The following is a 45636-nucleotide window of genomic DNA, read 5'->3' on the forward strand; positions in this document are numbered from 1 at the left end:
TTACAAATATGGGGACCTCTGATTATTTTTTTCCTACAGTAAATTGACACTATCCTGTAACCTTTAGTCCATTGATTGAAAAATCAAATAATGTTATATTAAACACAACGAAAAGAAATGAGGAATGAGTATGAAAAAAGTATTTGCTGTTCTACTGATTGTATTTGGATTACTTCTGATTTTCTCACCCAAAATTAAAGATACTGTAGTGGAAAATACTGTCGAGAACACGGTTGAAATCATTGCAGAATATACACCAGAAAAAATTAAAGAAAATGAGCAGAATGAAGAAGCGGAATTTGATTTCTCTATAGTAGAAGACATCAGTGTAACCGGAACACTCATGAGCTCCAATAAAGTCAATAAGGATCTTCTTGTCGGCCAGCTGGTCATTCCCAGAGTAGGCATGAATATCCCTATATTTAAGGGCATAAACAATTCGAACCTTCTGGCAGGATCTGCTACCATGAGAAAAGATCAGAGAATGGGTACCGGCAACTACCCTTTAGCCGGTCACTACATGAAAGAAAAGGATGTTCTCTTCGGTTCATTGATGGATGTTCAGGAAGGCGATCTCATCAGAGTGACCGATAAAGAAACGATTTTTGAATACGTCACCTATGAAGTCAAAGTCGTTCCAGACACAGCCGTATACATCATAGATGATGATGAAGCGGATAAAATCGGAAAGCCGATCATCTCTCTTATGACCTGCTACTATTCTTCGAAGACCGGCAAACGATATTTCGTCATGGGCGAGCTTAAAGACTCCTATCCTTATTCCGAAGAACTCCTTTATGCCAAATAAATACACATATAAATGATTTAGCTATCTAAGAATCTTAAAAGGGTCAGTAATCCTCTTCTTGAATGAGGCGATTACTGACCCTTTCTGAATTTATCGAGTAATATATAACTGTCTGCACAAAAAAGGAACCTGGAAATGCCTACTTCAATATCATCACGCAATAGATAGAGGTTTTTAGCATATTTTTATCCAGGTTCCAATGGCCTGATACTTGTATCACTAAACTCTACCAATCCTGATAAAATTAATTATGATGCAATCTATCATAATCATTAATGTATCATAACTTTATTGCCTTTACAATGATAAAACTCCTAATTATTTCCTGAGATTTTATTGATCTGATACTCTAAAGTCCGATATCTTTAGCTGTACCTTGCTTACACCATTATATGTGTTGATATCAGGGTAAAACAGAATATCACATTTCGTGTTTTTCAGCACTTTCGATAAATCATCATATTCCATTTTGTGGACTTCTCTGAAATAATCCCTGATGATTTTTACGCCATAGAAATAGATCCCCTCCACGGATGTCCCTTCTGAGGTGAATACGAGCTTCAGGTGATCTTTGTCTTTTCCAAGGAGATAGACCTGACTGATCAGAAGATTCTTCTCAGCAAATATGGGTTTTGGATTCGCTTTCCCGAAAGGTTCCAGCCTTGATAGGCTCTCTACAAATCCTGTCGTGATTTTCCCAGGACTGAGCCTTGCATCAATGGTCACCTTAGGAATAAGTTCATCCCCCTTAAGTGCGGAATTTCTGAGAAGATCTGTTCTGAAGCCTTCAAGATTATCTTCAGAAAGCGTGAGCCCAGCAGCCATGGGATGACCGCCAAACTTGATAAGGTAATCCTTGGACCTGTTCAGACCTTCGAATACATTATACTCTTCAATGGATCTAGCCGATCCCTTTAGACCATTCTCTGTTCTTGTGAGAACGATGGTCGGTCTGTAGTAGCGTTCCTTCACGCGTCCCGCAATGATTCCGGCAAGACTTTCGTGCACATCATCAAGCTTCAGCACTATGACCTGATCCTCGCTTATGCCCTTGGACCTGATCTCCTCTTCGGCCAGAAGAATGCCTTCTTCAGTCATGGCCTTTCTTCTCTGATTCAGCTGATAAAGTTCATTTGCGATTCGTCTCGCATCATCCCCCTCCGAAAAGAGAAGTTCAATAGTCATCTTCGCTGTGGCAAGTCTACCTGCTGCATTGAAGCAGGGTCCTAGAACAAATCCGATGATGTAGGTGGAAATGTTCCTGATGTCCACTTTGCTGACTTCTGCAAGCGCTATAAGGCCATCATTTCTCGTATCCTTAAGCATCTGAAGTCCGTGTCTGACTATGATCCGGTTTTCTCCCGTTAAGTAGACAATATCACCAACCGTTGCGATCGCAACGAAGGGAATATATTCTTCAAGCTCTTCCACCGGAATACCCAGCTCCGCATATAGGCTTGTAACGAGCTTGAACGCCACTCCAGCTCCACAAAGGTATTTATATGGATAACTGCAGTCTTCCTGCTTAGGATTGACTACAGCGTCAGCTGGAGGCACCACCTGTATCTTCTCACCATCTTCGATCACATAAGGCACATCATGATGGTCTGTAACGATGATGTCCAGTCCGATCTCCTTTGCATAAGTGACAGCATCTGAAGCCGATATCCCGTTGTCAAAAGTGATGATGAGTCCCACTCCGTCATCCTTTGCCTTCTTCACGATATCTCTGTTGATTCCATATCCGTCTTTCACTCTGTCCGGAATCTCGTAATCCACGTTCGCCCCGCACTTCTCCAGTGCGCTGAGGGCTACATAGATACTCATGGAACCGTCGATATCGAAGTCTCCCACAAGCCTGATGAGTTTCTCCTCATCGATGGCATGAAGAATCATCTCCACCGCAAGATCCATATCTTTAAGAAGACCTGGATCATGAAGCTTCCCAAGATCCGGTTCCAGATAGTCCATGATTTCCTCAAAAGACCCCGGGCATCGGTTGATGAGGCACCGGCAGATTTCCTCCGGCAGTTTCAGGGTCTGGCTTAAGCCTTTATAGTCATATTTAATATTTCTGATGAGCCATTTACTTTGCATGCTGTCATCTCCTGTCTTTAACGATAACGTATCCTTCTCTTGCGAACTGATCTCTTTCTTTCCATTATTATAACTTGAAATCTAAGTTTATCAAAAATAAAGAACCGGTGTTATTTATCACACCGATTCTAAAATAATTATTTAAATGTTGGATAGATATATACCAGATCAATATCTGTGCCATTAGCCTTATTATAAGCATCAACCTGTGTTTTGATGAATCCCGACTGACTCTTAGCCCACGCCACATCTGTAGCATACTGGTGTATCATATTGTCCGGGAAATTATATCTCATCTTGAATAAGGTATTCTGACTACCTGCTGTACGATTAAGATATCCATCACTTATCCACTTTGCACCACCAACTATTGCATCCTCAATTGTAAACCATTTAAGTTCGTATGCTTTTTGTGCCCCCCATAATTCTGGATTTGAATCATAAGCTCCGATACCAAAAACATTATATACAAGCTTTTCTCTATCTTCTAAAGGAATACTGTCAGGTACTATGGTAGATGCATCACCAAATTTGGTATAGGTATCTTTAACCAGCTGACCATTTGAAAGTACAGATTTTCCATGTCCTGTCTCCAGAAGTGCATGTGCAATCAGGTAGAATGGGTTTATACCATGTGTTTCAGCTGCTTTTAGGAAGTAAGCACCTGTTCCATTAAGTGAACCTTTCCCTGCAAGCATGTTATCCAGTTTTGCCGCATCGATATCCAGCTGATTTACAGTATACCTCAGATCCATAAACATATATTTGTAAAGACTATGATGAATGAAGTTGGCGGGATCCATATGATACTGGACCTGGTAAGGTGTTGCATCGATAAATGAACCGTTTGAATAGATTTTTGCACCCTTTCCATATTCAACAGCTGCATACTGATCTCTTGTTTTCGCCTGTGCTTCAGCAATGTATCGGGATGTATTCGATCCTTTAAGAAGTACAGTTTTTGAGTACTTTGTACCATCTTTTCCTGTAAGCTCAACTCTGACTGCATTCATCCCTGTTGAGGATAAATCTGCAGCATTTAGAGTGAAATTGTAGCCTGCATTAGCATATCCTGTGTAGGAAGCATAAGCGGATGCTTCGCCTGAAGCAGAACCATAGGCTACTGCACCTTTATTTATGTCATTAACGTAGTAACGCACTTCTGAAACACCGTCAACATTCACTGCATAACCACTTACGTTAACATTACCAGATGGAACTGCCTGTCCATCCGTTAATCCATTTAGAGTTATTGCTGCTGTTGGCTTAGTTAGTTTAAAACTGTTCGCATAATCTTTTACACTGCCATCGTTTGCTGTAGCTTTAATCACTACACTATGTTTACCTGCTGATAGTGTCGATTTATCAATATTCAGTCTGAAACCGATGTTACTCAGATTATATCCTTCTCCGTATATGACGTGCATATCGGGTCTTTCAATTCTCTCAACTGCAACTTCATTACCATCTATTGTAGCTGTAACACTTTTAATACCATCCATGGTGAGTGCCAGGCCGGAAACAATAATATTTTCGTTATTGTATAAGCTCTTTATGTTGTCTACAAGCAATACAGCAGGTTTAACAACTACTGGTACTTCTACCGGTTTTTCTGGAACCACGGGAGGGGCAGGTGTTACAGGTACTTCTGGTACTACCGGTGGCACTGGTGTAACAGGTGGTTCTGGTACTACAATAACTGGTGGGGTCACTACCGGAGGGGTCACAGGAACTAATGCTGTTAAGTATGTGCTTGAAACCCATCCTGTTTTTCCATTGTATGATACGTTCGACCAGCCATTAGATGAAGAAATGACAGTGACTTCTCTTCCTTTAGGAATGGTGAGAATAATGCCCTGTTTTGTACTGCTACCTTTTCTCATATTAAGGTTTGCGGTCGTTTTACTTGTGCCTAACACTGATGGTGTGGAGGGTACACTTGGGGCAGGCTGCTGCGGCGCAGGTGCTGTAACTATAGCTAAGTACTGGCTAGATACCCACCCTGTTTTCCCATTGTAACTTACATTTGACCATCCATTTGATGTAGATAGGATTGTTACTTCTCTTCCTTTAGGAATAGTGAGAATAATACCTTGTCTTGTACTGTTTCCTTTTCTCATATTAAGATTTGCTGTCGTTCTTCCTGTTCCTGTTCCTGATGGAACAGCAGGTATAGAAGGTGCAGGTACTGAGGGCGCTGGCTGAGATGTGGTACCAGCTGTCAGGTACTTACTCGAAACCCATCCTGTTTTTCCATTGTATGATACGTTCGACCAGCCATTGGATGCTGATAAAACTGTTACCTGGGCGCCTTTTGGAATAGTAAGAACTATACCATATTTTGTACCACTACCTCTTCTCATATTCAGATTCACTGTAGTCTTAGATACAACAGATGATCCTTGATTTACAGGTGCTGGTGTGGGATTAGATGTTCCACTGCCTTGGAAACTGACATAAGATGGATTTGCTGAAATATATAGTCCGTTACTAAGACGATACATTTCTCTACCAGCAACGCCTAATTTCTCCAGTACTGTGAATTGAGTACCTTTGCTAAACGCCTTTGTCCTGGCATTCCAGTCTGCCCTTGAATAAGTCCAGAGCGAAGAAGCATTAACTGTCACCACTCCCTGTGTCTGATTGATGACGTTGGCAGCTTCAACAACAACCGGTTCTTTGAAATTAGGAACCAGGATGGTTGAAAGGCCTACTGTCATAGCAATAGTCGTTTTCAGAATGATGTTCTTCGTATTCTTACTAAGCATAGTTTCTTACCTCACTTTTTGATTTGCCAGAAATATTCTTTTATCGATAGTTATTCTCAATTGTATACGCGGAACGAATATATGTTGCACACATTTACGATCAATTATAGAATATTAATACTGGTTGATACGTGTCTAACATAAATTATATCATCTTCCTTATCATTTGAAACATTTATCGTAATAATTTTGAAAAATTTATTCATTCTCTTTCTACATTTCTTTATTATTATATTAATTTCTAATTTTAGTTAACTAAAAATAAAAACTAGACGAAAAAATACCCGGACTTGCAATCCAGGTATCGTCTTCTATTTCTTTTACAAAAATCAGTGATTAAAAGTCTTGTCCATAAGAAAATTATACTGCATATCCTCGCGCAGCTTCTTTGCATCTTCTTCAAGCCCTAATGTCTCAAGGATCTTAAATCCCATTTCAAGAGATGTTCCAGCTCCTCTTGAGGTCAGGATATTTCCTGACTGCACAAACACTTCATCCACACAGGACTTTGGTGAGATCTTGTCTTTAAACGTCGGTGCGGAAGTCACTTCATGTTTCGTAAGGATGCCAGCCTGATCCAGCACCCATGGTGCTGCACAGATTGCGCCGATGAGCACGCCGTCCTCGTTGAATTTCTTCAGAAGGTTCATGACATCTTCGCTTTCAGCCAGATGATTCACGCCGGGAACGCCCCCAGGCAGATAGATGAGATCATACTCATCATTATTCAAGTCGATGAACTCAAGCCTTGCATCACTCTTTATGGTGATGTTGTGTGAACCGGTCACAAATTCCTTTTCTGTGGAACAGATCTGTACACTCACCTTGGCTCTTCTTAAAATATCAATCACAGCCACCGCTTCGATTTCCTCAAACCCCGGTGCCAGAATCACCATTACTCTTTTATGCATTTTTCAACCCCCTAATCTCATGGTATCAGTTTCATTCTCAACTTAATCTCATGTCTTTATTAGGTACATTATAGCATGTATTCCCTTGAGCCCCGCTTAATTAATAGAAAATTCAGTAATAGATAGCGCAAGATGAAGCCATGACTGCTCATGACTTCATCTCTATCGGTTTATTCTATCTCTTTGCTGTAGATGATTGTACCGCTGTCTCCCACAAGAGCTTCATTGGTTTTTTCAAGGGAACCGATGATGGCTTTTCTGCCTTTGCCGGACTCGGCAAAGCGGATACCTGTGACCACCTTCGGCAGCATACTGCCGGGAGCGAAGTGACCTTCTTCAATATAGGTATTGGCTTCCTCGGTACTCATTCTGGCAAGGTCCTTCTGATTCTTCTGACCGTAGTTGATGGCGATTCTGTCCACACCTGTAAGCATGAAAATATAGTCGCAGTCCACAAGCTCAGCCAGCTTTCCGCTGGAATAATCCTTGTCGATGACTCCTTCAGCACCAAGGTATTCCATTCCGTTCCTGATGACAGGAATGCCCCCGCCGCCGACGGTGATGACGATATGGCCGTTTTCAAGAAGCACCTTGACCGATGACTTCTCCACGATATCCTGAGGTTTAGGGGAAGGAACGACTCTTCTGTAGCCTCTTCCAGAATCTTCAATGACCTCATAATTCTTTGAGACTTTCAGCGCCTCCGCTTCTTCAAAGCTCAGAAAAGGTCCGATGGGTTTCTGAGGATGATTGAATGCCACATCATTTTCATCCACCACCACCTGGGTGACTAAAGCCACGACTTCCTTTACGATGTTTCTCTTTGCAAGTTCCGCTCTCAGCGCATTCTGCAGATGATATCCGATATACCCCTGGCTCATGGCCGTACATTCAGGAAGCGGCATATTCTCTTTCTCCATGGCGTCATGGATCATGCCCACCTGGGGTCCGTTACCATGGGTGATGATGATTTCATGACCTTTCTCGATGAGATCCGCAATCGGCAGCGCCACTTCCTTCAGGCGCTCCATCTGCTCGGTCACATTATTGCCCAGGGCATTTCCCCCAAGAGCGATCAGGAGTCTACTCATTGCCCTCACCTCTCTTTTTCGCGTATCCCTTAAGGGCAGCTTTGAAGCACTCAAGAGGAGGGCTGACAAGTCCCGCACCCACCTGACCGATTCCGGCCACTTTATGGGCCATACCGGTATTGATGATGGGGAGTGTTCCGGTCATCAGCACTTTCATGATGTCGATACCGATGGCAGATCCTCTGAAATCGAGTGTAGGTATGGAGAAGTTTGTATTCTCAGATGTCGTGATGCTGAACATTTTTTCGCTGTAGGCGATGGCATCGGCTACCGTCCCTCCGACAAACTGTACGATGGCAGGCGATCCGCCCATGGCGAAGCCTCCGATGCCCATGGTTTCCGTGATGGTGCTGTCTCCGATGTCAGGGTTCGCATCCTCTTCCGTGAATCCGGGGAATAGAAGTCCTTTGATCTTGTCTGCAGGTGCAGTGAACCACTCGTTCTTTCCAAGTCCGCTCACTCTGATTCCGAAGTCCACTCCGTTTCTCGCCATGGTGGTGACTACGGTAGAGTGTTCAATTCCGGAAGCCGCATCCGTTGCCGCCTTGCAGGCAGGCATGGACAGATTGAGGAAGTAGTGGTCGTTAGACCTCATGAAGTCCACAGCTCGCCCTACAGCTTCTCTGTCCTCATTGAGTTTAAAGAAGTAAGGCACGATTTCTCTGAAGAAGAGACTGGTTGAAGCCTTGTTTCTGTTGTGGCACTCGTCTCCCATATGTAGCGCCTGGGAAATGATGGATTTGATATCCACGCCGTCTCCCTTAAGCTCCAGAGCCTTCTTAAGAAGGGGTGCAAACTCTTCTCTGATCCAGGTCAGTCTGCTGATGACGCTTTCATCATATGCTCCGTATCTCAGAACCTTTCCAAGTCCCTCATTCACGGTGCAGTAGGCGAAGTTTCCATGAACCTTGTCCTCGATGATATGGACAGGCATATTTGGAGAGATGATCCCCGCCATGGGTCCAACGGCGTTATGCTCGTTGCAGGGAGAAAACTTAATTGCCCCTGATTCTATGAGCTTCACCGCATCCTCTTCCCCTTCTGCGCGTCCTTCAAAGATCAGCGCGCCGATGACGGCGCCTCTCATGGGACCGCACATCCTTTCCCAGGCTATGGGCGGACCGGCATGAAGTATCATGTTCTCATCCATTCCCGGAATGACGTCCTTTGCAGGAGCGATATCCACAAGAACAGCATGGGAACTCATCATGATCCTTACAGTCTCCTCGTTTGCCGTTCTGATTCTCTCATCATTCTCCAGCTCATCAAGAATCCTCAGAATTTCAGTGTCTCCACCTGCAGGCGGTTTCCACTCCACGTGGATGACAGATCTCTCCTGAAGGAGAAGATCGTCTATAAAAGTCCTGGTACCGACATTTATGGCCTTAACTTCGCTTTGAAGCAGTTTATTCATTTCATTCATCATATCCTCACCTTTATCCTATGATCATGCTTGCAGCAAGAGCAGCTTCTTTATTGCTGTCAAACACAAGGATGCCTTCTTCCTTAAGCAGTCTTCTCTGAAGCTTGTAGTCCTGCTTGTCAAGCTCCGTACCTAAGATGTAGCCGACAAATATGAGCTCTCTTCCTTCATCTGCCGCTGCCTTTCTTGCTCGTCCGATGGCCTTCAGCGAAACCTCAGGCGCTTCGTCGTGAGATCCGTATCCCAGCTCGTAGTCTAGTAGAATAACGCCGACGCTTTTATCCGCAGCCTCTCTTAGAATGTGCTCGTTCCTTAAGGAAGGCTCAATCATGGGATGTGGCTTTCCGTTTGTATATTCATCTTCTCCCAGATCAAGAAGAACATGTCCTGTATGGCTTTCCCCGGATACAAGCTTCTCGCCCGGCTTCTTGCCTACATTACTCTTCACGCTGCCCAGTTTTTCTCTTAAGATGGAAAGAGTCTCCGCGCAGAGGGTTCCTCCGCAGTAGAGTGCTCTGATGTTCTTCTGCTCTTCATTAAGCTTCGCCTTATAGGGCTTCGGATCAAATCCTTCAAGTTGCGTCTTACTTCTGGAAGAATCTCCGCTAAGGACGGACACCGCAGCTTCAGCTGCCTCATAGAGCCCGCTCACAAACCGGACACGATCAAGATGTCCTTCAGGCTCTTCTCCGTCAAGGAAGCAGATGACTACAGGCTTCTCCACTTTCTCCACTGCACTTAGAATCTTCTCTGCGATGGCCTTTGCCGGTGGCTTTGAGACAAGAACGATGACCTCTGTTCCTTCGTCCTCAGCCAGGGCTCTAATGCCTTCAAGCATCATGATGCCACCGATCTCTTCCCGAAGATCACGTCCGCCGGTTCCGATGCCATGGGACACTCCGCCGCCAAGATGGTGAATCTGAACCATGACTTCCTGAAGACCCGTGCCTGATGCGGCAACGATTCCGATGTTTCCACGCCTGACATCATTGGCAAAACATAGACCTGTTCCGTTTATGCTTGCCGTTCCGCAGTCCGGTCCCATGACCAGAAGCCCTTTTTCTTTACCCAGCTCTTTCAGTGATTTTTCCTCTTCTATGGAGATGTTGTCGCTGAAGATCATGACATGAAGTCCCTTATTCAGCGCTTCTCTTGCTTCCCTTGCCGCATAGGCACCAGGAACGGAAATGATCGCAACATTCGCGTCCTCCATGATCTCCGAAGCTTCTGTTATACTCTCGGGAAGCTTGGCTTCGCCTTTTTTCTGCTTCCTGTTTTTCGGGGATAGAAGCTCATCGATCAGGACAAGTGTTTCCTCCAGGCTTTTTTCATCCTTAGCAGATACTGCAAGGATGAGATCCCCGGCAGAGGCTTTGTCGCTCTCTTCACTGGAAAGACCCACGCTTCTTAGAAGCTCCTTGTTCATTTCCGTTGCCATGGAAATGACCGCCTCGTCCACGCCGTCCTGATCCAGAATCTTGCTGGTCAGTGACATCAGTGTCACTGAGTCGTAATATACATTTTTTCTGACTGATGTTTTCTTAAACATATTTTCCTCCGTAATTTCTTTCTTCTTCAGCCTTCTCCAGTGCATAAATCACACCAGTGGCCATATCTGTTCCTGAAGTTGACCCAATATTCAGTAATTTCAGCATAGAATCTCTGCATGATGCAGCAGATTCTCCTGTTATGATGGATTCGCAAAGATCCATGAGGGGACCTGGAAACTCTTCATCAAGGGAAAGTTTCAGCATCTGACGGCTGACATCTGTTGTGTCTCCCTCATTAAGCCTTATTGTATTTTTCAATTCTTCTGTTATTTTCTCTATGACTGTTTCCTTTTCTGTATGCTTAAAGTCTATGTATCCTTCTGCGCAGAGAAGTCCCACCGAGAAATCGTCTCCGGAAGGCGTAAGTCCCCTTCCGAATCCGATGAGCCGTCCAAAGTCCATTTCTGTTTCCAGTGAGCCGATGCGCTTTGCCAGTTCTTTCTCCATAAGGTCCATATCTTCATACTGTCCATAGTATCCAAGGCATCCGCCTCTTTTACCATATCTCTGAAGGATCCCCTTTGCGGTCTCAAGACTTTCAGATAGACTTTCTGTAATCTTATATTTTCTCTGTATTCTTTCTTTAATTTCAATCTCGTCTAGGCTAATCTCAAGGCTCCCTATGCTTAGGCATCCATTCTGGAAACATACCTTTTTCCCCTCCAGATGTTCTTCCATGAGAAAATCATGACGTTCTCTCACCTGGATCATAAAGGGCATATAGGCATCTCTTGGATGAGAAAGAGAGAAGATGTCCCCCTTTCCCGTCTCCACATTGATGACACGCTGAAACACACTGTGCACTTTGCCTAAGTCTTTATTGTCTTTCTCGAAATATCGCTCATGAAGATACCTGTCCATGCTTATTCCATGAAGTGTCATGACCTGGCACCCTCTTCAGGCAGCCAGAACTCAAGGGCTATCGCCATCAATGCAGATGGAACCACACCCGATGTCAGAATCAGCTGTATATCCTGATGGAATACCGATACCGCTTCCGGAACCAGGCTAAGACCGATGCCGATGCCTAATGACAAAGCCACGATAAGCGAATTTCTGCTGTTCATGGGGATCTTTGACAGAAGGGACAGCCCTGAAACTGCAACCATGGAGAACATCGCAATGGAGGCTCCGCCAAGTACAGGCGTCGGCATGATGGACAGAAGAGAGGCGAATTTGGGGAAAAAGGCTAAGATGAGCAGGATGATAGCGCCGATCTTCACCACGTGTCTACTGAATACGCCGGTGAGGTTGACCACTCCGATATTCTGAGTGTAGGAAGTGTTCGGAAATCCGTTCATGACTGCAGCAAGTGAGCTGGCTAAACCGTCTGCGATGACACCTCCGGCCTGCTCTTCTTCTGTAGGTTCTCTGTTTTCACTTCCCACCGTAAGCGCCGAGATGTCGCCGAGGGTTTCAATGGTTGTGGCGATATACATGAACAGCATACCGATGATGGCTGCCGGCTGAAAGTCCCACTTGTACTGCAAGGGCTTTGGAACCGCAAACCAGCTGCTTTCAAAAACTGTCCTGATTTCCACCATCCCCATGAAACCCGAGAGGATAAACCCTACGGTGATTCCGATGAGAATCGATGCCGATTTAAGGAATTTACTTTTCATTTTATTGGCAAGAATGATCGTCAAAAGGACAACCGATGAAACGATCAACGCTTTGGGATCACCCGGATTATCTGAGCCTCCCGCTGCCTGACGTATGCCGACAGGGATAAGCGTGATACCCAGAGTGATCACCACAACGCCAGATACGATAGGGGTGAATATCTTTCTTAGCCGTTTCAGATTCTTGCCGAGGAAAATTTCAAAAAGTCCTCCGATGAAGCTTGAAGCAAATACCGCTCCGATCCCGAAGCTGCCCGCAATGGACAGCACCGTGGAAAGAAATGCATTGCTTGTGCCCATCACGATGGGTAGGCCCGATCCGATTCTTCTGTTCTTCCGGATCTGGATCAGTGTGCCGATCCCTGCCATAAAAAGCGCACACTGGATCAGAAACGTCGTCTCCTTCGGTGACATACCAAGGAGAGACGAGACCATAAGGGGTACCGTGATGTTGGCCGCAAACATGGCGAGAATGTGCTGGAAGGCAAGGGGCAGCGCCTTCCTGAATTCAGGAACATCTTCAATTCCATATATGATATCCATCTGCTTTTGCTTTTCTGCCATTTCCGTTCCTCTTTTCACTTTCTGCTTTACTGTATGAGCTATTATTTATTTTCTTGCTGTGCTATACGACAATAACTGCCATCACCGTCAGAAGGACCATTGCGCCTATGACATACTTGAAGTTCATCCTGATGACGCCCATGATATCTGAGTCAAAACCTTTGGCCAGTGCCGCCACATTGATCTGCACCGGACTGATCTGAGTACCAAGACCCGTTGCGATGGCAACAAATCCCATGGCTTCAGAAGGCAGGCCAAGCGCCGATAGCGTCGGAAGGATCAGCGTCAGTACACCTGCGGTGAATGCGCCTGATGGAATCGCGATAAGGAATGCGATGATCATCGCAACCGGAAGGATGATGGACTCCGGCGCACTTTTTGCGATGCCAGCAATCTGTTCAAACGTGCCAAGGGCAGCAATCATATTGATGAAGGACAGGAAAATACCTACGGCAAACATTGTGGTCAGAATGAACCGTGAACCTTCTATGAGAGCTTCAGAGGTTTCATCTGTATTCAGCGGTGTAAGAAGCACGGTTAGAACAGCTGTTAGGATGACTGTCGTACCAGGGGTGAATACCGCAAACCCGATGAGTGCATTAAGCTTCGAACCCATGACCACCATGATAAGGAGTGCGATGGCAGGAATGGACTGTCTGAGAAGATTTCCTGTGGTCTTCTCCTCAAATACGCTTCTCTCTGCGTTTGTGCTCTTCACAAGTGACCCTCTCTTATACACGCCATATACGGCCAGTGCAAAGGCAAGGACGTAGAAGATGATGGTATAGGGCATCATGTTTGACGCATGCAGTGTCACATCCACGCCTGCGCTTTCCGCAGCGAGGATGGTTTCTGTGGAAGCCGGTGATGTGGTGAAGCCGACAGCCGAGATGATCGCCATGGCGGCAACCACTTCAGGTACAGCGCCTACGGCAGCTGCTACAAGCGGTGCGGTGACCATGGTGTTTCCTGCGCCCATACCGGCCATGTAGGTTGCAAATCCCTGAATGAGCACGATGAATCCGCCAAGGACAGCAATTTTTCCTTTAAGGCTTCTTCTTGAAAGCTCAACAAGCGCTTCGATGGATCCGGCTTTTGATACCATGGCTGCGGAAGCTGCATAGAGTATCGGAACGGTTATGCCGAGCATGTTTGAAATGCCGTCGACGAACATGCTTGAGACATCACCAAGATTCATGCCTCCGATGATGACTGCGGCTAATCCCCCCGCAAGTCCAGCAACAAGCATATGTTTCTTCATAAAGAGAAGGACCACAACAATGATAAGGGGTATGATATTGATCAGTAAACTCATATTCTGTCTCCTTAATCGTTATTTTAAGTTTTTTACTTTTCGATGATCACAGCCACAGGGCCGCCACCTGCAGGTCCCTGATGCTCAGCTCCTCCAGATACATAGACCATCGGATCTCCGATGAGTGAGGCGATGACGCCGTTTACGACAGCTCTTGCATGTCTTGTATGGTTGATGTCTGAATCTGTAAGCATGGTGTTTCTTCTTCCTCTGACATAACCGTCAGGCGAAGCTTCAGCCTTAGCAAGGATATTCACGATTCTCTTCTTGTCTTCTTCCGTAGGCAGCTGATCGATTTCAAGACCCGCATTTCTCATAGCCTCTATGACGCTCTTCATATCGATGGCATCCTGCATGACGCTGTGTCCGATTCTATATCTGCTTACAGACTTCTTCGAGTTCCCCATGAGGATAATCTCGCAGTTCAGAAGCTCAACACCTGCGGATGTGGAAGCCACGCCTGAGAACAGGCTCCAGTCATGAAGAATGGATTCCTCTGTTACGCTCTCTTCAGTCACTTCACCCAGTGCGATGGCCACGCCAAGTGCGGATGCTCCTCTTGTATAACCCATGGACTTGTAGGTATCCTGAACCGCTACGCTCTGCCCTCTCTTCTCCGCTTCGATGATTCTGTCGGAGGTGAGAAGCGGACACTTGATCTGCACAAAGTGCACATCTTCGGTACTTTCGATTCCTGCGTCTTCCATAAGCTTAAGAACCACATCTCTCACTGCGTGAACCATGGGCATTCTGCCCATCTCTTCCGGAAGGAAGTCTCTTGTGAAACCGACGGTTACGCTGAGCGCACTTTCATCATTTTCCTTCTTGGCCTCCACCTCAGAACTTGTGAAGATCATCGCATGAGGCGCCATGACGCCTTCTGTTCCACCGGACATGACAAAGGCGACCTTCTTTTCCACTTCCTTTTCGGAAAGACCTGTGAGCCTTGAAAGAAGCGCCCTGTAGCTTGCTGTGCAGAAACCTCTTGTGAAGTCATTTACGCAGCCGTTACCTTCTGTCTTGCCAAGAACCGCTATAATTTCTGAAGGACTGATTTCTCCCTTGTCCACCAGTTTCTGAAGCTCAGATACATCATCTGGACCGGACATTGCCAGTTTATAAACCTTGATATCTACCATTTTAATTTTCCTCCTAGTCGCTTGATTTTAATCTCGTACGATTTCCTGTTGTTAAAAGCATATCACATTGAAAATGTGAATTCATCATGACATACTGATAAAAGAAAACGAGTTCATTGTCAACAAGTGACAATGAACTCTTCATTTATAACCCGATTTGTCTGTGAACTGAATCCAGTGATAAAGATATTCAGATGCGGACCGTCTTTTACTCAAAACCTCAATTCAGATATTTTCATTGAGTGTCTTCATGGCTTTCTGCCATACCAGAATATGGTAGGCAAATACAATTTCTCCAACGGAAAAACCGCTCTCCAGATCAAGCCCCAGTTCTTTCATCTTCTCCATACGGTGCCTCATGGTGTTGTAATGGATATAGAGTTTTTCTGAAGCCTTCCTTGCATTGAAGTTTTCCTCGATGAGGACATTTAGGGTGTGGAGAAGGCCCACATCATTCTTCTCATCATATTCAAGAAGTGCACCAAGTTTTTTCTTCACGAAACCGTTCAGCAGTTCCTGGTCTCTGATTTCACGGATAAGGGAGAACATCTCATAGTCCTGATGGAAGGATACAAAGGAGGAGGCGTTCAGGATATATCCGATTTCCGTGACGATCTTCGCCTGTCTGTAGGCACCTGGAAGGTTCTCTATACTTAAAGCGGATTCTGAGATTCCGATGCCTACATCCATCTTCGAGGAAATCTTCCTGATGAGCTTCTCCCCTACTTTAAGGAGACTTCCGTCTCGTTTCTCCATGAAGATGGAGTTGATGAAGATGACCATGGAATCATCAAGATACACGATCTTGAACTTGCTGTGGGTAAGCTTAAGCTCCGATTCCAGAACATCATCGATGTATCTTGAATCGATGATTTCCTCATAGAGATCCTTCTTCTTCTTCTCGCTGTGATCGAAGAGCTTCAAAACGAGAATCACCTGAGGGAATTCCATGTTCCATCCGAAGTACTTTGCCTTGTTTACTGTCTCCATGGGCGATGTGATCTTCCCCTGAAGGATATCTCGGATAAAGGAATCCTGGAAGCTTCTCTCCTTCTCCATCACGGCATAGTTCTTGAAATAGACCGAGGCGATAAGAAGCGAAGCTTCTTCAGCCGCAACCAGAAGACTTTCGGCACCGCCTTCTCCCTTAAGAATGAGGATATGACCGAAAAGCCTTGAGCCCGCCTTTATGGGATGAAGGATGTAGTCATCCTTTCTGTAGCTTTTTCCCTGAACCTTTATCACAAGTGTTCCGCTTTCATGGCTGCCGGAAGTGACGATTTCTTCTTCTCTGATGTCTCTTGACTTCATCTGGATTTTCTTGGATCCGTCAAGAAGCACAGTTGGGCTCTCGCAGATCTCCGCCAGATTATCAAGAAGCTCCGGAATATCCTTGCCTTCCAGGAAAAGCTGCATGAACCGGTCATGGACATGATTCCTGAAATTGAGAAGATCGATATGTTTGTTCAGGGAGATCTCCAGAATCTCCATCACAAGGCTCGAAAGATTGGCATCAGTCGGAAGCTCTATGATGGGAAAATCAAGCTCATTCCCCTGTCTGATCATTTCAGGCAGGATATTCTTGATGTAACGGAAAGGCTTGATGCAGATTCCCGAGACTCCTTTGGCATGGAGCCTCGGAATCAGATTCAGAAGAGCTTCCTCATCCTCATAGATGGGAAAGAGCGTGGTGATCAGGAGATTGTTGGTATCCACATAGGGAAAGATATCCGGCACTTCCATCAGCATGGCATTATTCACCGTATTGCCAAGACCTTCTATTCCCGCTACGATTTTTGCATCCTTGAAACCTTCCAGCTCCATGATATTCTTGATTTTTACAAGCACGTTGCACCTCCTTGTTTTCCCACGTAACAATATCTTTCATATTTTTTCTCTTTGCTCATTAAGGGACTGGAATGAATACACCATTAACCGGAAACCGATTAAACCGGCATCTACTTTCTGATTTCTCTCAAAAGCCTGTCCATAATCCTGCTCATCAGAAGACTATCCTCGAGACTGTACATCGGTTTTCTCTTTTCCTGAATCGCTTCCGAGAAGTCATTGAACTCTAAAGTGTACCTGTGACACCATGGCACTGTGATTTCCTCCACACCATCCTTGGTATAGAGCTTCATCACACCGTCATTGTCTAGAAAAGTATCGGGAACCTCCAGTCTTCCATTTGTGCCTATGATCTCGCTGCAGTTCTTTCCGAAGGCATTGAACCCGGAATGAAGACTTGCAGTTCTTCCGTCCTCATACTGAAGCAGACCTGAAACCTGCACATCCACTCCGTTTTCAAACTTCGCAAAAGCGGATACTTTAATCGGTTCCTCCTTCATCACCATGGTGATGAAGTTCAGCGGATAGCATCCCACATCATAAAGGGCGCCCCCACCAAGTTCTGGTTTCATCTTGATGGTGTTTTCCCGATCAAGGAAGAATCTGAAAGTGGAGTCCACATGACGGATATCACCAAGTACACCGCTCCTAAGAATCTCATTGACTATGGCTATTCTGTGGGTATAGCGGTACATCACCGCTTCCATGAGAATCACCCCATATTTCTCTGAGGCTTCCAACATTTCTTTAACTTCTTCCTCATTCAAAGCCATCGGCTTCTCACAGAGCACATGCTTCCCTTTCTCCATGGCCTTTATTGCCCACTCCTTATGCATGGAATTGGGCAGCGGTATGTATACCGCATCGATATCCTCATCCTCGATGAGATCTTCATAGCTGGAATAAAGCATACAAGGGGTATAAAGTTTCCTTGCTTCTTCCAGTTTCTCCTCGCTTCTTGATGCCACCGCATAAAGCATGGATGACTCCGATTCTTCTATAGCCGGTATGGCCTCATTCTTGGCAATCCTTGCATAGCCTAGTATGCCCCATCTGATTTTATTCATATTCTGTTCCTCCTTAAAATCTGATTTTCATCTTACGTTGTTCGCGTGTTCTTTGCGCTCATATTTTAGGGACAGTATTTCTTAAGAGTGACTTATTCCTCTTATCTTACACTAATTCCATCCCCTCAATCAATTTCATTTCCTGCTGGTTTTATTGTGCAACCTCATAATTCGTATCGTATCTCTGTTTATATTTCCCGATTATAACTTTTGAGACAGATAGAGGCTTCTTACTTTGACATAAGAAGCCTCTAATCTATCCTATTTTTCACTTCATTTGAATGAAGTGAGTTGCATGAAGTTTATATTATTTTCCTGATCGTTTAGCAGCCTGCTCATAGACATAATCATTATCCCTTATTGATACGATGACTATATTCATAATCTCATCTTGTCGTTCGAGGTAATAATCAATTCTCAACCCTGATTGTCTAAATCTGATTTTAAAGAATCCAGTAAGATTTACTCCTGACTTGTTTCCTAATGGTTTTCCATAACCACCTTCAGTGTTCGAAAGGGGATTTTGAGAGACCTTTAATATTCCCTTCATGACTTCCTTCTTCTTGGAACCATCCAGGTTTTCTATATCCACTATTGCTTCTTCATAAAATTTGATTTGCCAGCTCATCAATACACCTCGTAGGATGAAATTCAATATTCTGTTAAATATCTATATCTACATCAGTATCATCCAGGTCCTCTTGTGTGATGCCGAATCTTTTCATGACATCACTCATTGGTACAGGTTTCTTATGGTTAGATTTCATGCGGTTCATAGCTAAAAGTACCAGTTTACAATCCTCTAAGAGTTCAGTCATCTCATCATATTTAGAAGGAGAAACAATCACACCGATCCTTTTATTGTTTTTTAGGACTACCTTTATTCCTTCAGTATTCACTTCTTCAAATATCTTATTCGCTTTACCCTGATTAAACGAAGAAATACTGACGGGTTCATTATACAAAGTCCTGCTTTCTGCTATTTTACTCATTTGATTCACCCCTCATGAATATTTTACATTAAACACAGTAATTCATCAATCAATTTATCGATAAATTCAACTATATATTTAATAATAAATATATCAATACATTCTGTTCTTAAAAAAGAACAGCAGCATCCTCTGAAGGAAGATGATCCTTCTTGGATGCTGCCGCCTGGCCTTATGATGACATTCCCATAACAAGTAAGGTCATGCTTCCGGATCTTGCGATCCTAGATCCTGTCTTTACAAAATCCGCACCGGATTTCATCACTGCAGATACGGGCATCGATACTCTTACCCATGCCATAGAGTCCCATGTTTCAAGGGATGCCAATGAATTTTCGGATTCCTATGCCCTGCAGGCAATCAATCTCATTTTTGAAAACCTCATCCCGTCCTTCAAGGACGGCAAAGATCTCCTAAGGCGGGAAAAGCTCCAGATTGCTTCGTGCATGGCGGGCATCGCCTTCAACAACTCCTCCCTTGGCATCAATCACAGCATCGCTCATGCCATCGGATCGAAGTTCCATCTTTCCCACGGAAAGTGCAACGGCATTCTTCTCCCCTACGTCATGGAATACAACATGAAAGATGAAGCCTCCATGAAACGCTATGCGGAGATCTCAAGACACATGGGTTTTGCCTTCGAAGATGATCATATTGCCGCGCATGCCCTCATTCAGAGTGTAATCCTTCTGAAGAAGGCGCTGAGCATTCCAAAAAATCTCATTACGGCAGGTATCGACCGGAACAAGGTCATAGAATATATGGATTATCTCACAGGCTCCGCCATGAAGGACATGTGCACAGCGGGAAACCCCGTGAAGCCGACTGAGCAGGACCTAAGAGGACTTATCCTCAGACTCATCTAAAACAGAAAATCTTAATCTGCCCCAAGCCAAACAAAAAATAGATATGCATGAAGCTTCTGCTTTCATGCAGGGAGAAAAAGCTGTGATTTTTAACCGTCACGGCTTTTTTCTTGTATTTCAAAAAAGCCGAGTTTAGTTTATCATAGTGACATGAAATGAATACATTTCCGGGAGGTTATGAGTGAATACGAAATTATTAGATATCCGACAGATCGACATGAGAAAAGTCGAAAAACTGTATAATGACGCTGGATGGTCTGCGTATACCGAAGACCTGGATGTACTGGAGTCTGCACTCACGCACTCACTGGATGTCATCACGGCATGGGAAGATGAAGAACTTATCGGCCTTATCCGCACCGTCGGTGATGGCCAAACGATCCTCTACATTCAGGATATACTGATCATGAAGTCCCATAGAGATAAAGGAATCGGAAGTATGCTCCTACAGGAAGTTCTTGAAAAGTACAAGCATGTCCGTCAGAAAGTGCTGCTCACTGAAGAAGCCAGGAATGTCAGGCATTTCTATGAGAAGAACGGCTTTGAATCCTGTGACAGAGGCACCCTTGTAGCCTTTGCCCGGTTCAAATAGTTTAAGGGATGCATTATGATCGACATGAATAGATCCTGTCTCAATAAGGATTCTGATTTCAGGAATCAGAATCCTTATTGGACTATGTCAGAAATAACTTATCGATTATTATTCGTAACAGAACCCATCAGAAACTGCTTGATTGCAACTCTCTGATGGGTTCTCCTCTTATCTGTTCTTTCATTTGCCTATCTATTCTTTTTCTTCTTCTTTGGGTGGAACCAGAATCTGGATATGGCTTTTCAGCGCTTCAACCGTAAACGGAAGCTTCGGTCCTTCTTCACCGTCCACGTCGCTGGTATAGTCTTCATCACCGAGCGATCTGATGGAGATCTTATCGGTAACGATGTAGGTCACATTCTCCGATTCAGTGACTTCTCCGCTGAACACCTTAGGCAGAAGCTTCATGCCTTCCACGAAATTCAGTTCATGGATCAGTACCACATGCAGCTTTCCGTCTTCAAGATCAGCTGTGGGAATGACATCCTGAATACCGATGATGGAACCTGTGAGCACAATGACAAGTGCCGCAAGCTCTATATCCATACTGTTATTTCCGTAGCTCAGATTAATCCGGATATTTTCGTGATCCATCAGTTTTTTTGCCCCAGCAACAAAGTAGGCAAGGGGGCCCATCTTTGATTTCTCTTCCGATGTCACCTGATAGATGCTTTCGGAGATATCCCCAAGGGACATAGCATTGTTGAAGTAGCGGTCTCCTACCTTTCCGATGTCTATTGCCTGAAGATTGTCTCCTTCAAACACTTTGACTGACTCTTCAGGGTTAAGAGAAATCCCGAGAACTCTAGCAAGATCATTCACTGTACCCATGGGCACAATACCGAAATTCGGTCTTTTAGCGTGAGGTGCCAGACCATTTACAGCTTCATTGACTGTACCGTCACCACCCATGGCAACGACAAGGTCATAGCCTTCTTCCGCAGCTTCGCTCGCAAACCTCTTTGCATCTCCTGCTCCTTCAGTTTTTCGGACAGTCACCTCATCATATTTCTTTTCCAGAATCTTGACCACATCTTCAGCGTATTGTTCTGCCTTCTCTCTTCCTGAAGACGGATTGACGATCACAAGGGCTTTCTTCTCCATATTCACTACCTCCACTTTCTGTTTCAGCTTATTTTCTGCTCTCTTTATAAACGGACCTTTGAGTCCATAACATATAACCTGTCTTAATTATACTGGTCGATTTTTAATCACCAATGAACAGACAGAAAATTTACTTCACGAAGGGTTGGCCGGTAATTCCCAGAATCATACCCATAGGTGCCATGATGGCTATAGGTAGAAGCAGGGATCGTCCGAATCTCTGAATCCCTTCACTAAAACGTTCTTTTCGTGTCATTGTTACACCTCTTTTTCGTTGTTTTATCTTTTTCATCATAAAACATCTCTGAGTGATTAAACAGGGTTTACCACGGTTTATGACTACGTTTTCAGTATTTGCGTTTGGTCAGACTCAGTGACCAGAAACAATGATCTACTCATATCAGTCCTTTTCCGATATTCCAGATAATTACAGTGATTTTATAAACAGGTTATGTTTTCCCCAGATAATTAAATGAGTCATGCTGTTCCATATTCATCAGCTTCACCAATTAATTCTCCGTTTATATCTGAAAAAAATTGTAAATTTCTTAGTTTTACGGTTATGCCTTAATAATTATTCTAATTATGCTTTTTTACGGTTATACTTTAAAAAAGAGGTGTTATCATGAAAAGTAGAAATCTATATCTTAATCAGCTCATTCAGTATAAAGATAAACCATTAATTAAAGTTATTACAGGATTGAGACTTTGTGGAAAATCCACACTACTTTCTTTATTCGAAAATCACCTGCTGGATAACGGAGTAGATAAGACTCAGATTATCCGAATAAACTTTGAATCATTTAAGTTCGATGAATTAAAAAGCTATAAAAAACTCTACGAATACATTGATGCACGAATGGATTCAAAAGAGAACAAGTACTATATTCTTCTTGATGAAGTGCAGCAGGTATCATCTTGGGAAAAAGCAGTCAATTCTTTCCTTGTAGATGCAGATGTTGACATGTACATTACAGGTTCTAATGCTTATCTTCTTTCTTCTGAGCTGTCGACATTTCTCTCTGGAAGATATGTTGAAATTAAAATGCACCCACTCAGCTTTAAAGAGTACCTGGATTTTATAGAAACCGATCAGATCTTGACTCTTCAGGACTCTTTTTCCAAGTATCTTCAATATGGAGGACTTCCCACTGTTGTCGAACTAATGGAATATCCAGATACCATAGGGCTATTTCTTGAAGGAATCTATAATACGATACTCATGAAAGACGTAATAGAAAGAAATCATGTCAGAGATGCAGCATTACTTGAGAATATATTGAAATTCATTGTAGCAAATATTGGCAGCGTTGTCTCCACCAAGAAAATCAGTGATTATCTCACCAGCAGTGGCAGAAAGACCACCAGCGAAACTGTTGATAATTATCTTAGAATGCTTGAGAATGCATTTATCATTTATAAAGCCAACCGCTATGATCTCAAAGGTAAAATGTTTCTTAAAACCTTAGAGAAGTATTATATCGTCGATATAGGCATACGGAATAGACTGATTGGACAGCGAAATCGCGATTACGGCCCTGTACTTGAAAATGTTGTATTTCTGGAACTTCTTCGACGCGGTTATGAAGTGACAATCGGAAAGCTAGGAGAACTTGAAGTTGATTTTGTGGCATTTAAGCCAAATGAAACAATTTATTTCCAGGTCTCAGCTTCAATTTTAGACGAAAAAACAAGAGAACGTGAAATTCGACCACTCGAAGCAATATCAGACAACTATCCAAAATACATTTTAACCATGGATCAGACAGTATTCAATGACATTGAAGGAATCAGAGTTAAAAACATACTAGACTATCTTCTAGAGTGATAAAAACGCGAATTATTCTATCATTACGTATCAATATAAAAGAAATCTCCCCAGAGATCAGCAGTGCATCACTGCCCTTGATCCGGGGAGATTTCTGTTTTCAGATACTATTTATTTCATGACACCTATCTCTTCAGCTTGGATCCACCTTATTGATCTTATCTCCAAGAACCACCATCATGATGTTCTTTCCTCTTGTGGCACGGTTCTGAAGCTTGATGTCCTTGATCTTTATTGTTTCATCCTCATTGGCCTTGGAACCGATCACAATCTCTTTCTCATCTGTGATGACCTGAGCAAAGAATATACGATCCTCATCCTTCAGGTTCATTCCAAGAACACCCGAGGCGTTTCTTGAAAGAAGTGATATGCTGCTGGTCTCAAACCTTATGGCCATACCCTTTTCGGAGATGAGGAGAATGTCCTCATCCATTTCGCCAGGGAAAGCTTCCGCGTAGATCAGTCTATCCGTAGGCTGCTTGAACTTCATGACATGGGATGTGGTCACATCGCCTCTGAAATCACTCGCAGGGGTTCTCTTCACCATGCCTTCTTCTGTAACGAAATAGACTTCATGGCTGTCAGACGCATCCTCTTCAAGAGTGAAAATGCCCACAACTCTTTCGTTCTTGTCCACTCCATCATAAAGATCGGACAGAAGTACAGAGCCTTCCAGATTTTCAAACATATACATGGGCAGCTTGTAGTAGGTGCCTACACTTGTCACGATGATGAGACTGAGGTAGGATTCTCCGCTTACCTTAAAGAGGTTCTTCGATCTTGACGCCCTCTGGGTGACTTTTATCTCACCGCGGTCGGAAACCGTAAGGTTAAAGGCTTTAGCCTCGTAGTCTGTCTCATAGTGAACCTTGTAGACTTCATCCTTGTCCGGAAGACTGATGAAGGCGTCAGGCGTCGTCATTCTGTCTTTGACCATGACATCCGCCTCTGGAACCGTAAAGTCCAGACCGTTCTTTGTAAGGATTCTCACAAAGTAAGGCACTGCAGGCAGATCCATAAAGTGCAGCTGATCCCTGTTCTCATAGATATAGTCCTTGTAGACCTTAGGAAGAAGCTCACCTAAAGTGTTTTCATAAAGCACTCTGTTGCGCTCAAGAATCACAGCCACAAGCTTCTCTTCTTTTCTGAGCTTTAATGCGATGATCTTGGTGTAGTTGGTCTTGAACTGCTCAAGGGCAGTTTTCTTCATGTATCCCCTAGAAGTGATGAACTTAAGGGTACCCTCATCCGCACTGCTTTCCACCGAGAAAGCGGCGATGATGGTTTCTTCGTTGAAGTCGATGCCCTTGATGTAGTTGTCCAGGCGTACGCCCTTATCCTTCCACTTATGCTCAGGAACATCCATGGTCTTCAGCTGATAGAGCACACCGCCACTGGAGAAGATGTAGAGGGTATCCTTTGTATTGCTTTCCAGGATGACACTGATTTCATCTCCTTCTCTGTATTCGATGGCGCTCACATCAGAGGTCACCCTCTGATAGTTCTTCAGCGGCATACGCTTGATGAAACCTTCCTTTGAGATGGTGACCACGACGTCTTCCTGAACGATGATGTCCATGGCGTCGATGACCGCTTCCTCTTCGTCCTTGATGATCTTTGTACGTCTGTCGTCGCCGTAGTTCTTCCCAACTTCCAGGAGTTCCTTCTTGACCAGTTTGTCCAGCTCTTTACGGCTGTTTATGATCTTTTCAAGACTCTTTATCAGCTTTGTGAGCTCATTGTGCTCCTTGACATAAGCATTCAGTTCAAGGCCCGTCAGTCTGTAGAGCATCAGTTCTAAGATCGCTGTCGCCTGTTCTTCGCTGAATGAGAATTCCTTGACCAGATTTTCACGTGCATTGGTTTTGGAACTTGACTCTCTGATGGTTTTTATGACCTGATCCATAATGTCGATGGCTTTCATGAAGCCTTCCACGATATGGAATCTCTTCTGTGCGATATCGAGCTCTTTCAGTGTTCTTCTTGTGACAACCTCTCTCTGGTGCTCGACATAGTACCTGATGATGTCCTTAAGACCCATGGTTTCAGGTTTTCCCTTGTAAAGTGCGACCATGTTGAAGTTGATGTTGATCTGAAGATCACATCTCTTGTAGAGATAGAGAAGAATTTTCTCTGCAGTTTCGAGTTCGATCTGCTTTTTGAATTCAATGACGGAGCGGATACCCTCACGGTCCGATTCGTCTCTGATGTCCATGATTCCGTCCAGGGCTTTCTGATGCTTCTTGTCCGCAGTCATGTTGGAGATCTGCTGAAGAAGCTTCGCCTTGTTCTTTCTGTAAGGGAATTCAGTGATGACTATGGCATATCTTCCTGTAGTCAGTTTCTCAACCTTGGCATCAGCTCTTAATATGACCTTTCCTTCACCCTTCTCATAGGCTTCAAGAAGAGAGTCTCCTCCGATGAGGACACCTCCTGTGGGAAGATCCGGTCCTTTGACATGTTCCATGAGTCCTGAAACGGAAATCTCAGGGTCGTCGATGTAGGCACATACCGCATCGATGCTTTCTCGCATGTTGTGCGGCGGGATGTTGGTCGCAAGACCGACCGCGATACCGAAGGCGCCATTCACAAGAAGGTTCGGATACCTTGCAGGAAGAACCTTCGGTTCAAGCTCCGTATCGGAATAGTTGTAGGTGAAATCCACCGTATCCTTGTCGATGTCACGAAGCATCTCCTCAGCTCCTCTTGAGAGCCTGGCTTCTGTATATCTCATGGCCGCCGCATTGTCTCCGTCTATGGAGCCCCAGTTACCGTGACCGTCTATGAGTGGAAGTCTTGTGGAGAAGTCCTGTGCCAGAATGACCATGGCATCATAGACAGAGGCATCACCATGAGGATGATACTTACCAAGGATGTCTCCGACGATTCTTGCGGACTTGAAATAGGGCTTATCATGGAAAGCTTTCAGCTGATAAGCTCCATAGAGGATTCTTCTGTGCACGGGCTTCAGTCCGTCACGTACATCAGGAAGCGCTCTGTCCTTTGCCACTTCGACGGCATAGGGGAGGAAATTGTCCGGCATTACCTCTTCAAGAGGGGCGTTTATGATATTGTTGTCTACTGGTATCTGATTTTTACTGGCCAAAAACTTTCCCTCCTAAAACTCTGCATGCTTGTAGATATAATTTTTTCTAGGCTCCACGACATCACCCATGAGAAGCGAGACCATTCTCTCCGCTCGTGCCGCATCATCGATGGTCACGCGAAGAAGTGTTCTTGTTTCAGGGTTAAGCGTCGTTTCCCATAGCTGGTCCGGGTTCATTTCGCCCAGCCCTTTGAATCTCTGAATATTGTAGCCTGTACCGAATTCTTTCTTCGTTGCCTCAAGCTCGTCATCGGAGTAGGCGTATTTATGAACCTGTCCTTTTTTCGTGTTCTTGTACAGCTTATAGAGCGGTGGCTGTGCAAGGTAGAGCATTCCGTTCGAGATCAGCGGTTTCATGTAGCGGTAGATATAGGTGAGCCACAGGGTACGGATATGGTATCCGTCGACGTCGGCATCACTCATGATGATGATCTTTCCGTAGCGGACATCCTCCATTTTGAAACTATTCAAGGTACCAGTTCCGATAGCGGTGTTGAAGAGCCTCAGCTCTTCGGAGCCTAAGACATTCTCAAGCTTCTGCTTCTCGGTGTTCATGATCTTTCCCTTGGACGGCATGATGGCCTGGAACCTTCTGTCTCTCGCCTGCTTTGCAGAGCCTCCGGCGGAGTCTCCCTCAACCACGATGAATTCGAGGACATCCTTGTCCCTTGAAGTCGCTACAGCGATCTTCCCGGCAAGAGGCGCAGTACCCTTACCGACCTTCTTTCTTTCGGCGTCACTGATCTTTTTGATCTTCTCTCTTCTCTTTGCCGCTTCCACAGCATTGTTGATGAGATTCGCCGCAATTTCCTTATGATCTTCGATCCATTCATAGAACTTGGAGTAGCTTAAGTCGTTCATCAGGGTATAGGCTTCGGAGTTTCCGAGCTTGTTCTTTGTCTGTCCTTCGAACATGGGGTTTGTGAGCCTTGTCTTTACGATGGCCGTCATTCCCTCTCTCAGATCGTCTCCTTCGAAGTTCTTGTCCTTGGTCAGGCCAAGCTTCTTTCCCCACTCCTTGAACGCACGGGTCATTCCCGTCTTGAAGCCCGTCTCATGGGTGCCCGCTTCACTTGTGGGAATGTTGTTGACATAGCTTGCGATATTTTCAAGACTGGAGTCTGTGAACTGGACAACCACTTCACCCTGGAGGGTGACATTTCCGATGGAACGCTCCCCTTCGAAATGAATGGGTTCCTGATGGATGACTGTCTTGGATTCATTGAGGTACTCGATGAAATCTAGAAGTCCTCTTTCGCTGTGGTAGATCTTCTCCACTTCCTCATCGCCTCTTCTGTCTCGAAGAATAAGGGTGATGCCCTTGTTCTGGAAAGAAAGCTCCATCATACGGATATCGATGATCTCGAAACGGAAATCGATGCTGGTAAAGACCTCAGGGTCCAGCATGAAGGTGATCTTCGTCCCCTGCTTGTTGGTCTTGCCCACAACATCAAGCTTTGTCACAGCGGTTCCCGGCATCATTCTCTTGTATTTTTCATCATAGGTATGTTCAAATCTCTGCCTGTAGATCTTTCCTTCTTTATGTACTTCCACTTCCAGCCATTTGCTGAGCGCATTGACGACAGAAGCACCTACCCCATGGAGTCCTCCGGAGGTCTTGTAGTTGTCGTTATTGAATTTTCCGCCTGTATGAAGCTCCGTATAGACCATTTCCACACCGGAGATTTTCTTTGTCGGATGGATCCCGACCGGGATACCTCGACCATTGTCGATGACCGTAACACTCTTGTCCTTGTTCAGGATCACATAAGCGGTATCGCCATAGCCGTTGGTGATTTCATCTATCGCATTGTCAAGAATCTCCCAGACACAGTGATGCACACCCTTCTGTCCTGTACTCCCGATATACATACCAGGTCTTACTCTTACAGGTTCCAGTTTTTCAAGGGACGTAAGATCCGTGACACTGTAACTTCCTTTCTTATCTTCCATACTCATCCTCCAAGCTTTAATGTCTATTCTTCAAATCCAAAGGTGAAAAGAGCGCAGTCTATGGTGATTTCCCTGAGCTTTGCGCCAGGATCCATAATTTCTCTGTCCCACAGCATAGGGGTCATGAGAAGGAGATCATCAAGGTAGGCTTCCACGTTTTCCACTGATTTTATTTTTCTTTCTTTGATCACCTTTGCGTTGTCCTTAAGGTGCTGCACGATTTCTGTATTCTGATACTCCGAAAGACCATAGAGCTTACGAAGCTCCTTCAGATATCCTGTTTCGGGAATGACCTTGTAGACGAGTCCGTCTTCCGTGAGCACTCTTCTGAAATCTTTATAGTTTACCGGTGACAGGATATTGACGATGACGTCAATGGACCTGTCTTTAAAAGGAAGATGTGCAAGGTCTGCTACAAAATAGAGTACATCATTGTCCTTTCTTCCTGCGATATGAATGCCGTCTTTTGAGATATCCACACCGATGAGCTCAGTCTCAACACCCTTCTCTTCGAAAAATTTCCCGATGAGGGCAATGTGACTGCCGTCACCGCATCCTGCATCAAGAATTCTTAATGGCTGATCCATATCACCTTTCAGGCGGTAATCCGTATAGATCTCTTCACATACCGCAAGAACGATATCGTCAAAGAACCCTTCTGAGATTACGCGCTCTCTTGCTTCCAGCATGGCCAGATTGTAGTTCTCCTCGCCATAGCCCAGAACAAAGTTTACGGTTCCCTTCTTCGAAATATCATAGGTATGACCTAGTGCACATTTCAGGCTTTTCCCTTCAATCTGGAAATCACCGCTGCATTTCGGACAGAGGAGATTTCCATACTTTCTCATGGCTTCAATTTTCTTATCAATTTTCTTCACTTTACTATTCTCCCATAAACGGCATTTTATATGCCATCTGTGCTTCTGCACTTCCAGATCCTTTTACGGATCCTCTCTAAAGACTGATCTGCATCCCTCTTAAAGGTATATCAGCAGATCATCTCGCATTTCAACATTCTAAATTATAACAGATAAACATTCATTCTGAAAATGATATCTTGTTCTTGCGGATTTCGCATGGAATTCATGGTAAGGCAGGTAAGCCTAAGTGATTTGATAGACAAATCATTTCCTCAATAACAACACCATCTTCCTTTATCATCGGTAAAAATGAAAGGATAATATTGTCAGGTTCATAATATGTTTACCAATTCACTGTCACTTTTGATGGTGTATATCCCTTTTACAATGCTATAATCATAACAGCAGTGCATTCTTATTATTAACTTATTCAACATAACGTGAATATTCAGAATGCACTGTGAATTTATTTTAGGAGGTCCACGCATTTGAAAAAATACACATCAAGAATCGCATCGCTTCTACTGTTCTTATTTCTATTTACTTCCGGTGGATTTATGGCGAAAGCTGATGTCATCAACAAGGCTGACAGACCTAAACACACAACGGTCAGTCTGAAAGATGATTCGCTGGACAAAGTTTCCCTGAAAGGATCACAGACATTCTATAACGATGAAGATATCGTCAGAGTGATTGTAGAAGTTACAGGAAAACCGGTCATCACCTACGCAACCGAGAAAGGAAAAAAAGTCAGCGAAATCGATAAAGCTACCAGACAGAAGCTCATTAAAGAGAACATCGCAAAACAGAAAGCGGTCAAATCTCTGATCAAAGCAGCTGGAATCAGCATGAAAGAGCTGAAAACCTTCGAAAACGTTCTGAACGGTTTCAGTATCGAGACAGCATATAAAAACATCAGAAACATAAAGAATTTAAGTGGTGTCACTCACGTGTCCGTTGCCAACACTTTCGGAAGACCTGAGCCTGAAATGGAAAACAGCAAGGACATAGTGAATGCTGTAGAGACATGGATGGAAACCGGTTATGACGGAGAAGGAATGGTCGTTGCGATCATTGATACGGGTGTCGATCCTTCCCATAAAGACATGATTCTTACAGACACAACCAAAGCAAAGCTCACCCAGACAAGTCTTAACGGATTGCCTGGAACATACAGAACAGCTAAAGTGCCTTACGGCTATAACTATATGGACAACAATCAGGAAATCCTGGACCTTGGACCTGAAGCATCCGAGCACGGTATGCATGTAGCAGGTACAGTCGGGGCAAACGGAGATCCTGAAAATGGCGGAATCAAAGGCGTCGCTCCAGAAGCTCAGCTTCTGGCCATGAAAGTCTTCGGAAATAATCCGGCCATGTCGTCAACCTTCGGTGATGTCATCGTAGCAGCCATCGACGACTCCGTCGAGCTTGGCGCAGATGTCATCAACATGAGCCTTGGCTCAACCGCTTCCTATGTTCAGGAAGACGATCTTGAACAGGTGGCAATCAGAAACGCCATGAATAATGGTGTGATCTCTGCAGTATCAGCAGGTAACTCAGGACTGTTCGGTAACGGATGGGACGACCCATTTGATACCAACCCTGATATCGGCGTAGTAGGATCACCTGGTCTTGCGAGCGAATCCATTCAGGTGGCATCCATAGAAAATACCATCATTACCGCAACTGCACTTGAATTTGTCTATGGTGAAGAAACTGTACTTGCAGCTTATTCATCAGCAGGTCCTAAGGATCCTAAGGATGTATTTACTGGCGAAGTGGAATACCTTTATGCCGGTTTAGGCAAACCTGAAGAATTTGTCGGCGACTTTACAGGTAAGATTGCGCTCATAGAAAGAGGAGAACTCGCATTCGTCGATAAAATCGCAAATGCCAGTAAAGCTGGTGCAGCCGGCGTAATCGTATATAATAATGCAGGAGATGGCATGATTAACATGGCTTATCCTTCAGGCGTTACGATTCCAGCGGTATTCATCGGTCAATCATATGGCGTAATGCTGAAAGATAAAATAGAAGCAGGCACGAACTTCGTTGCCTTTAACGGAAATATGGTTGAAGCAGAAAATCCAAATGGTGGAAAGATGTCAGACTTCACCTCCTGGGGAACCACACCTAATCTGGATTTCAAACCTGAAATCACAGCTCCTGGTGGAGGAATCTGGTCAACTGCTCAGAACAACGGTTATCAGTCCATGAGCGGAACTTCGATGGCTGCACCTCATGTTGCAGGTGGATCGGCCCTCGTTCTTCAGAGAGTTAATAATGATTTTAATTTAGCTGGTGCTAAGAAGATCCAGATGGCAAAAAACCTTCTCATGAGCACAGCAGTTCCACATAATGATATGGGATTGTATAATAATGCCTATAAACTTAGCAAATTCAATTTCACCTCACCTAGAAGACAGGGTGCCGGTGTCATGGATCTTCTTGCAGCTACACTTACTCCTGCTGTCGCTTACGAGAAAACCACAGGTGAAAGCAAGGTTTCTCTAGGCGAAATCGGAAACATGACCACATTCAGTCTGATTATAGAAAACTTAAGTGATGTAGAAGTCACCTATATCCCAAGAGGTACGGTTCAGACAGACCTGAGTGATGACGATGATAACTATCTTGAATCACAGGGTGTCTATATCGACGGAACCCTGAGTGAAGATGGGCCAAACGGATTCTGGTCCGGTGAGTTCCCGATTTCATTCAGTGCAGAAGAATATATAGTTCCGGCTAACGGAAAAGTAGAAGTATCTGTTACAGTCGATCTCTCAAATGCAGTTGAATGGATGATGAATGTTCCCCTAAGTGAAGTATTCGAAAACGGAACCTTCATAGAAGGCTTCGTCACTCTGGATGATGCTGCCGATACTCATCCATCTTTAAGCATCCCTTACATGGGATTCTACGGAGAATGGGACAAAGCTCCAGTAGTAGACGGAACAATCTATAATAATGAAACTACATTCTACGGATATACAGCCTTAGCATCATATGACAGTGCAACAGATGACCTTTCCTTCTTAGGAATCGATCTGGAAGATAATGCTTTATATGAGAACATCGCATTCTCACCAAACAGAGACGGAAGCCAGGATAATGTCATTCCAGTACTTTCCTTCCTGAGAAATGCAAAAGACTTTGAAGCCAATATTCTGGATAAAGACGGAAATGTAGTCCGCAAGCTCTATCTCGAAAACTATCTCAGAAAGAACTACTATGATGGTGGTGACGCTTCACCTTACACTACTAATCTGTCGTGGCTATGGGATGGAACAGTCAACGGTAAGACAGTCAAAGATGGCGAGTACTTCTATGAAGTCAGAACAAAAGTCGACTTTGAAGATGCAGCTTGGCAGAGCCTGAAGTTCCCGGTTAAACTGGATACCGCACAACCTGTTCTTGACAGCGCAACATACGATGAGAAAACAAAGACCCTGAGCGTCAAAGCAAGTGATGCTTTTAGTGGTGTAGTCTATATGGCAGTTGTAAGCAGAGAAACCGAGCCAGTCATAAACTATGACGGCATCTTTGATTTCTCAGTGAATCCAGTGCCTGCAAATTCACAGCTTGTCATCGTAGACCACGCCGGAAACACTCTGGCAACAGATCTGAACAAACTTCTGAAGAAAATCGCTAAGATCAAGCCAGATAAGACTCCTGTAGAGAATGATCCAGTAGAGCCTGTACCAGGTCCTGTAGAAGAAGAACCAGCACAGCCAATACCAGAACCTTCAGAGAATCTTGCAGGTGACGTGACAGCTCCTGTTGTCATGGTAACCTCACCAGAATTCTTTGGTAATCTGCCATCTGGTAATATCACAATTGAAGGAACAGTCTCAGACGAGTCATTGATCGAATACCTCAGAATCAATGGTCAGGACGTCAACATCACATGGGATGGTTTAAGTGGTATATGGGTATTTACTCATGAACTGAGCCTACCAGATGGGTATCATTCCATTGATGTGGATGCAAAAGATCAGTTAGGCAATTCTCTGGCATTTGCACATAAAGTATTCGTAGACAGCACAAAGCCTGTAATTCAGATAAAAGAGCTGCCCAAAACCACAAAGCTCGACAAGATTACTATTGAAGCTCTGGTTACAGACAACCTTCCAAGTCTGAAGGTAAGTCTCAATTCCAATATGCTAGTCAACATCGCTCCAGACTGGTCATACTTTAATGATCTTCCATCAGCAGCATATAACCTGAAGGAAGTTGTCCAGCTCAAAAAAGGCGATAATACCTTTACGATTCTTGCAACGGATGATGCCGGAAATGAAACTGTCAAGACGGTAACCGTTAAGAGAGTAGGACCATAACTAACTACATAGACCGGAGAGTGACTTGTCATTCTCCGGTCTTATCCTGTACATCTTTTCTGTCCAATCCGATTTTTCTCAAAAGCTCAATCGCAATAAAAAGAACTGCATATTTCAGCAGTTCTTTTATTGTTAAGGATAAACTCTACTCCATTTCCTCAAGTGCATGTCCATGGGCATTGAATACCTCAATTGCACTTCCCGCAACATCCTTGTTGATCATCTGCAGAAAGAGATCATAAGGTATTGTACAGGTATGTGCACCTGATGTCAGTGCTCGAACAATCTGACTCGTATTTTTAAAGCTCGCGGCCACAATCATGCAGTCAAGATCCCGTTCATCAATGAAAAGCCTCATCTTCTCTATGGCCTCATAGGGATCAATGCTGTTGTTCTCCATCCTGTTGACATAAGGTGCAACAGAGCTGCATCCGGCAATTGCCGCAAGAATCGCCTGGTCGGCTGAATAGATTGCAGTACCCAGAATTTCAGCATCCTTGTCGTCTTCCTTTATCCGTTTGACGACTTCAAGACCTGATAGATCCATGGAAACCTTATATGCGATGCTGTTCTTTGTGTTCAGGACTTTGATTCTTCTATAGTCCTCAAAAAGCTCATCATCTGTTGAGCCCACTACCTGTACAAAGAGTTTTTCAACCCCCAGATGAAGAATGGCTTCAATCTGCTCTTCGCGGCTTCTGTTCTCCTTTAGGAGTATGGTGGGATTTGTTGTAACTCCTTTGAAAATTCCTGTTTTAAGGGATGCTCTGATTTCTTCCAGATTCGATGTATCTAAAAACATCATTTCACTTCCTTATTTTCTCTCATATGTATATCATCTGTCTGTATCATGGAGGATGACTTGTAGCTGTACATCTTCCCAATAGATTCCCTACGCTGAAGAGGCTGTTCTCATCAGTCTGGCTTATTCCATAGAATCCGCTTATCACAATCATCATGACACTTTTCACTATATATTATACTTCATGAGATAAAAATAGTCCTTCCCGATCAGAATAAAAGCGGGTCACTCCCATCTTTTCAGAAGAGGTATGACCCGCAGATATTGCCTCGTCGGCTGCTTTGCGGTTTTCCTGTGAAACTATCCTTAAAAAATGATCTTATCCTTTTCAAGTCCCAGTGCATCTTCAATGAGTACCCTATGGATATCTACATCAGTTACCCCTTCAACATAGAGATCGGCTATTCCTCCGATGAGAATCTTCAGCATGTATTTGGGATATCTTATGGTCACAAGTCCTTCTTTCTTTCCTTCCTCAATCAGTTTTTCCGCATGGCGGATGGCGATGTCTGAGAGCCTTGTCCTGATGTAGTCGAACACTCCAGGATTTCCAGGTGTGATGTTCATCATGGCCGGATGTTCTCTGATGGATGAGAAGAAGAGGTTAATGATGGCGCTGAGCTTTGTGTAGAAAGACTTTCCGTCATCATTCATGATCTTTTCCAGCTCTTCGTCAACCCCTTTTGAGAACTCATCGATAACAAAAGAGATGAGCTCCTCCTTGGATCGGAAATAGTAGTAGATGAGCCCTTTTGCCACATTAAGTTCCTTCGCGATGTCATTCATGGAAGTTTTCGAAACGCCCTTCTGCTCAAAAAGAGCCATGGCCGTTTCAGTAATCTCCTGTTTTCTTTCTTCCGGATTTTTCGTGATTCTCATCTTATCCTCCTATTCGACTGACTTCAATGATGTGGCCATATCCACCTGCTGCAGCTTCCGGTACATGAACAGATTCACAAATACTGCAAATCCCATGGTCAGAATCATGGAATAGAAATACGACATGGTGCTGATGACTCGTCCGAACATCATGTTGTCGATTTCCATGGTGTTGATGACAAGCCGGTGAAAGAAGAATCCGATGATAAGCCCGACAAGTGTTCCGATGATGGTTAAGAAGATATTCTCCCTGTAGACATAGGCGGAAACCTCCTTGTCTCTGAAGCCCAGCACCTTAATGGTTGCGATTTCCCTGATTCTTTCCGTGATGTTGATGTTGGTCAGGTTATAAAGCACGACAAAAGCAAGTGCTCCTGCTGCAAGAACCAGAATGAAGACCACATAGTCAAGGGATTCCAGGCTCTTTCCGAACTCCTCCTGAATGGTGTCCACAAGCATCGCGCCAAGTACGCCTTCATTCTCGAGAAGCTGCTCATTGAATGCCGATTCGTCGATTCCTTCAGGATCGCTGAGGGTAAACACCCCGGCATTGACGCTTGCATCTCTCAGTGTCACACCCTTGAAGTAGTCCGGACTCATATAGATATAGTGTGAAAGATAATTTTCAACAACTGCAGAGATTTTAAACTCATAGGTTCTTGAATCTGTATCACGATAGACTAAAGTATCCCCGACAGAGACGCCCAGAAGTTTTGACAGCTTCTCTGAAATGACAGCACCATCCTCATTAAGCTCGATTTCCTCTTTGCTTACGCGATCATGCAGGTCGATGAAGCCTCTAAGGCCTGCACTTTCCTCAGGAATGAGAAGGTTTGTCTCATATTCTCTGCTGGACCCTTTCTGATACACCGATACACTTTCGTTGTGCGCGGTCAAGTAGGTTTCTATTTCACTGTTTTCTCCAAGGATGGTCTCTACATTGAGGTCTTCCTTGTCCTCATCAAAATAGACCATTCCGTCATAGACAAAAATGTCTTCAAACTGGCTGCCCATGATGGCATTGACCGAATTGCCTATACCGAAGCCCGTAACAAGAAGTGCAGTACATCCGGAGATTCCAAGCACGGTCATCAGGAATCTTTTCTTGTATCTGAAAATGTTTCTGAAGGTCACCTTATAGGAAAAGCTCATTCTCTTCCAGAGAGGTGTGATCCGTTCAAGTAGTATTCTCTTGCCGGGCTTTGGTGCCTTCGGCATCATGAGGTTTGCAGGTGTCTCTTTAAGCTCGCTCAATGCCGCAAAGAGACTTGCAGATACTGTGGTAAGCACAGCGATTGCTGTGGACAGGAGTGCCAGATCGAAACGGAACGGAGTCATGATATACGGGGTGCTGTACATGGAGCCGTATACTGTAATGATGAGCCTTGGGAACAGCTGGAAACCAATTGTAAATCCGATGATGCTTCCTATAAGGCTCGCAAGAAGCGCATAGGTGATGTATTTCATGGCGATGGTCGGTGTCTTGTATCCCAGCGCCTTAAGTGTGCCGATCTGCACTCTCTCCTCTTCCACCATTCTTGTCATGGTCGTGAGGCATACAAGTGCCGCAACCAGGAAAAAGAACAGCGGGAAGACGGTTGCAAGGGATCCCAGCCTTTTGGCATCATCGCCTAAAGAAGCGTAACCTGGATAACCGTCTCTTGAATAGACAAACCACTCCGTCGGAATTTCAAGAATCATTCTTTCCGCATCACGGATTTCCTCTTCCGCTTCACTGATTTTTTTCAGGGCATCCGCTTTCTCCTTGGAGAATTTTGCCTTCCCCTCAGAAAGCTCGATCTTTCCCTCAGCGATTTCTGTGCGTCCGTCCTTGATGGACTGTCTGAACTCAGCTTCTGCTGTGCTTAGTTTCTTCTCGCCATCTGTAAGCTCTCTTTCGCTGGAATCAAGAGTCGCTTTCGCCTGATCAAGCTCAGCCTTTCCGGCATCGATTTCTCCTTTTGAAGCTTCAAGCTCTCTTAAACCTTCCTCATACCCCAGAAGTCCCTGTTCATACTGCTTTCTGCTTTCAGAAAGGGCAGCGGCACCGGATTCATATTCGAGAACACCCTCTCCATAGGCTGCCTCTGCACCGCTCAGTGTTTCCTGAAGCTCAAGAATGGTAGAGTCCAGAGCGCCTCTAAGGGTAACCATAAGATTCGGATCATCATACGGAACATTGGCTTCAAGAAAAGCGCCAAGCTCAGGGGAAAGCATAGTGATCTGCTGTATAAGGCTTAAGTATTCTTCTTCAGTAAGCTCCGTACCTTCAGGAAGTCCTGCACGGATTCCCTTAAGGCCCTCCAGAGCCTGAGTGAGCAGTCCGATCTGATTCTTCGCCTCCTCTAGCTGAGCTTCTGCAGAAGCGAGATCTCTTTCCCCCTGCTCGATCTGGTTTCTCGCATCATCAAGGGTCGCTTTGGAAGACAGAAGTTCTGCCATTCCATCCTGATAAGCGTTATAGCCTGTCAGCCAGGTGTTGTATCCTGCTGCATATTCGGCTCTGCCCTTCTCAAGTGCATCCTTACCTTCTCTGATTTCCTGACGCCTGTCCGAAAACTCCCGGGTATACCTCGCTTCATTCTCGTTAAGCTTCTTTTCACCGTCATTAATCTCGTTCTCTGCATCGATGAGCTTCTGCTCAGCATCGGCAAGTTTTTCTTCAGCATCCGCCTTTTCTTTCTTAAGCTTTGCCTCACCCTCACTGATCTCATCCTTCAGCTCCTGGGTATCCCGCTGCATGGCAAAAATGCCGTATTCCGAAAGAGAGTCTTTCATCGGTTTATGATACTCGTCGTAGGCATCGGAATAGGCAGTGAGGTTCTTCGATTCCCTGGTTTCGATGAAAAGATCCGTAACCTTATCCAAGCTGAAATCTTCTTCGGGAATGTATCCGAAATAATCGATGGAGCCGTCTCCGATATTCGTCTGTCCTCTTTCATAGGTGATGTAAAGAGGCGATCTCATAAAACCTACCACTGTATAGGTGTCTTCACTGAAAGAGTCTTCAAGATTCTCTTCTTCAGGAAGAGAAATCGTAACCTCATCTCCCACTGAGATGGAATGGAAAGTTTTGACATCTTGTTCAAGGAGGATTTCCCCTGAGGCTTCTGGAAGTCTTCCCTCAGTGACCATGGGTCTGTTCAGTTTTTCCTCCTCATTTAGGGCGTAGCTGTAAAGCTTGATGACGGACCTTTCTTCCCCGGTGCTCAGAAAAACATCCTTGCTGTAGGTCTCCATGACCCTGTATGAATCATCGAGAGATCTGACTTCTTCAAGGTCTTCCTCCGAGAAACCAAGTGGAGACATCACACGGAAATCAGAGAGTGCATAGTCTTTATAGTAGGTATCCGCAGATAGAATCATATCCGGCTTCGTGGCGTTTATTCCGGCGAAGAAACTTACACCAAGAGCAATCATGGCCATGATGGAAAGGAATCTGGATCTGCTGTTTGAAATGGCTCTTTTCAGATCTTTATAAAATGACTTCTGTCTCATTTACCACTCAATCCTTTCTACAGGAACAGGATTTTCGTTGATGTAGTATTCCCTTACTTTTCCGTTCTTCATGCGTATGACTTTATCAGCCATAGCGGTCAGTGCGGCATTATGGGTAATGACCACAACCGTCATCTTTCTCTCTCTTGAGGTGTCATGAAGAAGCCTCAGGATATTCTTTCCTGTGGCATCATCAAGGGCTCCTGTAGGCTCATCGCAGAGAAGAAGCTTCGGGTTCTTTGCAAGAGCTCTTGCGATTGCCACTCTCTGCTGCTCTCCTCCGGAAAGCTGAGAAGGAAAATTATCTGTTCTGTCTTTCAGTCCCACAAGTTCAAGTACCTCATAGGCATCAAGAGGATCTTTTGAAATCTGTGATGCGAGCTCCACATTTTCAAGGGCGGTAAGATTCTGAACCAGATTGTAGAACTGGAACACAAAACCGATGTCAAATCTTCTATATTCTGTGAGCATTTTTCTGGAATACTTGCTGATGTCTTTGCCATCCACAAGAATGGTACCTCCATCTGATGTATCCATTCCACCGAGAAGATTAAGCACTGTTGTCTTACCTGCGCCTGATGCGCCAACAACCACCGCAAAGTCTCCTTTTTCTATGGTAAAATCCACGCCGTCAACGGCGGTGATTGTTACTTCTCCCATCTTATATCTTTTCTGCACGTTATTTAATTCAATAAATGACATTATTCTCACCTGTACCTTCTTTAGTATGCTGTTAGATTCTACGACTGACTGACCGTTAGTCAATCAGATTCCCGATGAAAACACTTTATCATGCCTTTCTTAAAAAAAGAATAGATTGAGCAAAAAAATTCTGTGATTTTTCTGCCGTTGAATATGAAGCACCAGCGCGAGATCTTCCCTGACGAACAGGCCAGGTGAATGATATTGTAAAGCATAGATTTAACCGTTATAATATGAATATATATTGAAATATCAGAATACTCAAAACGAAAAGATTAAAGCTTTAAAATAGACGAGCCACATCATTTAGGAGGATATCTATATGGATGGAAAATTGAGAATCGGACTTGTGGGCCTTGGGTCCATTGCAAGAAAAGCCTACATGCCTGTACTTTCCATTGAGAAAGACTGGGTACTTTCCGGCTGCTACAGCAGAACACCCGAGAATAGAAAAGCGTTCGCGGAAGAATATCGTGTAAAAGAATATGAAAGCCTTGAAGAACTGTCCAATAATGTTGATGCCGTGATCATCAATTCTTCAACAGAAAGCCATTTCGAACTGGCAAAGTTCTTCCTGGAAAAAGGAATCCATGTCCTCATGGACAAACCTCTCGCATCGTCAGTAGATGAATGTGAAAGACTGGTGTTCTTTTCCGTTCACAATAAAGCGAAGCTCATGGTGACCTTCAACAGAAGGTTTGCTCCGCTCTATAAGATGATGAAGGACAACATCACCTCCACCTCGCTCATCAGAATCATCAAGAACAGATCAAACAGAGTGGGACCGGAGAATTCAGAGTTCACTATAAGCGATGACTATATCCATCTCGTGGATACCGCAAGGTGGTTCTTCGACGGCAAGCTCATCATGGTGGATGGCAGTATCGCCGTGAATTCTGATAACCAGCTGATCTATGCCAACCATTACTTCAGCAGTCCTGAAGGATGTAAGATCGAAACGCTCCTACATAGAGACTCCGGAAGAACCCTTGAAATCATCGAGGTCATCAATGAAGGAAAAACCTTAAGAGTCATCGACCTTGCCACGGTCGAAATCGAAGAGAACAATGAAAAGAGAATTCTCTCTCCCTCACAGTGGGATACCGTAGAGAAAACCAAAGGATTCGAAGATGCGATCACGCACTTCGTAAGCTCAGTCCTCACGGACACAGAGCCTGAATCCTCAGGTATGGATGCACTGGCAACACAAAGAGTCATTGAATCCATCATCAGAACAAGCTAAGTCAGATAGAGAAAAAACACCTCTCCCCTTCAGCCCATGAAAAAGCTGATAGGGAGAGGTCTCTTCATTTAAGTTATCATTTTTTTCTTCTAAGTATACTCCATCCTGTAAGACTGCTTCCAATTCCTGATATTATAAAGATCATGGAACTAGCATTCCCAGCTTCAGGCAGTTTTTCAGTTTCTGTTTCTTTTACTATATCACTTTTATCTTCCTCAGACACAACTTCTTCTTTCTCTACTACTGGTGTTGTGACTACTTCCTCTACTACTTCATGAGTATCTGTTTCTTCTATAGGATTATCAGATACTTCTTCTTCAGGAACGGTTACTTCTTCTGTTGTTTCCATAAGCGCATAGTATGAGAAGTGATCCGTAACAAATGTCAATATTCTCTTTCCATCAACAACAGTAACTACAGATTCTTTAAGCGTTACATTCCCGTCATCATCAACAAATGCCATGACAAGATTTTCTATGTCATTGTATTCTTCTGGCACCGGTACCGAAATAGAAATAGCTTTGATATCAGCATTATCGATTTCACTTAAAGTTTCAGTTCCATCAGTTTTAATGATGTTTTTCATCAGGCTCATATCATAAACCAGAAGAGTTTTTTCTGTTTCTCGCGACTTAATCTGAAGATGAAGAACTTCTTCTTTAGTAAGTGCCTTCGCTTCAATTCTGACCTCTACAGCTTTAACATCTTTATCCAGCACTTCAGGCATTCTGATGTTTTCAAAAAGACCTTCTGTTACCTTGATTATCTCTTTATCAGGAAAATCATTAACTATTTTCTGTTCCTTCATCACAGCTGTGATTGCCTCTAAGTATCCTTCTTTTTCTTTACTCTCAGGCATTTCAAGGATTACATTAATTATAGAATCAGCAGTTTCTAAATCAAAATCTTTGCCAACTTCTGCAATATTTTCCTCTAATTTCTCTACGGGTATTGTCTTTATTATATCAAAATCAAAGACTTTCATATCAACTGTTCCAAAATACATCATTCCTGAATTAAACAACTGGTTTCTTGCATGAATTATTAGCCACTCAGCTTCTGGTCCAACTGGTGTAATTCTATCTAAAATATAGCTACCTGCGGCGTACCCTTCCATCTCTGGTGAAAGCTTTCCGGTCAATTGTCCTGCAATATTCATTTCTACTGGTATAACAACTTCTTTATTCGTAGACTTATTAACATAAATCAAGTTGAGTTTCTCATAGTCCCAAAAATTCGCAAATTGAAAAGAAACTTCAAAGGTTTCTCCAGCTCTGATTTGCTTGGTTGTCTGAATATTTTTATAGAATCGCTCAATGGGTGTATGACCTACGCTTATTCCCATCCATTTCAAATCAGTAGTATATGAATACTCAGAATCAAAACCATAATAAGAATCGCTGAAATAAACGTCATTTCTATATCCTGATACTTCTACACCGTAGAGCTTATCCATCGTACTTATGGATTCTTGCTTAAACTGAAAAGTTTTATCACCAGTTTTTTCTCCATACCAGCTATATCCCATGTCAAAACTTTCAGCTCTCAATCGCACTCTCTCTACTACTACATCGGAACCATAATGTTCTCCAAGTTCTACTTCAAGAATGACATCATCATTATAGTCATAGTGATCTTTATTGAATTTTATTGAAGAAAACAGTTCATCAATATCAACATAACCAAGACTCTGTACTTCTAATTCATCTCCATTTACAGTACTTGAAGGACCAATGTTAACTGAGAAAAGAAATACGGCTAGTAGCGATAGTGACAGCAATTTTTTAATACTCATAAAACACCCCATACAATAATATAGTATAAATTTAAGACTATCTCAGAATATCATAATACAATTTTAATATCAATAACTTATTATAACCAGCACTTTTGATTATCTTACTTCTAAGCTACATTTATTCAATATATAATATTTTAATGCATAAATTCTATCTATACTATTATATCAATCGCTAATATCAATTAAAATTCATCTGTAAACGCTTATCAACTACTAAATAAAATAAAGTGTATGATTACTCACTTACGAAGATAAATCACACACTTTATAAATATATATTTTATCTACTCATCAATAGATATGGAGAATCCTCCTATTGCAGATACACCCTGCTGGACTGCAGACTTTGAAAAGTTGTAGATCTCGTCGCTGGTTAAGGTGATTCCGCTTCCTTTAATGATGACGTAGACGTTGAATGAAGCCATCTGATACAGATCTTCAGGAAGTTTGACCTCATAGGATTTCTTCTTATAGCCGTATTCATCAGCACCAGGGCTTTCAGGGTCTAACGGAAGGAGTGGAAGTCTTCTGACTTCATTCTGATTTTCATCCTTTATGACCGCTTCCGCATCATTCAGCGTTTCAAGTAAAGACATGGTTTCCTCATTCATTGCTGTGATATCAAATCTGAGATTTTTATCCTCTTCCCCAATACCGACACTGCTCAGTTCAAGCGCCGTAAACTGATCGAAATAGATTTCCGGAAGAACCTCCTGAAGGTGATTGTCTCCATTTTCAATGACCACATAGGGCTTTATTGTCTTAAGAGACTTGACCGGAAGCACCGCTTCATAGGTCACCCCATTGATGCTCCTCGCCTGCACTTTCTGATTATCAATGATGATGAAAACTTTATCTTCTGTTTTGACTTCCTTAGGTGCGACATTTACCGTCACTTCGAAAAATCCGTCTTTTGCCTCCATATTGCTGCTGCTGTGTGTGAGGATACTTGCGCCCTTTTTCATCTCTTCAAAGAGTCTCTGTTCCATACCCGACAGGTCGCTGGTGAATCCGTTACCTGCTATGACACCTGTCATATGCTGAACCTGATTTTCGATACTTCTCAGTTTGCTGATGAAAATCATGCTGTTTATAGCAAGAAGAATGACAATGCCGCTGATCAGAATGTACTGGATTTTATGTTCCTTGTGATTGTGATCGGGTTCCTGATGCATGATTTAACTTCCTTTCAAATAGACTTATGACAATAAATATTATTATTTAATAATAGCATATTATTTATCTTCATTACTATATGTCCTGCCAGAATTGTACCGTAATCATTCAGATAGACCAAAATCATCTTTATGGAAAAAGCCTCAACGACATAATGGACCGGGAGCATAATGCTCCCAGTCCATCACATTCTGTATTCCTTTTATTCAAGCGGCTCAAGTCTTGCTGTGAAATGTCTGAGAATCTTCGGTTCCCAGGTGATTCTGTAACCCTTCAGTTCATCTTTTCTCTTCTTGATTTCGATGAGCGCTTCCACGATCACATCCAGATGAGACTGAGTATAGACTCTCCTTGGCACTGCAAGTCTTGTGAATTCAAATTCCGATTCAATCTGCTTTCCTGTATCAGGGTCATTGCCCAGCATATAGGATCCGATATCACAGCTTCTGATTCCTGCTTCGATATAGAGCTCAACGGCAAGTGCCTGAGCGGGGAATTCATAGTAAGGAATATGGGGAAGAAGCTTCTTCGCATCCAGAAATACTGCATGGCCGCCGACTGGACTCTGGTAGGCGATACCCGCTTCATCAAGCTTTCCGCCCAGGTATTCCATCTGACCGATTCTATATCTCAGGAAGTCTTCATCAACACCTTCCTGAAGTCCAACAGCAAGCGCTTCAAGATCTCTTCCGGCCAAGCCGCCGTATGAAATGAATCCTTCAGACGGAATGGTGTTCGCTTTGACCTTTTCAAAGATTTCCGCATCGGATTTTACGCCGATGAGGCCTCCGATATTCACGATGGCATCTTTCTTCGAACTCATGGTGAAGATGTCTCCATAGCTGAAGATTTCTCTTGCGATTTCTCTGATGCTCTTGTTCTCATAACCCTTTTCTCTCATCTTGATGAAATAGCAGTTCTCGGCGTATCTTGCCGCATCGATGATCACCTTGATTCCGTATTTCTTCGCAACTGCTGATGTCTCTCTGATGTTTGCGATGGATACAGGCTGTCCGCCTGCACTGTTGTTTGTTACAGTGATGATGATGGCTCCGACATTTTCGCTGCCGTATTCTTCGATGAGTCTTTCAAGTCTCTCATTGTCCATATTTCCCTTGAAAGGTGCATAGGACTCTGTATCAAGAGCCTCAGGCACTACGCAGTCCACTGCTCTTGCCCCTGCGATTTCCACATGAGCTCTTGTGGTATCGAAGTGCATATTCGATATCGATACTTTACCTTCTCCAAGAAGAATAGGCATGACAACTTTTTCCGCTGCACGGCCCTGATGGACCGGCTGAATGAATTCATAGCCGAAAATATCCTTTGCGGATTCCTGAAGCTTATAGAAGCTTTTGGACCCTGAGTAGGATTCATCCCCCAGCATGATTCCCGCCCACTGGTTTGCGCTCATGGCCCCCGTTCCACTGTCTGTCAGAAGGTCGATATAGCAGTCTTCGGCAGCCAGGCTGAACACATTGTAGTTCGCCGCTCTGATCTTTTCGATTCTTTCTTCTCTGGTCAGGATCTTGATCGGTTCGACCATCTTGATCTTGAAAGGCTCTGCAAAGTACTTAACGCTCATTAATTTTCCCCCATCTTCTAAAAATTTGTGCCCCTTATTTATCTGAACCTTAATGCCTAATGTCAAATTTAAATGCAACAAAAATAAAAACAGCTGAAACATAGTA

Annotated in this window: 32 protein-coding genes; 6 read left to right on the top strand and 26 right to left on the bottom strand. The window is 43.9% G+C overall.

The features are described from left to right. Positions 1-130 precede the first annotated feature (130 nt). Positions 131-808, top strand: a complete 678-nt coding sequence (locus tag RTX25_RS11605; protein ID WP_312653850.1) for a class A sortase — start codon at positions 131-133, stop codon at positions 806-808. A gap of 333 nt (positions 809-1141) precedes the next feature. Here RTX25_RS11605 and recJ read toward each other — a convergent pair whose 3' ends face one another. The 14 genes from recJ to RTX25_RS11675 form a co-directional block, all read right to left on the bottom strand. Beyond that, positions 1142-2905 (bottom strand): single-stranded-DNA-specific exonuclease RecJ, encoded by a 1764-nt coding sequence (gene recJ, locus RTX25_RS11610; RefSeq protein WP_312653852.1) that lies wholly within the window; start codon positions 2903-2905, stop codon positions 1142-1144. Positions 2906-3042: 137 nt separating this feature from the next. Next, positions 3043-5673, bottom strand: a complete 2631-nt coding sequence (locus tag RTX25_RS11615; protein WP_312653854.1) for an SH3 domain-containing protein — start codon at positions 5671-5673, stop codon at positions 3043-3045. 329 nt (positions 5674-6002) lie between these two features. Then, positions 6003-6584, bottom strand: coding sequence for a DJ-1 family glyoxalase III (locus RTX25_RS11620; protein ID WP_312653856.1), 582 nt, complete (start codon positions 6582-6584; stop codon positions 6003-6005). A gap of 170 nt (positions 6585-6754) precedes the next feature. Then, positions 6755-7675 (bottom strand): carbamate kinase, encoded by a 921-nt coding sequence (gene arcC / locus RTX25_RS11625; protein WP_312653858.1) that lies wholly within the window; start codon positions 7673-7675, stop codon positions 6755-6757. Next, positions 7668-9098 carry a DUF1116 domain-containing protein gene (locus RTX25_RS11630; protein WP_312653860.1) on the bottom strand — a complete coding sequence of 477 codons (1431 nt, stop codon included), beginning with the start codon at positions 9096-9098 and terminating at the stop codon, positions 7668-7670. Before RTX25_RS11630 ends, arcC begins: the two co-directional genes overlap by 8 nt. 13 nt (positions 9099-9111) lie before the next feature. After that, complete coding sequence (gene fdrA / locus RTX25_RS11635) at positions 9112-10647, bottom strand: acyl-CoA synthetase FdrA (RefSeq protein WP_312653862.1); 1536 nt, start codon at positions 10645-10647, stop codon at positions 9112-9114. Further along, positions 10640-11530, bottom strand: coding sequence for a DUF2877 domain-containing protein (locus RTX25_RS11640; RefSeq protein WP_312653864.1), 891 nt, complete (start codon positions 11528-11530; stop codon positions 10640-10642). The genes fdrA and RTX25_RS11640 overlap by 8 nt, the downstream gene beginning before the upstream one ends. Then, a complete protein-coding gene (locus tag RTX25_RS11645) occupies positions 11527-12834 on the bottom strand; it encodes a nucleobase:cation symporter-2 family protein (protein WP_312653866.1) in 1308 nt (435 codons plus the stop codon). Before RTX25_RS11645 ends, RTX25_RS11640 begins: the two co-directional genes overlap by 4 nt. 61 nt (positions 12835-12895) lie before the next feature. Next, positions 12896-14149 (bottom strand): hypothetical protein, encoded by a 1254-nt coding sequence (locus RTX25_RS11650; protein WP_312653867.1) that lies wholly within the window; start codon positions 14147-14149, stop codon positions 12896-12898. A 32-nt stretch (positions 14150-14181) separates the two neighbouring features. Further along, positions 14182-15288 (bottom strand): ring-opening amidohydrolase, encoded by a 1107-nt coding sequence (locus RTX25_RS11655; protein ID WP_312653869.1) that lies wholly within the window; start codon positions 15286-15288, stop codon positions 14182-14184. Between the two features lie 225 nt (positions 15289-15513). Further along, positions 15514-17136 (bottom strand): PucR family transcriptional regulator ligand-binding domain-containing protein, encoded by a 1623-nt coding sequence (locus tag RTX25_RS11660; RefSeq protein ID WP_312653871.1) that lies wholly within the window; start codon positions 17134-17136, stop codon positions 15514-15516. 110 nt (positions 17137-17246) lie between these two features. After that, positions 17247-18203, bottom strand: coding sequence for a Gfo/Idh/MocA family oxidoreductase (locus tag RTX25_RS11665; protein ID WP_312653873.1), 957 nt, complete (start codon positions 18201-18203; stop codon positions 17247-17249). A gap of 307 nt (positions 18204-18510) precedes the next feature. Further along, entirely contained in the window at positions 18511-18831 is a 321-nt protein-coding gene (locus RTX25_RS11670) for a type II toxin-antitoxin system RelE/ParE family toxin (protein ID WP_312653875.1), read from the bottom strand. A gap of 34 nt (positions 18832-18865) precedes the next feature. Continuing rightward, positions 18866-19195: a type II toxin-antitoxin system Phd/YefM family antitoxin gene (locus RTX25_RS11675; protein ID WP_312653877.1), complete on the bottom strand. Its 330-nt coding sequence runs from the start codon at positions 19193-19195 to the stop codon at positions 18866-18868. A 152-nt stretch (positions 19196-19347) separates the two neighbouring features. On the opposite strand from RTX25_RS11675, the gene RTX25_RS11680 reads away from it, so the two are divergent. Both RTX25_RS11680 and RTX25_RS11685 read left to right on the top strand, forming a co-directional pair. Next, positions 19348-20061 (top strand): iron-containing alcohol dehydrogenase, encoded by a 714-nt coding sequence (locus RTX25_RS11680; protein WP_312653879.1) that lies wholly within the window; start codon positions 19348-19350, stop codon positions 20059-20061. 181 nt (positions 20062-20242) lie between these two features. After that, positions 20243-20653, top strand: a complete 411-nt coding sequence (locus RTX25_RS11685) for a GNAT family N-acetyltransferase (RefSeq protein ID WP_312653881.1) — start codon at positions 20243-20245, stop codon at positions 20651-20653. Positions 20654-20845: 192 nt separating this feature from the next. Here RTX25_RS11685 and RTX25_RS11690 read toward each other — a convergent pair whose 3' ends face one another. Together RTX25_RS11690 and RTX25_RS11695 are read right to left on the bottom strand one after the other, a co-directional pair. Beyond that, complete coding sequence (locus RTX25_RS11690) at positions 20846-21757, bottom strand: diacylglycerol kinase family lipid kinase (RefSeq protein WP_312653883.1); 912 nt, start codon at positions 21755-21757, stop codon at positions 20846-20848. A 130-nt stretch (positions 21758-21887) separates the two neighbouring features. After that, positions 21888-22013 (bottom strand): hypothetical protein, encoded by a 126-nt coding sequence (locus RTX25_RS11695; RefSeq protein ID WP_312653885.1) that lies wholly within the window; start codon positions 22011-22013, stop codon positions 21888-21890. 369 nt (positions 22014-22382) lie between these two features. Here RTX25_RS11695 and RTX25_RS11700 point away from each other — a divergent pair, with 369 nt between their 5' ends. Then, the gene (locus RTX25_RS11700) at positions 22383-23585 is read left to right on the top strand and encodes an ATP-binding protein (protein WP_312653887.1); all 1203 of its coding nucleotides are present in this window, start codon (positions 22383-22385) and stop codon (positions 23583-23585) included. Between the two features lie 133 nt (positions 23586-23718). Here RTX25_RS11700 and RTX25_RS11705 read toward each other — a convergent pair whose 3' ends face one another. The 3 genes from RTX25_RS11705 to RTX25_RS11715 are packed head-to-tail and all read right to left on the bottom strand — an operon-like array spanning position 23719 to position 29522. Continuing rightward, positions 23719-26691: a DNA topoisomerase (ATP-hydrolyzing) gene (locus RTX25_RS11705; RefSeq protein WP_312653889.1), complete on the bottom strand. Its 2973-nt coding sequence runs from the start codon at positions 26689-26691 to the stop codon at positions 23719-23721. Positions 26692-26703: 12 nt separating this feature from the next. Beyond that, positions 26704-28644, bottom strand: a complete 1941-nt coding sequence (locus tag RTX25_RS11710) for a DNA topoisomerase IV subunit B (RefSeq protein ID WP_312653891.1) — start codon at positions 28642-28644, stop codon at positions 26704-26706. A gap of 23 nt (positions 28645-28667) precedes the next feature. Beyond that, positions 28668-29522, bottom strand: coding sequence for a methyltransferase domain-containing protein (locus RTX25_RS11715; RefSeq protein WP_312653893.1), 855 nt, complete (start codon positions 29520-29522; stop codon positions 28668-28670). 470 nt (positions 29523-29992) lie between these two features. On the opposite strand from RTX25_RS11715, the gene RTX25_RS11720 reads away from it, so the two are divergent. Further along, complete coding sequence (locus RTX25_RS11720; protein ID WP_312653895.1) at positions 29993-33844, top strand: S8 family serine peptidase; 3852 nt, start codon at positions 29993-29995, stop codon at positions 33842-33844. Positions 33845-33989: 145 nt separating this feature from the next. Here the strand turns inward: RTX25_RS11720 and RTX25_RS11725 are convergent, their stop codons facing one another. From RTX25_RS11725 to RTX25_RS11740, 4 genes are all read right to left on the bottom strand, one after another. Continuing rightward, positions 33990-34649, bottom strand: coding sequence for a transaldolase family protein (locus RTX25_RS11725; RefSeq protein WP_312653897.1), 660 nt, complete (start codon positions 34647-34649; stop codon positions 33990-33992). A gap of 303 nt (positions 34650-34952) precedes the next feature. Continuing rightward, positions 34953-35525 (bottom strand): TetR/AcrR family transcriptional regulator, encoded by a 573-nt coding sequence (locus RTX25_RS11730; RefSeq protein WP_312653899.1) that lies wholly within the window; start codon positions 35523-35525, stop codon positions 34953-34955. Positions 35526-35534: 9 nt separating this feature from the next. Then, positions 35535-39023, bottom strand: coding sequence for an FtsX-like permease family protein (locus RTX25_RS11735; protein WP_312653901.1), 3489 nt, complete (start codon positions 39021-39023; stop codon positions 35535-35537). Beyond that, positions 39024-39725, bottom strand: coding sequence for an ABC transporter ATP-binding protein (locus RTX25_RS11740; protein WP_312653903.1), 702 nt, complete (start codon positions 39723-39725; stop codon positions 39024-39026). Between the two features lie 322 nt (positions 39726-40047). Between RTX25_RS11740 and RTX25_RS11745 the strand changes: the two genes are divergently transcribed. Beyond that, positions 40048-40968: a Gfo/Idh/MocA family oxidoreductase gene (locus RTX25_RS11745; protein ID WP_312653905.1), complete on the top strand. Its 921-nt coding sequence runs from the start codon at positions 40048-40050 to the stop codon at positions 40966-40968. A gap of 76 nt (positions 40969-41044) precedes the next feature. On the opposite strand, the gene RTX25_RS11750 is transcribed toward RTX25_RS11745, so the two are convergent. From RTX25_RS11750 to RTX25_RS11760, 3 genes are all read right to left on the bottom strand, one after another. Continuing rightward, positions 41045-42763 (bottom strand): LPXTG cell wall anchor domain-containing protein, encoded by a 1719-nt coding sequence (locus RTX25_RS11750; RefSeq protein WP_312653907.1) that lies wholly within the window; start codon positions 42761-42763, stop codon positions 41045-41047. Positions 42764-43053: 290 nt separating this feature from the next. Beyond that, positions 43054-43944 (bottom strand): hypothetical protein, encoded by an 891-nt coding sequence (locus tag RTX25_RS11755; RefSeq protein ID WP_312653909.1) that lies wholly within the window; start codon positions 43942-43944, stop codon positions 43054-43056. A gap of 203 nt (positions 43945-44147) precedes the next feature. Beyond that, complete coding sequence (locus RTX25_RS11760; protein WP_312653911.1) at positions 44148-45530, bottom strand: tryptophanase; 1383 nt, start codon at positions 45528-45530, stop codon at positions 44148-44150. Positions 45531-45636: the final 106 nt, after the last annotated feature.

This window comes from Proteiniclasticum sp. (assembly GCF_032054185.1).
Classification (GTDB): Bacteria; Bacillota; Clostridia; order Clostridiales; family Clostridiaceae; genus Proteiniclasticum.

Bases quoted from the DNA above. Each gene is read 5' to 3' on its own strand.
- RTX25_RS11605 (WP_312653850.1), top strand. From the start codon at position 131: ATGAAAAAAGTATTTGCTGTTCTACTGATTGTATTTGGATTACTTCTG.
- recJ (WP_312653852.1), bottom strand. From the start codon at position 2,905: ATGCAAAGTAAATGGCTCATCAGAAATATTAAATATGACTATAAAGGC.
- RTX25_RS11615 (WP_312653854.1), bottom strand. From the start codon at position 5,673: ATGCTTAGTAAGAATACGAAGAACATCATTCTGAAAACGACTATTGCT.
- RTX25_RS11620 (WP_312653856.1), bottom strand. From the start codon at position 6,584: ATGCATAAAAGAGTAATGGTGATTCTGGCACCGGGGTTTGAGGAAATC.
- arcC (WP_312653858.1), bottom strand. From the start codon at position 7,675: ATGAGTAGACTCCTGATCGCTCTTGGGGGAAATGCCCTGGGCAATAAT.
- RTX25_RS11630 (WP_312653860.1), bottom strand. From the start codon at position 9,098: ATGAATGAAATGAATAAACTGCTTCAAAGCGAAGTTAAGGCCATAAAT.
- fdrA (WP_312653862.1), bottom strand. From the start codon at position 10,647: ATGTTTAAGAAAACATCAGTCAGAAAAAATGTATATTACGACTCAGTG.
- RTX25_RS11640 (WP_312653864.1), bottom strand. From the start codon at position 11,530: ATGACACTTCATGGAATAAGCATGGACAGGTATCTTCATGAGCGATAT.
- RTX25_RS11645 (WP_312653866.1), bottom strand. From the start codon at position 12,834: ATGGCAGAAAAGCAAAAGCAGATGGATATCATATATGGAATTGAAGAT.
- RTX25_RS11650 (WP_312653867.1), bottom strand. From the start codon at position 14,149: ATGAGTTTACTGATCAATATCATACCCCTTATCATTGTTGTGGTCCTT.
- RTX25_RS11655 (WP_312653869.1), bottom strand. From the start codon at position 15,288: ATGGTAGATATCAAGGTTTATAAACTGGCAATGTCCGGTCCAGATGAT.
- RTX25_RS11665 (WP_312653873.1), bottom strand. From the start codon at position 18,203: ATGAATAAAATCAGATGGGGCATACTAGGCTATGCAAGGATTGCCAAG.
- RTX25_RS11670 (WP_312653875.1), bottom strand. From the start codon at position 18,831: ATGAGCTGGCAAATCAAATTTTATGAAGAAGCAATAGTGGATATAGAA.
- RTX25_RS11675 (WP_312653877.1), bottom strand. From the start codon at position 19,195: ATGAGTAAAATAGCAGAAAGCAGGACTTTGTATAATGAACCCGTCAGT.
- RTX25_RS11690 (WP_312653883.1), bottom strand. From the start codon at position 21,757: ATGGAGAAGAAAGCCCTTGTGATCGTCAATCCGTCTTCAGGAAGAGAG.
- RTX25_RS11695 (WP_312653885.1), bottom strand. From the start codon at position 22,013: ATGACACGAAAAGAACGTTTTAGTGAAGGGATTCAGAGATTCGGACGA.
- RTX25_RS11700 (WP_312653887.1), top strand. From the start codon at position 22,383: ATGAAAAGTAGAAATCTATATCTTAATCAGCTCATTCAGTATAAAGAT.
- RTX25_RS11710 (WP_312653891.1), bottom strand. From the start codon at position 28,644: ATGGAAGATAAGAAAGGAAGTTACAGTGTCACGGATCTTACGTCCCTT.
- RTX25_RS11725 (WP_312653897.1), bottom strand. From the start codon at position 34,649: ATGATGTTTTTAGATACATCGAATCTGGAAGAAATCAGAGCATCCCTT.
- RTX25_RS11730 (WP_312653899.1), bottom strand. From the start codon at position 35,525: ATGAGAATCACGAAAAATCCGGAAGAAAGAAAACAGGAGATTACTGAA.
- RTX25_RS11735 (WP_312653901.1), bottom strand. From the start codon at position 39,023: ATGAGACAGAAGTCATTTTATAAAGATCTGAAAAGAGCCATTTCAAAC.
- RTX25_RS11740 (WP_312653903.1), bottom strand. From the start codon at position 39,725: ATGTCATTTATTGAATTAAATAACGTGCAGAAAAGATATAAGATGGGA.
- RTX25_RS11745 (WP_312653905.1), top strand. From the start codon at position 40,048: ATGGATGGAAAATTGAGAATCGGACTTGTGGGCCTTGGGTCCATTGCA.
- RTX25_RS11750 (WP_312653907.1), bottom strand. From the start codon at position 42,763: ATGAGTATTAAAAAATTGCTGTCACTATCGCTACTAGCCGTATTTCTT.
- RTX25_RS11755 (WP_312653909.1), bottom strand. From the start codon at position 43,944: ATGCATCAGGAACCCGATCACAATCACAAGGAACATAAAATCCAGTAC.
- RTX25_RS11760 (WP_312653911.1), bottom strand. From the start codon at position 45,530: ATGAGCGTTAAGTACTTTGCAGAGCCTTTCAAGATCAAGATGGTCGAA.